This window comes from Paenibacillus piscarius, from assembly GCF_022234545.1.
In the GTDB taxonomy this organism is placed as follows: Bacteria; Bacillota; Bacilli; order Paenibacillales; family Paenibacillaceae; genus Paenibacillus_AQ; species Paenibacillus_AQ piscarius.
The window spans coordinates 57672-115342 of record NZ_JAIEUI010000004.1 but is presented as its reverse complement, the minus strand read 5'-3'; the positions used below and the strand labels follow the sequence as shown (position 1 = coordinate 115342).

General features: G+C 53.7%; 47 protein-coding genes (2 of these 47 cut by a window edge). 35 read left to right on the top strand and 12 right to left on the bottom strand.

Annotated elements, in window-relative coordinates; translation table 11 throughout:
- The 13 genes from ltrA to argH form a co-directional block, all read left to right on the top strand.
- Positions 1-491, top strand: the 3' portion of a protein-coding gene (gene ltrA / locus K1558_RS08820; protein WP_238651115.1) for a group II intron reverse transcriptase/maturase. The gene continues 802 nt to the left of window position 1, outside the view; 491 of the gene's 1293 nt are visible here — the last part of the coding sequence; its start codon lies off the left edge, out of view; its stop codon occupies positions 489-491.
- Positions 492-860: 369 nt separating this feature from the next.
- Positions 861-2318 (top strand): S-layer homology domain-containing protein, encoded by a 1458-nt coding sequence (locus tag K1558_RS08815; RefSeq protein WP_238651114.1) that lies wholly within the window; start codon positions 861-863, stop codon positions 2316-2318.
- A gap of 197 nt (positions 2319-2515) precedes the next feature.
- Positions 2516-3073 (top strand): ribosome hibernation-promoting factor, HPF/YfiA family, encoded by a 558-nt coding sequence (gene hpf, locus K1558_RS08810; RefSeq protein ID WP_238651113.1) that lies wholly within the window; start codon positions 2516-2518, stop codon positions 3071-3073.
- A 296-nt stretch (positions 3074-3369) separates the two neighbouring features.
- On the top strand, positions 3370-5874 hold the full coding sequence (gene secA, locus K1558_RS08805; protein WP_238651112.1) for a preprotein translocase subunit SecA: 2505 nt from the start codon (positions 3370-3372) through the stop codon (positions 5872-5874).
- 461 nt (positions 5875-6335) lie between these two features.
- A protein-coding gene (gene prfB / locus K1558_RS08800) for a peptide chain release factor 2 (protein WP_238651110.1) occupies positions 6336-7470 on the top strand; the annotation gives its coding sequence in 2 pieces (ribosomal slippage) (positions 6336-6428 and positions 6430-7470; 1134 coding nt in all).
- 73 nt (positions 7471-7543) lie between these two features.
- A complete protein-coding gene (locus K1558_RS08795) occupies positions 7544-8428 on the top strand; it encodes a YitT family protein (RefSeq protein WP_238651109.1) in 885 nt (294 codons plus the stop codon).
- A 166-nt stretch (positions 8429-8594) separates the two neighbouring features.
- Complete coding sequence (argC, locus tag K1558_RS08790; protein ID WP_274528476.1) at positions 8595-9650, top strand: N-acetyl-gamma-glutamyl-phosphate reductase; 1056 nt, start codon at positions 8595-8597, stop codon at positions 9648-9650.
- 21 nt (positions 9651-9671) lie between these two features.
- A complete protein-coding gene (argJ, locus tag K1558_RS08785; RefSeq protein WP_238651107.1) occupies positions 9672-10904 on the top strand; it encodes a bifunctional glutamate N-acetyltransferase/amino-acid acetyltransferase ArgJ in 1233 nt (410 codons plus the stop codon).
- A gap of 56 nt (positions 10905-10960) precedes the next feature.
- Complete coding sequence (gene argB, locus K1558_RS08780; protein ID WP_238651105.1) at positions 10961-11752, top strand: acetylglutamate kinase; 792 nt, start codon at positions 10961-10963, stop codon at positions 11750-11752.
- Positions 11753-11827: 75 nt separating this feature from the next.
- Positions 11828-13120: an acetylornithine transaminase gene (locus K1558_RS08775; RefSeq protein WP_238651104.1), complete on the top strand. Its 1293-nt coding sequence runs from the start codon at positions 11828-11830 to the stop codon at positions 13118-13120.
- Entirely contained in the window at positions 13117-14085 is a 969-nt protein-coding gene (argF, locus tag K1558_RS08770; protein ID WP_238651103.1) for an ornithine carbamoyltransferase, read from the top strand. Before K1558_RS08775 ends, argF begins: the two co-directional genes overlap by 4 nt.
- 346 nt (positions 14086-14431) lie before the next feature.
- Entirely contained in the window at positions 14432-15667 is a 1236-nt protein-coding gene (locus K1558_RS08765) for an argininosuccinate synthase (protein WP_238651102.1), read from the top strand.
- A gap of 121 nt (positions 15668-15788) precedes the next feature.
- Positions 15789-17204: an argininosuccinate lyase gene (argH, locus tag K1558_RS08760; RefSeq protein WP_238651101.1), complete on the top strand. Its 1416-nt coding sequence runs from the start codon at positions 15789-15791 to the stop codon at positions 17202-17204.
- A gap of 119 nt (positions 17205-17323) precedes the next feature.
- On the opposite strand, the gene K1558_RS08755 is transcribed toward argH, so the two are convergent.
- A complete protein-coding gene (locus K1558_RS08755) occupies positions 17324-18109 on the bottom strand; it encodes an alpha/beta hydrolase (protein WP_238651099.1) in 786 nt (261 codons plus the stop codon).
- Between the two features lie 267 nt (positions 18110-18376).
- On the opposite strand from K1558_RS08755, the gene K1558_RS08750 reads away from it, so the two are divergent.
- The 3 genes from K1558_RS08750 to K1558_RS08740 are packed head-to-tail and all read left to right on the top strand — an operon-like array spanning position 18377 to position 21443.
- Entirely contained in the window at positions 18377-18982 is a 606-nt protein-coding gene (locus tag K1558_RS08750) for a type IV pilus modification PilV family protein (protein WP_238651098.1), read from the top strand.
- Positions 18966-19550: a PulJ/GspJ family protein gene (locus K1558_RS08745; protein ID WP_238651097.1), complete on the top strand. Its 585-nt coding sequence runs from the start codon at positions 18966-18968 to the stop codon at positions 19548-19550. The genes K1558_RS08750 and K1558_RS08745 overlap by 17 nt, the downstream gene beginning before the upstream one ends.
- Before the next feature lie 15 nt (positions 19551-19565).
- Positions 19566-21443, top strand: a complete 1878-nt coding sequence (locus K1558_RS08740) for a hypothetical protein (protein WP_238651095.1) — start codon at positions 19566-19568, stop codon at positions 21441-21443.
- An 82-nt stretch (positions 21444-21525) separates the two neighbouring features.
- Here the strand turns inward: K1558_RS08740 and K1558_RS08735 are convergent, their stop codons facing one another.
- A complete protein-coding gene (locus K1558_RS08735; protein WP_238651093.1) occupies positions 21526-26343 on the bottom strand; it encodes a collagen-binding domain-containing protein in 4818 nt (1605 codons plus the stop codon).
- Positions 26344-26650: 307 nt separating this feature from the next.
- On the opposite strand from K1558_RS08735, the gene K1558_RS08730 reads away from it, so the two are divergent.
- From K1558_RS08730 to K1558_RS08695, 8 genes are all read left to right on the top strand, one after another.
- Positions 26651-28315 (top strand): GspE/PulE family protein, encoded by a 1665-nt coding sequence (locus K1558_RS08730; protein ID WP_238651092.1) that lies wholly within the window; start codon positions 26651-26653, stop codon positions 28313-28315.
- Between the two features lie 15 nt (positions 28316-28330).
- Positions 28331-29380: a type IV pilus twitching motility protein PilT gene (locus K1558_RS08725; RefSeq protein ID WP_238651091.1), complete on the top strand. Its 1050-nt coding sequence runs from the start codon at positions 28331-28333 to the stop codon at positions 29378-29380.
- Positions 29380-30585 carry a type II secretion system F family protein gene (locus tag K1558_RS08720; RefSeq protein ID WP_238651090.1) on the top strand — a complete coding sequence of 402 codons (1206 nt, stop codon included), beginning with the start codon at positions 29380-29382 and terminating at the stop codon, positions 30583-30585. Before K1558_RS08725 ends, K1558_RS08720 begins: the two co-directional genes overlap by 1 nt.
- Before the next feature lie 100 nt (positions 30586-30685).
- Positions 30686-31174 (top strand): type II secretion system protein, encoded by a 489-nt coding sequence (locus K1558_RS08715; protein WP_238651089.1) that lies wholly within the window; start codon positions 30686-30688, stop codon positions 31172-31174.
- Between the two features lie 71 nt (positions 31175-31245).
- Positions 31246-31995, top strand: a complete 750-nt coding sequence (locus K1558_RS08710) for a prepilin peptidase (RefSeq protein ID WP_238651088.1) — start codon at positions 31246-31248, stop codon at positions 31993-31995.
- Between the two features lie 15 nt (positions 31996-32010).
- A complete protein-coding gene (pilM, locus tag K1558_RS08705; protein ID WP_238651086.1) occupies positions 32011-33612 on the top strand; it encodes a pilus assembly protein PilM in 1602 nt (533 codons plus the stop codon).
- A complete protein-coding gene (pilO, locus tag K1558_RS08700) occupies positions 33596-34183 on the top strand; it encodes a type 4a pilus biogenesis protein PilO (protein WP_238651084.1) in 588 nt (195 codons plus the stop codon). The genes pilM and pilO overlap by 17 nt, the downstream gene beginning before the upstream one ends.
- Before the next feature lie 171 nt (positions 34184-34354).
- Entirely contained in the window at positions 34355-34960 is a 606-nt protein-coding gene (locus K1558_RS08695; RefSeq protein WP_238651083.1) for an IseA DL-endopeptidase inhibitor family protein, read from the top strand.
- Between the two features lie 93 nt (positions 34961-35053).
- On the opposite strand, the gene K1558_RS08690 is transcribed toward K1558_RS08695, so the two are convergent.
- On the bottom strand, positions 35054-36481 hold the full coding sequence (locus K1558_RS08690; RefSeq protein WP_238651082.1) for a VanW family protein: 1428 nt from the start codon (positions 36479-36481) through the stop codon (positions 35054-35056).
- 279 nt (positions 36482-36760) lie between these two features.
- On the opposite strand from K1558_RS08690, the gene ftsE reads away from it, so the two are divergent.
- The 5 genes from ftsE (at position 36761) to K1558_RS08665 (ending at position 42763) form a co-directional block, all read left to right on the top strand.
- Positions 36761-37447: a cell division ATP-binding protein FtsE gene (ftsE, locus tag K1558_RS08685; protein WP_238651081.1), complete on the top strand. Its 687-nt coding sequence runs from the start codon at positions 36761-36763 to the stop codon at positions 37445-37447.
- The gene (gene ftsX / locus K1558_RS08680) at positions 37437-38351 is read left to right on the top strand and encodes a permease-like cell division protein FtsX (RefSeq protein WP_238651078.1); all 915 of its coding nucleotides are present in this window, start codon (positions 37437-37439) and stop codon (positions 38349-38351) included. The genes ftsE and ftsX overlap by 11 nt, the downstream gene beginning before the upstream one ends.
- A gap of 42 nt (positions 38352-38393) precedes the next feature.
- Positions 38394-39728, top strand: a complete 1335-nt coding sequence (locus K1558_RS08675; RefSeq protein ID WP_238651077.1) for a murein hydrolase activator EnvC family protein — start codon at positions 38394-38396, stop codon at positions 39726-39728.
- A gap of 143 nt (positions 39729-39871) precedes the next feature.
- Positions 39872-41338 carry a S41 family peptidase gene (locus K1558_RS08670; protein WP_238651076.1) on the top strand — a complete coding sequence of 489 codons (1467 nt, stop codon included), beginning with the start codon at positions 39872-39874 and terminating at the stop codon, positions 41336-41338.
- Between the two features lie 96 nt (positions 41339-41434).
- Positions 41435-42763, top strand: a complete 1329-nt coding sequence (locus K1558_RS08665) for a PDZ domain-containing protein (RefSeq protein WP_238651075.1) — start codon at positions 41435-41437, stop codon at positions 42761-42763.
- Positions 42764-43099: 336 nt separating this feature from the next.
- Here K1558_RS08665 and K1558_RS08660 read toward each other — a convergent pair whose 3' ends face one another.
- Positions 43100-43759 (bottom strand): response regulator transcription factor, encoded by a 660-nt coding sequence (locus tag K1558_RS08660; protein ID WP_238651074.1) that lies wholly within the window; start codon positions 43757-43759, stop codon positions 43100-43102.
- A 420-nt stretch (positions 43760-44179) separates the two neighbouring features.
- The gene (locus K1558_RS08655) at positions 44180-45337 is read right to left on the bottom strand and encodes a sensor histidine kinase (protein WP_238651072.1); all 1158 of its coding nucleotides are present in this window, start codon (positions 45335-45337) and stop codon (positions 44180-44182) included.
- Positions 45338-45539: 202 nt separating this feature from the next.
- On the opposite strand from K1558_RS08655, the gene K1558_RS08650 reads away from it, so the two are divergent.
- From K1558_RS08650 to K1558_RS08630, 5 genes are all read left to right on the top strand, one after another.
- The gene (locus tag K1558_RS08650) at positions 45540-46475 is read left to right on the top strand and encodes an ABC transporter ATP-binding protein (RefSeq protein ID WP_238651489.1); all 936 of its coding nucleotides are present in this window, start codon (positions 45540-45542) and stop codon (positions 46473-46475) included.
- Positions 46476-46487: 12 nt separating this feature from the next.
- Positions 46488-47651, top strand: coding sequence for an ABC transporter permease (locus K1558_RS08645; RefSeq protein ID WP_238651071.1), 1164 nt, complete (start codon positions 46488-46490; stop codon positions 47649-47651).
- Positions 47648-48802 (top strand): ABC transporter permease, encoded by a 1155-nt coding sequence (locus K1558_RS08640; RefSeq protein WP_238651070.1) that lies wholly within the window; start codon positions 47648-47650, stop codon positions 48800-48802. The genes K1558_RS08645 and K1558_RS08640 overlap by 4 nt, the downstream gene beginning before the upstream one ends.
- Before the next feature lie 103 nt (positions 48803-48905).
- Positions 48906-49229, top strand: coding sequence for an L-rhamnose mutarotase (locus tag K1558_RS08635; protein ID WP_238651069.1), 324 nt, complete (start codon positions 48906-48908; stop codon positions 49227-49229).
- Between the two features lie 28 nt (positions 49230-49257).
- Complete coding sequence (locus tag K1558_RS08630) at positions 49258-50055, top strand: hypothetical protein (RefSeq protein ID WP_238651067.1); 798 nt, start codon at positions 49258-49260, stop codon at positions 50053-50055.
- Between the two features lie 520 nt (positions 50056-50575).
- Here K1558_RS08630 and K1558_RS08625 read toward each other — a convergent pair.
- From K1558_RS08625 to K1558_RS08610, 4 genes are all read right to left on the bottom strand, one after another.
- Positions 50576-51373 (bottom strand): ABC transporter permease, encoded by a 798-nt coding sequence (locus tag K1558_RS08625; RefSeq protein ID WP_238651066.1) that lies wholly within the window; start codon positions 51371-51373, stop codon positions 50576-50578.
- 19 nt (positions 51374-51392) lie between these two features.
- Positions 51393-52202 (bottom strand): ABC transporter permease, encoded by an 810-nt coding sequence (locus tag K1558_RS08620; protein WP_238651065.1) that lies wholly within the window; start codon positions 52200-52202, stop codon positions 51393-51395.
- Positions 52203-53228 (bottom strand): ABC transporter ATP-binding protein, encoded by a 1026-nt coding sequence (locus tag K1558_RS08615; RefSeq protein ID WP_338019682.1) that lies wholly within the window; start codon positions 53226-53228, stop codon positions 52203-52205.
- A 162-nt stretch (positions 53229-53390) separates the two neighbouring features.
- Positions 53391-53741 carry a hypothetical protein gene (locus tag K1558_RS08610; protein ID WP_238651063.1) on the bottom strand — a complete coding sequence of 117 codons (351 nt, stop codon included), beginning with the start codon at positions 53739-53741 and terminating at the stop codon, positions 53391-53393.
- Between the two features lie 175 nt (positions 53742-53916).
- Between K1558_RS08610 and K1558_RS33005 the strand changes: the two genes are divergently transcribed.
- On the top strand, positions 53917-54723 hold the full coding sequence (locus K1558_RS33005; RefSeq protein WP_238651062.1) for a LuxR C-terminal-related transcriptional regulator: 807 nt from the start codon (positions 53917-53919) through the stop codon (positions 54721-54723).
- Positions 54724-54802: 79 nt separating this feature from the next.
- Here the strand turns inward: K1558_RS33005 and gcvPB are convergent, their stop codons facing one another.
- The 3 genes in view from gcvPB to gcvT are tightly spaced (each overlapping or abutting the next) and all read right to left on the bottom strand, a layout consistent with a single transcriptional unit that may run on beyond the window.
- On the bottom strand, positions 54803-56263 hold the full coding sequence (gene gcvPB / locus K1558_RS08600) for an aminomethyl-transferring glycine dehydrogenase subunit GcvPB (protein ID WP_238651061.1): 1461 nt from the start codon (positions 56261-56263) through the stop codon (positions 54803-54805).
- On the bottom strand, positions 56260-57612 hold the full coding sequence (gene gcvPA / locus K1558_RS08595; protein ID WP_238651059.1) for an aminomethyl-transferring glycine dehydrogenase subunit GcvPA: 1353 nt from the start codon (positions 57610-57612) through the stop codon (positions 56260-56262). Before gcvPA ends, gcvPB begins: the two co-directional genes overlap by 4 nt.
- A protein-coding gene (gene gcvT, locus K1558_RS08590) for a glycine cleavage system aminomethyltransferase GcvT (RefSeq protein WP_238651057.1) crosses the window boundary here: on the bottom strand, positions 57609-57671 show its end. The gene runs 1062 nt beyond the window's last position; only the last 63 of its 1125 coding nucleotides appear in the window; its start codon lies off the right edge, out of view — the gene reads right to left on this strand; the stop codon is at positions 57609-57611. Before gcvT ends, gcvPA begins: the two co-directional genes overlap by 4 nt.

Here is a 57671-nt window from a genome sequence, read left to right as displayed (position 1 = left end):
AAAAGGATGCAGAACATGCGTATGAACTCATCCGCACCATTATGGAACGTCTAGAACTCACGCTACATCCGACCAAAACCCGCATTGTAGGTCTGTGGACAGGAGACGAAGGCTTCGACTTCTTAGGAATGCACCACCGAAAAACGAAAGCAGAAACTTCTCAAGGGAAGGTGTACTATACCACCCAGCAGTGGCTAACGAAGAAGGCAGAGGAACGGATCCGAGGCGTGGTCAAAGACCGGTTAGCACCGCCTGGAATGCGCTGGAAATCGTTTGAGGAACACGTGGAATGGCTCAATCCAAAGATTCAAGGATGGAGAAACTACTATTACACGAAATACAGCCAAAAGAGGTTAGCGAAGCTGGATTGGTATATTTTGCAGCGATTTACCCGGTGGTATGCAAAGAAGAGAAATCGGAGGAGATGGATGAGTTCATTCCCGGAGGTCAAGTATATGGCCAATAAATGTGGACTAAAAACGCTATTGTAATCTGCATGCCCATGAATGACAAACATCGGAAAGCCGTATGAGGGAAAACCTCACGTACGGTTTGATGAGGAGGGGCTGGTTTGAAGCCAGCCCTTTACTCTAGACTGAAACCGTCTTTTTTACATTTAGCTGATAAATCCCCCTTAGAATGGGCCTAAATCCACCCCCGATTAGACACTTTGTAAAATCAATTTCAAGAAACCTGTTATGTTTACCTAAATTTTGGGTAATGGGAACCGTTGGGCTTTTTTTGTTGCCTAGTTTGCACTCTTTTATTCGCTTAGGCGTATGCTTCCGAACGTGCTTTAAGGGAAGAAGTCATGCAGTGAAGCCTATGCCCATCACAATCACAGGAGGATGAACAAACGCATGAAAAAAATGTGGCGAAGCCTGATGACTGGAGTCCTTGGGGTGTCGATGCTGTTCGGTTCACTGGCAAGTGTATCCGCAGCGCCGACGCCTAAGGACATTCAGGGACACTGGGCACAGAAGCAACTACAGAGCTGGCTGGACAAAGGATACCTCGGCGGTTATCCTGACGGAACGGTGAAGCCGAACAAGGCTATTACCCGTGGTGAATATGTGGCACTGATCAACCGCCTGTTCGGGTTCACCGAGACGGCTTCCATTAGCTTCACGGATGTGAAGACATCCAACTGGGTCTACAGTGAAGTAGCCAAGGCGGTCAAAGCCGGCTACATCGGCGGGTATGAGAACAATACCTTCCGGGCCAATAACCCGCTTACCCGCCAAGAGGCTGCAGTCATTGCTGCCAAGGTGCTTAAGCTAGGGACAAGCTCCAATGCGATTAAATTCAAGGACAATGCCCAGATCGCGGCATGGGCCAAGGCTGCTGTAGCAGCGGCGTCCGATAAGAAGATCATCAACGGTTATCCTGACGGCACCTTCGGTCCGAAGAAATCGCTGACCCGTGCCGAAGCAGTGGGCATCATCAGCAATTCGGTAGCCCACAAGCCAGGAACTGGCGGCGGAGTAATCCCGACTCCAACACCGGTTGCAACCCCAACTCCAACAGCAACACCTGTACCGAGCACCAGCCCAACAGCTACTCCGGTTCCAGGCGGTAGCGGTGGCGGTACTGGCGGCGGCGGAGGAGGCGGTGGCGGTGGCGGCGGCAACGTGAGCCAGCCATCGGTGAGCAATGTGACTTATGGTCATGTCGGTTCAGTGACTGCAGATGTGTATGTTACGCCTTCTGTAACAGGAGCGGTGTACTATGTTGTAGCTCCTTACAGCACGAACGCAACAACACCAACTGCGGTGCAAGTGAAGGACGGATTGATTAGTGCAAACTCTGCTGGAGTTCATTCCGGCAAAATCGCAACAACTGCCAACACTACCGTTACATTCTCGGTATATGGTCTGAATGCAGGTACAGAGTACACTGTATACGTTGCCCTGACTGATACTTCCGGCAACTGGTCCGGCGTAACGCCGCTTCAGTTGAAGACAGCAGCCGGCACGGACACTTCCGTTACCCAGGTTGGAATCACCAGTGTAGCTAGTGTGTCAGCTGAAGTATATGCGAGCTATGGCAAGGCAGGCGTACTACCAGTTCCGCTGAAATACGTGGTGGTGAAGGCGGACGAAGCTGACCCTACAGCCCAACAAATTTCTGAAGGAAAGAACAGCGCTGGCGTTCACTTGACAACACCTATGGCAGGTACACTTACAGGTAACCCGGCTATGAAACAAAGCATTAACCTGACGGGACTCACTGCCAATACAGCGTATAAAGTCTTCTTTATCACTGATTCGAGTGGCAACCTCTCTCCAGTAGAGATTCTGCGGGTCCATACGAAATAAGCAGTTTTTAAAGCTGCATCACCCGGTCCGGCTGGGGCGACTTTACGCTCCGGCCGGGCTTTTTTCATAAATGGGCTTGTGAAGGGGCTTGTGCATGACACCTTTTGTTAGTTAGATGTAAAGGCTGACAGCTTTTGTTTTTTACTTAGCCCTGACAATTTGCTATAATGAAAAGGTAAACAAAGGAGGAGTGCCTTATGCAATTCAGCATTCGAGGTCAACAAATTGAAGTGACCGACGCTTTGAGAGACTATGTTGATAAGAAGCTCAGCAGACTTGAGAAGTACTTCGAAGCACCCCCTACCTCAGAAGGATATGTGACGCTTGGCGTCGTTCGCGGCCTTCATACGGTGGAAGTGACTATCCCTCTGTCCGGTGTGACGCTTCGTGCTGAAGACCGCAGTGACGATATGTATGCCTCCATTGATGCCGTAGTGGACAAGCTGGAACGTCAGATCCGCAAGCACAAGACCAAGCTGAACCGCAAGTTCCGTCAGGAAGGCAGTCTGAAGACCCTGTTTGTTGAAGGGGCAGGCAGCTCTGTTGCGGTTGAAGAGCAGGAGCAGGATTACGATGATCTTGAGGTTGTGCGGAACAAACGGTTCACCTTGAAGCCTATGGATGTGGAAGAAGCGATTCTGCAGATGAACATGATCGGACATACGTTCTTCGTGTTCTCCAACATTGACACCTCTGAAGTCAGCGTTGTTTACAAGCGCGATGACGGCAAATACGGACTGATTGAACAGGGATAACCCGGGTTACCCGAGGGCGCTCAGTTCAGCCTGAAGCAGACAATGAGATGAGCCCCTATTCGCCTCTAGCGAATAGGGCTCTTGTGCGTATATACACCAGATTCACTGAAATGCCATTCTTTGTCCTTTATTAAGCGGATTATACAGAATAAGGTTAGGGCGGCTTGTATTGCGGCTTCTCTTACAAACTGTTACAATTTATGAAGCAGCGGAATCGAAATTTGATCTGGCCCTTTCACTTAAGTCTTGAGGATGGGCTCGGTTCCACCATCTGTGTTGCATGAAAGGGGTTAACCATGCTAGGACTTGTTAAAAAAATATTTGGAGATACCAACGAACGTGATGTTAAACGTCTCATGAAGACGGTCGAAGTCATTAATGGTCTGGAGCCGGATTTCGTCAAGCTGACGGATGAAGAGCTGCGGGCGAAGACAGAAGAATTCCGCGCCCGGATTGAGAAGGGCGAGACGCTGGAGGAGCTTCTTCCCGAGGCATTTGCTACCGTACGCGAAGCTTCCAAACGGACGCTGGGCATGCGGCATTTTGACGTTCAGCTGGTTGGGGGCATGGCGCTGCATGAGGGCCGCATCTCCGAGATGAAGACCGGTGAAGGCAAGACGCTGGTTGGAACGCTGCCGGTATATCTGAATGCGCTCCTGGGCAAAGGCGTGCATGTCGTAACCGTCAATGACTACCTGGCTCAGCGCGACAGCGCACAAATGGGACAAATCTATAATTTCCTGGGCATGACCGTCGGGGTGAACCTCAACGGCATGGATCATAATGATAAACAACAGGCGTACGCCTGCGATATTACGTATGGAACAAACAATGAATTCGGGTTCGATTATCTGCGCGATAACATGGTGCTCTATAAGGAACAGATGGTACAGCGCCCGCTGTACTTCTGTATCATTGACGAGGTGGACTCCATCTTGATCGATGAGGCGCGGACGCCGCTGATCATCTCCGGGCAGGCCGAGAAGTCGACAGAGCTGTATTATGCAGCCGACCGGTTCGTCAAGAAGCTGACGCCTGAAGAAGACTACACCATCGATATTAAGGTGAAGTCCGTTGCGCTGACCGAGAAGGGCGTGGCTACGGCGGAGAAGGCTTTTGGCATCGAGAACCTGTATGATCACAGCCATGTTACGCTGAACCATCATATCGTGCAGGCGCTGAAGGCGAACGCTATTATGCGCCGGGACGTAGACTATGTAGTCAATGATGATGAGGTTATGATCGTCGACGAGTTCACGGGACGTCTTATGCAGGGCCGCCGTTACAGCGACGGGCTGCACCAGGCGATTGAAGCCAAGGAAGAGATTGAAGTGCAGAATGAGAGCATGACGCTCGCTACAATCACCTTCCAGAACTACTTCCGTATGTACCGCAAGCTGGGCGGCATGACCGGTACAGCGAAGACGGAGGAAGAAGAATTCAAGAAGATCTATGGCCTGGAGGTTCTCCAGGTGCCTACGAATAAGCCGAACCAGCGGGTTGATATGCCGGATGTCGTCTACAAAAGCGAGAACGGCAAGTTCAACGCGGTCGTGAATGAAATTGTGGAACGCCACAAAAAGAATCAGCCTGTACTTGTAGGTACAGTATCCATTGAGAACTCCGAACGCGTATCGGAAATGCTGAAGCGCAAGGGTGTGCGGCACCAGGTGCTGAATGCCAAGCATCATGCGGCCGAAGCTGAAATCATCTCTTACGCCGGTCAGCCGGGCACCGTTACAATTGCCACCAACATGGCCGGACGCGGTACGGATATTGTGCTGGGTGAAGGCGTTACTGATCTTGGCGGCTTGCACATCATTGGTACAGAACGTCATGAATCGCGCCGGATTGACAACCAGCTTCGCGGACGTGCCGGACGCCAGGGTGACCCGGGCTCCACGCAGTTCTACCTGTCACTGGGTGATGAGCTGATGAAGCGCTTCGGAGCAGACAACGTGCTCAACATGATGGACCGCCTCGGCTTCGAGGAGGACCAGCCGATTGAGAGCCGGATGATTACCCGGGCGGTGGAATCCGCGCAGAAGCGGGTAGAAGGCAACAACTTCGACATCCGCAAAGTCGTCCTGCAATATGATGACGTGATGAACCAGCAGCGCGAGATTATCTACAAGCAGCGCCGTGAGATTCTGGAGTCTGACAATATTAAGGACATCGTAGTTGAGATGATCAAGCCGGTTATCGACCGCGTAGTCAATGCTCACTGTAGCGATGATATCCCTGAGAACTGGGAGCTGCAGGAGGTTGCAGACTATGTGAACAGCAAGCTGCTGGATGAGAATGAACTGACCCGTGATGATCTGTGGGGCAAGGAAGTCGATGAAATGATCGAATTCATCTTCGGCCGCGTCCTTGAGAAATATGCTGCACGTGAAGAGCGTCTGGGCTCCGAACTGGTTCGCGAATTCGAGAAAGTCATTGTCCTGCGTTCCGTAGACAGCAAATGGATGGATCACATCGATGCGATGGATCAGCTTCGTCAAGGGATTCACCTCCGTGCTTACGGCGGTACCGATCCGCTGCGCGAATATCAGTTCGAGGGCTTCGAGATGTTCAACGCTATGACAGCGAACATCCAGGAAGAAGTCGCGACCTATATTATGAAGGCGCATATCGAGACCAACCAGGAACGGCAGTCGGTCGTGGAAGAGAACAAAATCTCCACGAACGCCGAGCCGGCTGAGAAGCGTCCAGTGCATGTGGAATCCACCGTCGGTCGGAACGATCCATGCCCATGCGGCAGCGGCAAGAAGTACAAGAACTGCCACGGCCAGGCGTAAGATGTGTCCGGTGAAATAATGAGCAGGCATTAAGCTGCGAATACCTTTCACCCTACTGCACTTCCGGTGTTGTTCACTGGCACTTGGGTTTATATTGACAATAAAAGGCGGCTGGGCCCGGGGGACTCCCCGTTTGCGGCCCGGCTGCTTTTTTGGGCTTCGGATGTCATGTTGAAAGCGAAGCGGGACTTGAAGTGGATCGGTTGTTCACCTAATTAGGGTGGAAGTAACGAAGGGGAAGTTTGGAACTGTAGGAGCGGTAGCGTCCGCCTTTGTGCCCGGATTGAATCCGCTGAGCGGTATAATCAAATGAATCTGGGCACAACAGCGGCCGGAAGTCCAAACATTCACCGCAGTTACGATGTACACCTAATATGGAATTCATCCGAACCACAGACTGTTCAGGCGAAGCTGAACAACATGCCCCCGCAGCCCAATCAGCACCGGCGCAATATTTTATTATGAAAGGTGATGTGATCCAAGTGATCGATCCTAATGTGAAGCAGGACCTGCGTGAAATCGGCAAGAAATTAACCAACCTTAGGGGGTCACTTTGACTTAGACCTGAAGCTGGAGATTATCGCGAACTTTGAAGAGAAGATGGCGGCGCCTGGATTCTGGGATGATCCCGAGCAGGCGCAGAGCGTGATCAGTGAGATGAACGCCGTGAAATCGGTGGTGGACCAATATCATAAGCTGCAGCAGGAATATGACGATGCCGAGATGATGGTCGAGCTGGCCGATGAGGAAGGCGACGATGCCCTGGCTGCCGAGATGGCGGAGACGATCCGCGGGATCAGCGGCAGAGTGGATGAGTTCGAGCTGCAACTGCTGCTCAATCAGCCATACGATAAGCTCAATGCGATTCTGGAGCTGCATCCGGGTGCAGGCGGCACCGAGTCCCAGGACTGGGGCCAGATGCTGCTGCGTATGTACACACGCTGGGCCGAGAAGCGCGGCTTCAAGGTCGAGGTGCTGGATTACCTGCCGGGGGATGAAGCGGGAATCAAGAGTGTAACGCTGCTCATTAAAGGGCACAATGTGTATGGATACCTCAAGGCCGAGAAGGGTGTGCACCGGCTGGTGCGTATTTCGCCTTTTGACTCCTCGGGCAGACGCCATACCTCCTTCGTATCCTGTGATGTCATGCCGGAGATTTCGGATGATGTTGAAGTGGAGATCCGTACCGAGGATCTGAAGATTGATACGTACCGGGCCAGCGGCGCGGGCGGTCAGCATATTAATACGACAGACTCGGCTGTGCGTATCACGCATATTCCTACCGGGGTGGTGGTGACGTGTCAGAATGAGCGTTCCCAGATCAAGAACCGGGAGCAGGCGATGAAGATGCTGCGGTCCAAGCTCTATGAGCGCAAAATTCAGGAGCAGCAGGCCGAGCTGGATGAGATTCGCGGCGAGCAATCAGACATCGCTTGGGGCAGCCAGATCCGCTCGTATGTGTTCCATCCGTACAGCATGGTGAAGGATCACCGCACTTCGGTGGAGACCGGCAACGTCGGCGCAGTCATGGACGGCGATCTGGACGGGTTCATCGACGGCTATCTGCGCAGTCAGATCAAGACGGAAGCTGAATAAACGTAACCCTATTCCTACGCGTCTTCGGAGGTGTAGGGATTTTTTTCTGAACATAAAGGAGCAGGGCACAACGATGCAAAAAATCAATTCACGCAACAAACCTCCGCTGATTCCCTTGAACGGGCCGCTGCGCCATACCGTGGATATCGCACTGATTCTGATCGGCTCGCTGATTACGGGGCTGGCGTTCAACCTGTTCTTCCTGCCTAATCAGATTGCTTCTGGCGGCGTATCGGGACTATCCGTGCTGGCCGAGGCCTGGTTCGGCGCGGAGCCGGCGTTCACGCAGTGGGCGCTGAACATTCCGCTGTTCATTCTCGGTGTCATCTTCCTCGGGAAGCAATATGGCATCCGCTCGTTGCTGGGGAGCTTCGTGCTGCCGCTATTCATCTACTTGACCAAAGACGGTCCAGTACCGACCACGAATCCGCTGCTTGCTTCTATTTATGGGGGGATTGGCGTGGGACTCGGGCTCGGGTTAGTCTTCCGGGGGCGCGGCTCGACAGGCGGACTGACCATCGCGGCGCAGATTATCCAGAAGCTCACCGGCTTCAGCTTCTCGCTGTCCGTGGTGCTGCTGGATGGGACGGTGATCACACTGGCTGCTTTTGTGCTGGGGATGGAGCAGGCGATGTATGCCCTGATCGGGCTGTTCGTCACCGGCCGGGTCATTAATGCGCTGGAGGTAGGCTTCAGCGTAACGAAGGTCGCGTATATCATCTCGGATCACACGGAGGCGATCTCCCAGGCGATTCTGAATGATCTGGACCGCGGGCTGACGAAGCTGAATGCGCAAGGCGGCTACACCGGAGATAACCGGACTGTGCTGATGGTCGTGGTAGGCCAGAACGAAATTGCCAGATTGAAGGCGATTGTCCGCTCGGTGGATCCGGGGGCTTTTGTCATTATTACGGAGGCGCATGAGGTGCTGGGCGAAGGATTCAAAAGAGAAGCGTAGATTTCCTTGATTAAGGGGCTCTGCGCTTCTTTTTTAGCTGGAAAAAGGCCTGAATAAAGTTGACGTTACATGTTGTATTTATATTAATACGGTCGTATAATAATACATATTTGCAGAACGGTCAGGACCGGGCGATAATGATAGAAATGAGATAGAGGAAGCGGGGATGACAGTGACAGGCAAGCTGAGAGCGGCAATTGTCGGATCAACAGGATATGGGGGCGTAGAGCTGATCAGGCTGCTGCAGGGCCACCCGGATATTGAGATTACTTCAGTGATCTCCTCATCGAGCGCAGGAGCGCCGATCGAGGAGGGCTTCCCGCATCTGACGGGAATTGTACAGCGTAACCTGGATGGCGTCGATGCCGCCGAGATTGCGGGCCGGGCCGATGTTGTTTTTACAGCAACTCCTTCCGGGGTGAGCGCGAAGCTGGTGCCGCAGCTGCTGGAGGCAGGGCTTAAGGTCGTGGATCTGTCGGGCGACTTCCGGCTGAAGAATGGTGCGGAGTATGAAGAGTGGTATAAGCATCCGGCTCCGCCGGTGGCGTATCTGGAGCAGGCAATCTACGGGTTATGCGAGGTGTATGGTGAACAGGCGGCAGGCGTGGACTTTATCTCGAATCCCGGGTGTTACCCGACAGCGTCGCTGCTGGGGCTGGTGCCGGCACTGGCCGCAGGCTGGATTAAGCCGGACAGCATCATTATCGATGCGAAATCCGGGGTGTCCGGGGCGGGGCGGGGTACGAGCCTGATGGTGCATTTTGCCGAGATTAATGAGAACTTCAAAGCCTACAAAATGAACAAGCATCAGCACATCCCGGAAATCGAGCAGGTGCTGAGCGATATCGCCCAGGAGAAGGTAACCGTTACATTCACTACGCATCTGGTGCCGATGACCCGGGGGATTATGAGCACGATGTATGCCAGTCTGACGGGTGAACACAGCGAGCGGGAACTGGTGGACTTATACCGTAACTATTATGCAGACCGGCCGTTTGTGCGGGTGCGCGAGCCCGGCATCGTTCCGGCGACGAAGGAAGTCAGCGGATCGAATTATTGCGATATCGGCTTCGCCACAGATGCACGTACCGGGCGGGTCACTATCGTGTCGGTCATCGACAATGTTGTTAAGGGCGCAGCAGGGCAGGCGATTCAGAACCTGAATTTGATGATGGGATGGGAGGAAACCCGCGGGCTGGGCTACACACCAGTGTATCCATAAGCTATTTGCGGTCAAACATACATGAGCGAGCATTCATTATATACCGTCGTTGACGGCGGAAGCATTACTGCACCCAAAGGATTCATTGCCGGAGGCCTGCACTGCGGTCTCAAAAAAACCGAGCGCAACGACCTCGCCGCGATCCGCTGTGAGGTGCCTGCGACGGCGGCGGCGGTATATACGACTAATGTGTTTCAGGCAGCTCCGCTGAAGGTGACGCGCGAGAGTCTGGCGGACGGAACGCTGCAGGCGGTTATTGTGAACAGTGGTAACGCGAATGCCTGCACAGGTGAGCAAGGAGAGGCGGATGCGTATGAGATGCGTGCGGCCGCTGCCCGCCATCTGGGTGTGAACGAGCTGGATGTGGCGGTGGCGTCAACCGGCGTGATCGGCGAGCTGCTGAAGATGGATTGTGTGCGCAGCGGGATTGAAGGGCTGCCGGAGAAGCTGGATGCGGGTGCTGCCGGTGCCGAGGAGTTCAGCCAGGCGATACTGACAACCGATCTGGTCAAAAAAGAAAGCTGCGTAAAAGTAACGGTAGGCGGGACAGAGGTCATCATTGCCGGAGCCGCGAAGGGCTCCGGGATGATTCACCCGAATATGGCGACGATGCTGGGCTTCATGACCACGGATGTGCTCATTGATGGAGAGGATCTGCTGGGCCTGCTGCGCACGGCGACGAATTCTACTTTTAATATGATTACTGTCGATGGCGATACTAGTACGAATGACATGCTGGTCGCCATGGCCAGCGGGCTGGCGGGCAATGAGAAGCTGACGCGGGAGCATGCGGATTGGGAGGCTTTTGCGGCGGCGTTCACGCATGTGTGCCGTAGTCTGGCGATGGCGATTGCCCGGGACGGAGAAGGCGCAACGAAGCTGATCGAGGTGCAGGTGAGCGGGGCGGTGCAGGATGAGGCGGCCGCAGCGATTGCCAAGACGGTGGTCGGCTCCAGCCTGGTGAAATCGGCGATCTTCGGTGCGGATGCCAACTGGGGACGGATCATCGCGGCAGTAGGCCGCGCAGGTGTTCCGGTCTCGCCGGAACGGGTGGATATTAAGCTGGGTGAGATCGAGGTGCTGCGCGGATCGCGTCCGGTGGCTTTTGATGAGGAACAGGCACTGCATTATCTGCAAAAAACGGATACCGTGCTGATCTCGGTCACCCTGTCGGATGGAAGCGGCAGTGCTACCGCCTGGGGCTGTGACCTTACGTATGATTATGTGCGGATCAATGCGGCTTACCGGACGTAACCTGCGCGAATGCGCGGGGATTGGCGGCCGGAAGCTTATATAGAGGGGGCAGGAAGATGGCGTTAGAGAGGCTGTTCGTGATGAAATGCGGCGGGAGTACGCTGGCGGCACTGCCCGATTCGTTCTTCGAGGATTTGCGGGAGCTGCAGCGAAGCGGGGTTCAGCCGGTTATTGTCCACGGCGGCGGCCCGGCGATCTCCGGCAATCTGGAGAAGCTCGGCATCGAGAGCAGCTTCGTGAACGGGCTGCGGGTGACGACGGAAGAGGTGCTGGATGTCGTTGAGATGACGCTGGCGGGAAGCATTAACAAGGCGATTGTCCGCCGGATTCAGTCCAGCGGGGGCCGGGCGCTCGGACTGTCGGGCGTAGACGGTAACCTGATTGTGGCGCGTCCGGTGGCGAATCATCTGGAGGTTGGTCTGGTAGGAGAAGTCGTGCAGGTCCAGGCGGAGATTGTGACGGGTATCCTCGGGATGGGCTATATCCCCGTTATTGCGCCGGTTGGCGTGGATGCCGAAGGCCAGCGGTATAATATTAATGCGGACACTGCGGCAGGAGCCGTTGCTTCTTATATAGAGTCGCCAAGGATGATTGTCGTTACAGATGTGCCGGGGATTATGCGGACGGTGGAAGGCGAGAAAGTGGTGCTTCCCTCCGTAACTGTGGCCCAGATTGAAGAGCTCATTGCGAGCGGGGAAATCTACGGCGGGATGATTCCCAAGGTGCGCGCAGCGATGGATTGCATCCAGGGTCAGGTGTCTGAGGTTATTATTGTCGACGGCAGCGAGCCTTGTGTACTTAGCCGGGTGCTGCAGGGCGAGGCGCTGGGGACGCGGATTGTAAGGTAACAGAGATTCATCTGATGAATACTATTAGACGCGCTGACGGGGAGCCGCAGCAGCATGGTGGGAGAGTGAATGAGAATGAGTGAGCTGACGCAAACAGAACAAAATTCTTTGACAGGGGCGACGCAGGGACGTTCCGGGAAAGCGGACAGACAGGAAGCGGCTGCCGCTCCTGCCAAGCTGAGTGCGGTATTCCCGTCTTACGCCAGATACGATATCAGCCTGGTCAAGGGCCAGGGAAGCTGGGTCTGGGATGATCAGGGCAACAAGTACCTGGACTTCATGTGCGGACTGGCTGTCACCAGTCTGGGCCATGCCCCGGAGAAGGTCGGTGCGAAGCTGAAGGCCCAGATTGATACGCTGTGGCATGTCTCGAACCTGTTCCACATTCCGGGCCAGGACCGGGTAGCGGCGCTGCTGACCGCGAATAGCTGTGCGGATCAGGTCTTCTTCTGCAACAGCGGAGCAGAAGCGAATGAAGCGGCCATCAAGCTGGCACGCCGGTATCACCAGAAGGTGAAAGGGACAGACCGCTATGAAGTGATCACCTTCGAGCAATCATTCCACGGCCGTACCTTGGCTACACTGACAGCTACAGGACAGTCGAAGGTTAAGGAAGGCTTCCTGCCGCTGCCGGCAGGCTTCAAGACCGTACCGCTGCATGACCTGGAGGCGCTGAAGGCAGCCATTACCGAGCATACAGCAGCAATTATGCTGGAGATGGTGCTGGCCGAGGGCGGCGTTCTTGAGGTACAGCAGGAGTTCCTGGATGCCGTCGTGGCGCTGTGCAAGGAGCATGGCCTGCTGCTGATCGTGGACGAAGTCCAGACGGGTATGGGCCGGACCGGCAAGCTGTTCGCTCATCAGCATTACGGCATTGAGCCGGATATCTTCACCCTGGCCAAAGGGGTAGCCAGCGGCTTCCCGGCCGGTGTCATGCTCGGCAAAGGCTATCTGCGCGAGGCCTTCAGCCCGGGCAGCCATGCCAGCACCTTCGGCGGCACCCCGCTGGCGGCGGCAGTAATGGAAGCGACCATTGAGACGATGCTGGAGGATAATCTGCCGCAGCGGGCTGCGGAGATGGGCGAGTACTTAACCGGACAGCTGAAGGAGAAGCTGGCAGATACCTCCTTCGTGAAGGAGATTCGCGGCAAAGGCCTGCTGATCGGCATTGAGTGCCAGGAGCCGGTGGCGGAGATTGTGCTCGCCGGACAGAAGCGCGGACTGCTGTTCGTCCAGGCCGGACCGAATGTGATCCGGCTGCTGCCGAATTTCTATGTCACTGCTGACGAGATCGATCAGGCGGTGGACATCCTGTCAGAACTCATTCATACTTATGCTAATCAAGCAAACGGGGAGGCCCATTCATGAGTCAGGGAACACCAGGCGTTACAGAGACGATTGCCGCACAGCTCAAAGGGCGTGATCTGCTGGAGCTGAATGACTATACTCCGGAGGAAATCACGTATTTGATTGATCTGGCGATTGAGCTGAAGCGCAAGCAGAAGAACGGCGAGGTCTACCAGCCGCTGCTGGGCAAGACGATTGGACTGATCTTTGAGAAGTCCTCTACCCGGACACGGGTATCTTTTGAAGTAGGGATGTATCAGCTCGGCGGCCATGCGCTGTTCCTGAGCAAGAACGACATTCAGCTTGGCCGCGGCGAGACGGTTGGGGATACCGCCCAGGTGATGTCGCGTTATCTGGACGGGATTATGATCCGTACCTTCGGCCATGATAAAGTGGAAGAACTAGCCCGGTATGCCTCAGTGCCTGTGATCAACGGCCTGAGCGATCTGGCGCATCCGTGCCAGGTGCTGGCAGACTACCAGACCGTGTATGAGCACAAGGGCAAGCTGAAAGGCCTGAAGCTGGCTTATATCGGAGACGGCAATAATATGGCGCATTCCCTGCTGATCGGCGGCGCCAAGCTGGGCGTACATGTCGCAGTGGCCGGACCGGAGGGCTACGAGCCGGACGAGGCGGTTGTGGCGGAGGCGCGCGCGATTGCCAAGGAGACCGGCTCAATCATCACAATCACCCGCAGCCCGCAGGAAGCGGTGCAGGATGCCGATGTGATCTATACAGATGTCTGGGCGAGCATGGGCTTCGAGGCCGAGCAATTGGCGCGTGAAGCAGCGTTCAAGGACTATCAGGTCAATGAGGAGCTGGTCAAAGGCGCAAAGAGCGACTACCTGTTCCTGCACTGCCTGCCGGCCCACCGGGAGGAAGAGGTCAGCACGGGCGTCATCGACGGCCCGAACTCGGTCATCTTCGACCAGGCGGAGAACCGCCTGCATGCGCAGAAGGCGCTGATGGCGGCTCTGATGGGCTAATTGGAAATCAGCCGCTAATGATCTAGAGTGACTTTTAGATTGAAACAGGGAAGCCTTGTTTCGGTCTTATCTTATACAATACATCCTTAAATAGGATGAACAGGAGTGTATCCTGTTAGATTTCCGGTGCGTAGCAACGGAGTGAATTTTGGAACTGTAGGAGCGTCAGCGTCCGCCTTTGTCTACGGATTTCAACCGCGAAGAGCGGTCTCAATCAGGAAATCTGTAGACAACAGCGGCCGAAAGTCCAAATATTCACGCAGCTTGCGTCGGGGCACCGGATGTCTAACGCTTGTCAGCTCCTGGCTCATCTTATCACCCTCCACACCGAAAGGAAGCCAACCCCATGCCAAAAGAAAAAATCGTACTCGCCTATTCCGGCGGGCTGGATACCTCAGTCATTCTGAAATGGCTGAAAGAAACCTATGATGCGGAGATTATCGCCTTCACCGCCGATATCGGCCAGAAGGAAGAGCTGGACGGCCTGGAAGAGAAGGCGCTCGCTACCGGCGCATCCAAGGTCTATATCGATGACCTGCGCGATGAATTCGCCAGTGACTTCATCTACCCGATGTTCCAGGCGGGTGCGCTCTATGAGGGTCAATATCTGCTCGGAACGAGCATTGCCCGTCCGCTGATCGCTAAGCGTATGGTGGATATCGCCATCGCTGAAGGCGCTACTGCCATTGCCCATGGTGCAACCGGCAAAGGGAACGACCAGGTGCGCTTCGAGCTGAACGCTGCCGCGTTGTCGCCAAGCATCAAGGTGATCGCACCTTGGCGTCTGGAAGAGTTCCGCAACCAGTTCCCGGGCCGTGCGGAGATGATCGCCTATGCGGAAGCTAACGGCATTCCGGTGCAGGCCTCAGCCGCCAAGCCGTATTCAATGGACCGAAATCTGCTGCACATCAGTTATGAGAGCGGCGTGCTCGAAGATCCTTGGTTCGATCCAAGCGCACCGGAGAACAAGGAAATGTTCCTGCTCTCCAATGCGCCTGAAGATGCTCCGGATGAAGCGGAATATCTGGAGCTGGACTTCGTGAAGGGCGACTGCGTAGCTCTGAACGGCGAGCCGTTATCCCCGCTGCAGGTGATGGAGAAGCTCAATGAGCTGGGCGGCAAGCACGGGATCGGCCGTGTGGATATGGTGGAGAACCGTTTTGTCGGCATGAAGAGCCGCGGCGTGTATGAGACCCCGGGCGGAACCATTCTGTTCACCGCTCACCGCAAAATGGAGTCCATCACCATGGACCGCGAGGTCATGAACCTGCGCGACAGCCTGATCACCCGTTACAGCACGCTGGTGTATAACGGCTTCTGGTTCGCACCAGAGCGGCTGGCGATGCAGGCGCTGGTGCAAGAGAGCCAGAAGAACGTAACCGGTACGGTACGTGTGAAGCTCTACAAGGGCAATATCATCGGTGCCGGAGTTAAGAGCCCGGTCAGCCTGTACAATCCGGATATCGCTACGATGGAGGCAGATCCTACCCAGGCGTATGACCAGGGCGATGCGACCGGCTTCATCCGGCTGAATGCCCTGCGCCTCAAGGTGTCAGCGGGCGTAGAGGAATCCAAGAAGTAGAAGCGTATAGCCGCTGGAGCGGTATTTTATAGACCATATACTATAGAAGCGGACACAGAAGGCCGTTCCTCCCATCCGGACAGGGGCGGCCCTTCTACCGTCCATAAGGAGGGAACATCAGGTGAGCAAGCTGTGGGGCGGACGTTTTACCAAAGGAACGAACAAGCTGGTGGAGGAATATACGGCTTCGATCGGCTTCGATCAGGCGCTGGCTGAAGAGGATGTGCAGGGCAGTCTCGCCCATGTGACGATGCTGGGGAAATGCGGCATTCTGCCGCAGGAGGATGTAGAGACGATCAAGGGCGGACTCGCCAAGGTGCTGGAGAAGGTGCGGGCGGGGGAGATTGAGTTCTCGGTCGCCGATGAAGACATCCACATGAATATTGAAAAGAACCTGATCGCAGAGATCGGCCCGGTCGGCGGCAAGCTGCACACTGGCCGCAGCCGCAACGACCAGGTGGCGACAGATATGCACCTCTACCTGCGGAACCGGGTGGTGGAGCTGGTAGCGCTGCTGCATGACCTGCAGGAAGCGCTGATCGGGCAGGCCAAAGACAATGTGGAGACCATTGTCCCCGGCTATACCCATCTGCAGCGGGCACAGCCAATTCTGTTCGCCCATCATCTGCTTGCCTACGTGTCGATGTTCCGCCGCGATGCGGAGCGTCTGACCGACAGCTACAAGCGGATCAATGTGCTGCCGCTGGGCGCTGGCGCGCTGGCGGGAACGACGTTCCCGATCAACCGCCACTTCGTGGCCGAGCAGCTTGGCTTCGACAGCGTGTACGAGAACAGCCTGGATGCCGTCAGCGACCGTGACTTCATCGTCGAGTTCCTGGCGAATGCTTCGCTGGTTATGACCCATCTGTCGCGGCTCAGCGAGGAGCTGGTGCTGTGGAGCAGCACCGAATTCAGCTTCGTGGAGCTGGACGATGCCTTCTGCACCGGCAGCAGCATCATGCCGCAGAAGAAGAACCCGGATGTGCCGGAGCTGGTGCGCGGCAAGACGGGCCGTGTCTACGGCAACCTGATCGGTCTGCTGACCGTGCTGAAGTCGCTCCCGCTGGCCTACAATAAGGATATGCAGGAAGACAAGGAAGGCATGTTCGATACGGTGGCTACGTTAACGGGTGCCTTGCAGCTGTTCGCGCCGATGATCTCCACGATGAAGGTGAACAAGACGCGGATGCGCGAAGCCGTGAATACGGACTTCTCCAACGCGACCGATATCGCCGACTTCCTGGTGGGCAAGGGTCTGCCGTTCCGCCAGGCGCATGAGGTAATCGGCAAAACCGTCCTGTATTGCATCAACGAAGGTAAGTTCCTGCTTGATCTGACCTTGGAAGAATTCAAGCAGTTCTCACCGCTGTTCGACGATCAAATCTATGCGGTGCTTCAGCCGGAGGCGGTCGTGAACGCCCGTAATGTCTACGGCGGCACCGCAACTGTTCAGGTGAAGGCCGCGATTGAGCGGGCCGAAGCAGACCTGCTGGCCGCTGGCGAATGGGTGAAGCAGCGCGGATCTGCTGCCCAGTAAGACCCGCCTTCCTTAACGGCGGAATTAGATGACAAGACAAAGACTGTCTCAACGGCATCGGCTGGATGCGGCGGGACAGTCTTTTTTATGAGTATACGCTTACAAATATTGCTGTAATCCTACTTCTCCAGCGGCAGCCACTTCAGCACATCGCGGATCTTAGCATCCCAATAACCCCACTCATGCTCCCCGGGTCCTTCTTCATAGGTCAGAGACAGCCCGGTCTCATCGCAGGCCTTACGGAAGGTCTGGTTGTCCTCATAGAGGAAATCCTCGGTTCCACAGCACTGATAGAGCAGCGGCTTCGGCCCCTCAGAGCGATCCACTTCCTGCAGCAGCCAGAGCAGATCTTCCGGCGTACCGGCAATGTCCTGGTCTCCGAAAATCTGCAAATACTCTTTAGACTTTTGCGACGCATCTTCCCAGTTCAGAGATTGATGCACCATATCCAGCGCCCCCGAGAGACTTGCGGCAGCGGCCCAGTTCTCCGGTTTGCGCAGTCCCAGCTTGATCGCTCCGTATCCGCCCATCGACAGTCCGGCGACGAAGTTATCCTCGCGCTTGTCCGACAACGGGAAGAAAGAGCGGGCCAGCGCAGGCAATTCCTCGCTGATGAAGGTCCAGTACCGTCCCCCTGTGGCCATATCGGTATAGAAGCTGCGGTGTACCTGAGGCATAACCACGGCGATGCCCATCTCCGCCACATAACGCTCAATCGAGGTCCGGCGGAGCCAGATCGAATCATCGTCGGACAAGCCGTGCAGCAAGTACAGCGTCGGGTGAAGCTTTCCTCTCGATACATTGCTCATTCCAATCTGCGTGGTGGTCTGCTGCGGCAGAATCACTGTCATCGAAGTACTGAGACCCAGCACCTCTGAATAGAACTTGCATTCAATCAAAGCCATTGGCGTATCCCCTTTCTGCCCACATGATAGCACAGCCCCAGCAGGAGATAAACTGTAGATTTCTCCAGATTTATTATTCCCGGGCATTGCTGCTCCCGGAGCAGAGGGAATATAATGGAAGTAGGTAGAAAGATTCAGAAGAGACGAATCTGCATACAGGACCAGGGACAGGGGCGCTTCCGGCAGCAGGCGGGACAAGCCCGATTTTACTGCCTAGGAACTAGAAATGATACATAGAAACTATTAGCCTACGGGGGAGCGAACATCATGTCCTGGACAGACCTACGGAACCGCAGCCGGGAGCGGAGCAAGGAAGCCGGCTTCACCCTGATTGAGGTGCTGGCCGCCATCGTCATCCTGTCAATCGTCTCGCTGGTGCTGACCTCCTACTTCACCCACGCGCTGTCCTACTCCAAATCCAACCAGAGCAAGACAGTCATGGTCAATCTGGCGCGCAATGCTTTGTTTTATATGGAGAAGCAGGATTTTGAGGAGCTGGAGATCTTCCTTAGAGGCAGACCTGCAACAGGATCACAGCCTGAGATTATAGGTCATCCGGCTATTCAAGCAGCCAGCTGTGTCCCGTTGACACAGACGACAGCCGATTGTAGTGCTTACAGCACTGCGGTGAGTGATGTAACTACATTAGCGAAGGTACTCAATCCCACCATTAATAACATCAATTATCATATAGACATAGAGTATCAGTCTTCTCTGCATACTGGAATGATCAATTCATCTGATTCCATTGAGAAGGCTACTGCCGAGTATCTTTTACCTGTCCGGATTAGAGTGAGAGACTCAAATCAGGGTACAACCAATGCTAAGGAGACTATAGTGGAGGGGTATATTACTGATGAGCAAATTCGTTAATCTTCTCCGCAGAGAACAGGGGTTTACTCTGATTGAACTTATCGCGGCATTATCTTTGTTCTCCCTGGTATCGGCACTGATTTATGGGGTTTTGATGTTTGGTGTACATAGTTATCAAAGGGTTACAATGGAGAATACTTTGAGAGATGAAAGTGACCTGTTAATGTCCGCTATAATTACTGAAATTTATACTTTTGCTCCTAATACAATTTATTCCGATGGTACAGATAAAACAATAGTATTGCGCAGAGATAATATCAATGGAGGAACCGACGAGGTTGAAATAGGAATAGCAGATGGACAACTGTTTATTAATGAATCTCCGACTTCGAGTTCGGCTACCCAAGGTTCTTCTGGTTCTGCAGAGATTCCTACAACGACCGATCCCTATCAAACACACACTTCGACTGAATCTAAGCTGGGGCCGGCTTCATCCATTGCTCTGGTGTGCAGTACGGATACTGTACAGTCATGTAAGAGTGGTCTGTTAAATATCAATCTTTCGCTAGTGTTAGAACGTGGGGATACAAGACGGCAGCTTGACCTTGAGAGCAAATTCGGATTCTAGGAGCGGTGGGCAGAAATGGGAATGGGGCAAAATAAAAAGACTAGGCAGCCTGGGGTATTCTCCTTTGTACATTCTGAACGCGGATCTGCACTCGTGCTGGTAATGTTCATCGTTCTTCTCCTTACTATTCTTGGAACGGCAGTTCTTAGTGCTACTATTGGAGGTGCCCAGAGAAGTGAGATAAGAGAGAATGATGTGCAGTCCCTGCACCTTGCCCAGAAGGGGCTTAATGAAGCTGCTGCATATATTCAGTCTGAGCTGAGAGGATTGCAGCTGGAGGATATTGACCCGTATAGCTTAGGAGTGATTCTTGCGAAACTGGACCAGAACAAATCGAGTCTGAAAGTAGCTACAGAATTACAATCTACTAGCCGTGGGGAAGTTGATGGCATCAAATACGATGAGTCTAAAGATAAAAAAATCACAAAACAATCAATCCAGTATACGATTAATATCACCTCCAAAGCGGTAGTTAACGGAGTGGAACGGACACTGAGACAACAGGTCATTATCGACAGCTACCCTGATTTCCTAAAGTATGTATTCGGTTCAGAACAGACACTTAGACTGAATGGAGCACCTGTCCTGAAGGGCAATGTGTATGCCGGAGAGAAGCTGCTTGTAACTAATACCCCTTGGTATACATATTTGAGACATAGGTATCCGGAAGTAACTCATGATTTCCCTGAGATAACTGGTAATGCTGATGGATCAGCCCCGGGTGAAGTCCATGTCCAAGGCATGGATAGTATCAAATATAAAGAGAATTTTCAGCCGAAGGAGAGTATATTATCCGAAGATCAGGAAGATGAAATGACCTCACTGCCAGAAGAAGAGAATTCAAGAAATGATGTATTGAACAAGATTCTGTATGTGAATTCCGCTAATGTCAAAATTAAAGAGAAGAATAAATTCGTCCAGATTAACGTCGAGGAATCGTTCTTCGATAAGCTGGCTCAGGGCCTGTCAGTTTCGAAAGATGACCTTTCCCAAAAGGCGTTAAGAAGCAGTATGCGAACAGAATATAATAAGGGTATAGCAGCTTTTAACTCCTGGATTATTGGCCGTTCCGAGGTCTCACATATTCAAGGGATGCCGGAAGCTCCCGAAAAAGTACTCCCAGATGCTGATGAGGCTGAACTTGCACAGTATGAAAAGGACCTGGAAGACTATGAATTGAAGCTTCAGGAACTGGAAAACTTAAATTCAACGGTTATCTTTAATGGGAATTTAGTTGTTGATGGTTTAGCGTATAAGAGATTGTTTTACCCGCCGGAGATATCTAATGAGAATGACCCTAAGAGCGGGGGCATGCCCCGCTGGTTCATCGTCGCTGGAAATTTAGAGATTAATAATTTTAAGCCGGATTTCTTACCTGTCCGGGCCAATATATTAGTTACCGGAAATGTTAAGATCAAAGGCAATGTTGAGTTTGATTCAACGATGCTGGTGTTAGGTGACACAACGGTAGAGGATGCCAATATAAGGGGATACAGAGGGACGACCCTGGAGGCCAAAGAACTGGTACTGATCTCCAAAGGTAAAGTGCTTATCAACCGCCTTCACGCCTTTGCTGTCAACGAACCAAGCCCCGAAGAAACGATGGAAGCTTTTTTCTATACTGATTCCAGTGGTGAATTGTACGGCGTAGGTTCTATGTTTCACCTGATCGGCGGTTTTTTTGCCAAAGGAAACCTGACTGTTAACGCGGTAAAAGGTAACGTTACTAAGCCCATTTCTGACGAGGGTGGCGGTCTGAACATCTCTCAAGCCGCTGTGCCAGAGCGTTTCGTGATTGATTATAAACCGGATATTTATGAGAATCAGCAATCTAGCTTACCCAGAGTGCAATCCGTCAATGTAAATGTAGGGCCAATGCAACTGATAAATTAATGGTATACACGGATAAAAGGAGCCTTTCGCGTCAGCATTCACTGCGCAAAGGCTCCTTTTATTATGGCAAAATTAGTTTACCTTAGTAACGATCATCCGTATCAAGCGGATAGACTTTGACGAGGATTGTTGTTTTGATCTGAGGATTATTTGCATACTGGACGGTTACCAATGTGCTTCCGCTTTTGTGTGCAGTGATATATCCCCGATTGTCGGAAGTAACAGGACTTTGGAAGGAGGCGATGCCCGGGAAGGTACTTGTCCAGTCCAATTCATTCCGTACATCATTCAGAGTGATCTCTCTAGGTGAGAACCAGAGAAGCTGATCCAGGTATCTGGATTCGCCAACATTCATTTCGACTATAGTACCTGTAAACAGGATATCCGTAAGATCCAGAGGTTCGATCCTAATCTCCCTAATCTTAGTGATACCTCCTGCAGTAACTGAAACAGTGACAGAATCTTTTGCCTTGATGCCAGTTAAATTATACTTGGTGTTGTTCGTATCGTCTGGAGTTTTAGTTAGGCTTGCATACTGACCGCCGTCTCCAACTATGCTCCATTGGATATCGAAAGCATCTGCATTATCAGGGGTGAAGTCCTGTGCATTCATCTCAATGAATCGGCCAACAAAAACACTGCTTGCACTATCGATTGTAAAGTCCCTTAATGGGTTGGTAATAATAACTCTCTTGGTGGCTGGGGAGCCTTCTTTATTAGTATTACTGTAGGCAGTAACTGTGATGATATAGGTTCCACTTTGCGGAGCATTGAAGGTTCCCATAGGTGAAGTTGAACCTGCCGTTGTCACATATTGATCAACTTTTTTGCCATTCTCGTGTATTACTGACCACTCATAGGTTATATCCGTCTCAACCGGATTGCTGGTATATACAGCTGTCAGGTCAATTGAAGAGTGGGCAGTTCCTGAAGCCTCTCCGGTAAGCTCAATGGTGCGTATCGGCTCAGGAGGGGTAGGGGCAGTCACGGTGATCTTGGCTGTATTGCTGACAGTTTTGCTCCCATCTTTAGCTTGGGCCATAATCTCTACTACACCCGGCGCAATTCCTTTGATGACACCTTCACTTGGCGATGTAATGAAGTTTTTGCCGCTGACGACGATCCATTCAAGCATCCGGTTCTTTACATCTACATCTTCAGGCAGAATTGTAGTTATGGACGGGAGCGACAACTCTTGGTCAACCAGTAGCTTCTCATCGCGTATCTCAATGGATGTAATTTCAATAATTACTTCCAGATTAATAGCAAGGAACTTCATAGTCACACTTAGCGGGGCCGGAGTAGCAGTTGGCATTACTGTCGGTGTGACATTAGCAGTAGCCACAGGTGTAGCCGTCGCTGTTGCGGCCGGAGTAGCCGCCGCTGTAGGGACTGCGGTTGGTGCAGTGGTAGCGGTGGGTAATTCAGGCAACGAGCCTTCAAAAGGTAGATAACCTATTGATATTCCACTAGATCCAATGGTCTGCAGAGATTCACCGATAATATTTCCATTGAAGCTCCCAGTAAGATTGATATTAGCTAATGGGGCCAGGATAGACTGATTAATTTCACCATAGCTTTCGACTGTTAAGGATTTGGCTTGATAGAAATTGAGAATCGTATGATTGCTGCTTACTCCACTTATAGATACACTGCCATTTGAAAACTTGATTGACTCTCCAGCAATATTAACTAGTACCGTTGAGCCGGCGGGTGCATCAATTTTGAGACTGCGCAGATTAATATTTTTCAGATTACTTGGCATTACATTGAAGATATTTAGATTCGGATCCTTTCCAGTAACTGTAAGGTCGCTTCCATCGGTAACCTTAACCTCCGTACCTTTTAAATCTCCCAGATATGCAGAGCGGTTTAGAAGCTGAGAGCCAATAGTAGTAAAATCCAACGGATAGCCCTTCGTAATATTTGCTCTTTCTTGTGGCGATAGGTTGGCATACATTTCAATATTATTCCCGTAGTAACCTTTGCCGGAGATTCTCCCACCCCATGAGCCCCAGTACAAGTCATTGCCTACAACCAAAACAGTATCAGTTAGTGTATCACCCAAAGTAAAGGACTGTGCTTTTACGTTTCTTCCGGCAGCAGTTCGCCCCTTGTTCTGAAAGCTATTGTTATCATAGCGTATGTCTTTCAGCATAAAGACGGTGTAATCCTTAGCAATCCCAAGCGCCGAAATAGGGGCTGTTGAGCCCGGGAACACTGGAGGAGCCACAGTCGGAACCGGAGTCGGCACTGGCGTTGGTGTAGGTGTTGGTGTTGCTGCAATAGTTGGAGCCACTGTAGGGGCTTCGGTAGTTGCAGCAGGTTCTTCAGGAGCATGAATATCGTCATAGCTGATACTGGAGTTATCCAATAGATACTTATCTGCTGCCTTAGGTACGAAGCTTAGAGAGAATTTGTATATAAGCGGATCTACGGAACTGTGAGGATTAACCGGCTTATAATATTGCTTCCCATTTACCGTGACTAACTGGAAGGTGATATTCTCAAAAGTCCCCTTTATAGTGTACCCTTCGCGTAGACTTCCGGTCTTGGTGAATCCTACAGGCAATGCTTGTCCTTCAAATTCTAGGTTTGGAGCGAACTTTTCATCATAGCGCATGCTGGAAATCAATAAGTTATTTTTTCCTTGATATTGAGGTTGGACGTCCTCCAAACGCAATGTTTTTGGAGTAATGGTGTAGTCTACCGTTACCAGCTTGTCTCTGCCTATTTTGGTAGCGGACTGGATTCTGTTTATGGACAAGGAAGACTCAACCTTTGAGACAGTTAAAGGGATGATAACGGGTGAGGCTGATGCTCCCTGGTCATCTTGTGCTGTGATCACGATTTCAATATTGCCGCTCTCGTTAAGCGGGTTCTTGAAGGTCTGCGTAATGGTCTCTTCGGATCCAACACGCCGATTGTTGATAGTATAATCCGGGCCGGTTAATTCTTTGCCGTTCACTATAAATTTCAGACTAGTGGTCAGACTGCGGTCCTTCAAATCCAGGTCGGCTACTGAATAGCTAACGGTCAGCTTATCCTGATAGGAGGGAATTACAGCTCCATTATCAGGTGAATATACAGTGATATTGGGAGCGTGGTTAGCACCCATAAATGCTCTGTACATCGTGTTAACAAAAAGCTTCTGTTCCCAAACCGGGAAGATTGCCTCGCTGCTGGAAAGGTTAGACCCAAAAAGATGGCCGGTTCCTGAATAGGTCACATTTCCTTTGGAGTAGGTGTAGTAATGATTCCAGCTGTCATCAGGAGTCCGCTGAACTGCATCGCCGGATTCACTAGTAATGTTGTACCATGGCACAACTGAACGGTCTTCCAGGTCCAAAGTGAAGTATTGGTTATGGGTTTTGGCAACTTTGGGGTCGCCAATGCTGGTCTGAATACCATTGCTATTCTGCTGACTCAGGTAAAAAGGGTACTGCATGAGCAGACCATCATTCACTGGCGTCACCTTTTTGGATGGATTAAGCGCATTATGACCAAGGTTAACAACGGGCTCTTTCTGACCGGTAATCTCTTTGAAATTGTCCACCCAAGTGTTGCTTCCGTAGAGGTTGATGACCGTATCATGTGTGAACATAGCACTTTGCTTGGATACGTTAATGAATTCCTTTACTGCTGTGATTGATAATGGCTTCATTATTGTCTTTGAGTAATATTCATCCCGGAAACCAAATAACAGCATATCATAGACGCCATTGAGTCCATATTCGTGATTGTTTGCAAAGCTGCCCTCAATATAACTATTGAATTCATCGATATTCATAACGGTAATATCCAGTTTGTAATCCTCATTACTCAAATAATCCTGATTCATGTTAATTGATTTTTTTAGACTACTCTCATGTATTGGAGAACCACTGGAACCCGGCGGTGTAATCTGCAAGACTCTTACAATGGTCTTCTCATTGCGGTAACGGATGCTCCCGCGCTTGAAATCTTTTAATTGCAGAGCGCTGGTAGGATCACTAAGCTCAAGCTTCCAGTACAACAGACCCGAGAAGGTCCGGGGAAGAATATACTCCAGACTGCCGTTCGTTTTATTCACTTTCACAGACGCTACGACCTGCTGTTCGCTCAAAGCAATTGATTTATCCAGATTAATATATAACTTGGCTGTAAGAGGGTGTTCCGTAAGATCCCCCGTATTGCTGACGCTGAAGTTGAATTTCAATTTGTCGCCGGGCGCATAAATCTTTCCTGCTGTGGAAGCCGGGACGTAATTGCTGATCTCACTGCTGTTCGTAATCTGCAGTTGCGGGCGCTGCTTCAGCTTGGAGCTGTCTTTTTTCAGACTATTGAAAAATTCAGTTAATCCTGCATCAGTCACAAATAGAACATTGCTCTTCTTCGTTGCAGAGATGCGCAAAGGATTAAAAGACTGATAGAGAATTCCTTTACGGGCGTCAAGCTTCTCCTGGTTCAAAAAGGTCTGTTCATGAAAAATGACATACAGGCCCTTATTAATAAAGAGCTTATTGATATCCTCCGCACGGAGCTGCGTAATATCATTCTGGAGCGCTGAGGTATTCATGGCTGCGGAGCGTACAGAGGTTTCTTTATCCTTAAGGTTGCCCAAGGTAACAGGACTATAGGTACCCTTACCTATGTAGATGCCGTCATATTGTCCATCCAGATCATCGCGTAGAGCAACAAACTTCTTCATGCTCATGGTAACAACTGTAAAGTCTGGAATTCCACTCTTGAGTGAGGCCAACTGGCTTGTACCATCTTCAGTGACTTCAAGCAACCGAACCGGGTAGTTGGTCTGGTCAGCTTCAATTTTGGAAACCATACTCCAAAGGATAACAACCAAAACTAAGGACAATGGAAGGCAAAGCATAAGTAACAGTCTTCTTCTGTTCACGACCTTCACCGCGATCTCTCCCCGAAAAATATTAATAACACAAAATTTGTCATATAAACTTCTATTTTGTCTTGTAAAGGTTGTTGTTTAGGCGGGTTTCCATTGTAAATTTATCCAATCTATGCTATATACATTCTAGGACATATTTAGTAGATAGGCAATCAAAAGATATGCATAAACACCTATAAAACTGAGTCTTAATAACTATAAAAATTTAAAATATTTGTAGGATTATAAGATTTGATTTTCCAACTGGACCCTTTGATGGATAGCGTGTGTACAGGCAGAAAATAAAGCGCTCTGGAGTGAGACGGATATGGCTATCATGAAAAAGAGACTGGGAGATTTGCTGGTTGAAAATGGGATTATCTCTCAAGAACAGCTTGATGAAGCGCTGGTAGAGCAACGCAAAACTAAACGCAAGCTCGGGGACCTTCTAATTACTCAAGGGTATATTACAGAGCAGCAGCTCATTGAAGTGCTGGAATTTCAACTGGGTATTCCTCATGTCAGCTTGTTTAAATATCAGATCGACCCTGCGATTACGCAGATTATTCCTGAGAGTATGGCCAAGCGGTATCAAGTGCTCCCATTCATGAAGGATGGCAGCAAGCTGATGGTGGCCATGGCAGATCCCTTGGACTATTTCGCTATTGAAGATCTGCGCATGAGTACCGGATTCCGGATCGAGCCGGCAATCTCCAGCCGGGACGAATTGACCAGAGCGATAGCGCGCCACTATGGTATGCGGGACTCCATGAGCCAGATGATGGTTGAGCTCCCTACCCAGGAGGAAATAGAGGAAACAGAGATCACGGATGAAGACTCGCCGATAGTACGGCTGGTCAACCAGATGATTCAGCAGGCAGTTTCCTTGCGGGCATCTGATATTCATGTTGACCCGGGAGAGAATAATCTCTCCATTCGTTACCGGATTGATGGGACTTTGCGTACTGAACGGATGATACCCAAGCAAATGCAGGGCTTCATTACCGCCAGACTTAAGATAATGGCCCGATTGAATATCGCTGAACGGCGCTTACCTCAGGATGGCCGGATCAAAATGCAATTCGACTACAAAATGGTAGATATACGTGTATCTTCTCTGCCAACTATGCATGGAGAAAAGATTGTATTGCGGCTGCTGGATCTAAGTACTGGAGTGAAGTCTGTTGACACACTGGGGTTCAGTGAGAGGAATGCAGATGCCTTCAGAGACATGATTAGCAAGCCTTACGGCATACTGCTGATAACCGGTCCGACCGGAAGCGGGAAGTCGACAACCTTATACTCTGCCTTGAGTCAATTGAACACTGAGGATACAAATATTATTACGATAGAAGATCCGGTGGAATATCAGCTTGAGGGTGTTAATCAGGTGCATGTGAATCCGGCAATTGGGCTAACCTTCGCAGCAGGCTTGCGTTCGATTCTGCGCCAGGACCCCAATATTGTAATGGTAGGGGAGATCCGTGACACTGAAACTGCAGAAATTGCTGTACGTGCTTCACTTACAGGACATCTCGTCTTGTCAACATTACATACCAATGATGCAATCAGCACAATTTACAGGTTGCGTGATATGGGTGTGGAGCCCTATTTAATAGCATCCTCGTTGCTTGGGGTTGTCGCTCAGCGGCTGGTGCGCAAAATTTGCCCGGATTGCAAAGAAGAGCACAAACCGACAGAGCAGGAGTCGATCATTCTCAGGCGCTATGGTCTGCCTGCTGAAGTTATTTATCGCGGGAGAGGTTGTGGTAACTGCAATAATACAGGATACCGTGGACGAATTGCCATTCATGAGGTGTTAACCATCAATGATCATATGCGGCAGCTTATCACCAATTCAGCATCCATCGAAGAACTGCGGGCAGCCGGTAAAGAACAGGGAATGGTCCAACTGATGGAGGACGGGTTCAGTAAAGTATCCAAAGGAATTACAACCTTGCAGGAAGTCATGCGTGAGACCGTATCGCATTAGACAGGGGGAGTAAGAATGCCATCATTCAAACGTGAAATTGTCCAACTTCTCCACATGGCTTATACTTCCCAAGCTTCAGATTTGCATATATCCGTAGGTTCTCCGCCTGTTATCCGGATAGACGGAATGCTCCATTCCATGGAGGGAGAGAATGTAACACCTGAAGAAGCTGCAAGAATGGCAGAAAGCCTACTTGGCAGCGGCAGGGTTGAAATTTTCCATAACCTCGGTGAAATGGACTTCTCTTACCCTCTGGATAATGGAGTTAGATACCGGGTTAATGTATACAAGCAAAGAGGGGAAGTCAGCATCGCGGCACGGGCAATTCCTGTACAGATTCCAACTCTGGAACAGCTATCATTGCCTTCCATTCTGTCCAGTCTTGCTATGAAGCCTCAGGGGCTGATCTTAGTCACCGGCCCAACCGGCAGCGGGAAGTCTTCCACACTTGCTGCCATGCTGAATGATATCAACAGGACACAACGTAAGCATATTGTGACGCTTGAAGACCCGATAGAATTTCTGCATACTCACGGCACCTGCCTGATCGATCAGCGTGAGGTTGGAAGTGATACCGGCAGCTTCGCCAGCGGATTACGGGCGGTACTGCGGCAGGACCCGGATGTTATTCTGGTCGGTGAGATGCGTGACCTGGAGACGATATCGGCCGCAGTTACAGCTGCGGAGACGGGACATCTTGTGATGGCTACTCTGCATACAACAGATGCTCCACAGACCATTGACCGGATTATTGATACTTTCCCGGGGCATCAGCAGGGCCAGATTCGTTCCCAGCTCGCTTCGGTGCTGCTGGCGGTGCTCTCGCAGCGCTTGTTCCCGCGGGCGTCCGGCCGGGGACGGCTAAGTGCAACAGAACTGCTAATCAATACGCCGGCTGTTGCGAATCTGATTCGTACCGAGAAGACCCATCAGCTCAAAAATGTGATGCAGACCAGCCGTTCCCTTGGTATGCATACGCTTGAGATGAACATTCGGGAATATTTGCAGCAAGGCCTGATTAATCCAGAATCCGCCAGGGCTTACCTCTCGGAGGTGGGAAGCTGATGCCGCAATTTGAATACCAGGTGAAAACCCATGCAGGCAAACAACTGAAGGGGAAGCTCACTGCGACGGACAAGGCCATTGCAATGGAGGAGCTCCGGAAGCGCGGGCTAACCGTATTCTCGCTTGTAGAACGCAAAACTACCATCCTGTCGATGGAGATATACATAGGAAATCCGGTTAAGACCATTCATTTCATTATTTATTGCCGCCAATTCGCCACACTGATGCGGGCAGGTGTGTCTATAGTAGATGCTACCCGCATCTTGGCTGAACAGACGGAGAGCAAGCCTTTACGCAGGGCACTGCTGGATGTGAACTCCAGCCTGTTAAGAGGAACTGCGTTCTCGCAGGCGATTCAGGATCATAAGAAGATCTTTCCCCCTCTATTTGTCAGTATGATTCGTGCTGGTGAGGAAACGGGGGATCTGGAAGGAACGCTTGAGCGGTTGGCTGTCTACTTCGAGAAGCAGCATACAACCACTGAGAAAATCAAATCAGCGCTTACCTATCCGATTACCGTTGGAATTATGGCAATCGCGGCTGTTGTATATCTTCTCTGGGCGATTGTGCCTCAGTTCGTCAGCATGTTTGAATCTATGAACGCTGAGTTGCCTGCTATAACCAAGATGGTGCTTGCACTCAGTACAAGCATTCAAGGGCAATGGTATATGTGGTTGCTGGCCATCATTCTGATTATCGCTGCTTATCAGGTGACCAAGCGGACAGAGCGCGGAGCTTATGCGCTTGATTATGCCAAGCTTAAGCTTCCCGTGTTCGGCAAGCTTAACCAAAAAGGCTCTATTGCCCAATTTACACGCACCTTCTCTTCCCTGTATGCGAGCTCAGTGCCTATACTTCAATCCTTGTCGATTGTGGAAGAGGTCGCAGGAAACAAGGTGATTGGCGGATACATCCGTATGGCCGGTGATTCCCTCCGCCAAGGTAAGCCGTTATCCGAGCCCTTGAAGAAGGCATGGGTCTTCCCGCCGCTCGTAACCCAAATGATCGCCATTGGTGAAGAGACAGGGGCGCTGGATCAGATGCTTGCCAAGGTCGCTGATTTCTACGAAATGGATGTAGAGAACACAGTGGACCGCCTGAAGTCGCTGCTTGAGCCGCTGCTTATTGCTTTCCTGGCAGGAGTTGTAGGAATTATAGTCGCTTCAATTATGCTCCCGATGTTCAGTATTTACGGCAACATTTAAGGTGAAAGATTCCTGAATGACTTGAGAGGGGGGACGCCGGTCAAGTTAGGAAAGGATCGGTTCTATTCAAGAATTACACCACTATCGAGGGGGAATTATAATGTTGGCACAAGCACTGAGAAAGAGATTAGGCAAAGCGGCTAAAGATGAACAAGGGTTTACGCTGATTGAGTTGCTGGCTGTTATTGTGATTATGGGGATTATAGCAGTTATAGCTATACCAATGATCAGTGGTCTTATCAAGAATACAGGTGACAAGGCTGACCTAGCTACTGCAAGACAAATCTATGAGGCTTCACGCATGTACATTACTACTGAGCTGGATGGGAAGATTGATAGTCAAGTCATTGATGTTATAGGTACTGCTCCAACCGACTCTGCTGCAGGGACGGGTCTCCAAGGACTGAAATTTTTGGAAACTCCACTGGTATTGCCTAGTACTAAGGCTAATATAGTAACAGGTTCAACGATTAACTATTCAGGTGGAAAGCTAGCGGATAATTCCTCAGGATATGCAGTTCTTATAACAGATGGAACCGTAACAAAAAAGTTTACTGCAGAAGAAGTATTAAAAACTAAATTGAAGTAATTGGACTTATATCAAGGAATCGGAATTCCCGATTCCTTTTTTAAAATTCACCAGACAGGAACCGTTAAACCATGACGATTATTGTAGCCAGTTATATCACGCTGATTGGCTTGATTCTGGGCTCTTTTTATAATGTGGTAGCTTTGCGTATGCCGGCTGGCGAATCGCTTCTAAGGCCGCCCTCACACTGCCCAAGCTGCAATTCACGGCTCAAGTCGAGGGACCTGGTCCCTGTGCTGAGTTATATGCTGAATAGAGGTAAATGCCGTTATTGCGGGAACAGGATCTCACCGATATATGTGCTTGGTGAAGCAGCAACAGGCTTGTTGTTTCTGTGGATATACCTGCAATTCGGGCTGACAGGCAAGGGGATTATAGGATACATATTGGTTAGCTTAGCTGTTATCGTAACGATGACAGATCTGAAGTATATGCTGATCCCTGATAAGGTATTGCTGTTTTTCCTGCCGCTGTTTTTTATATTAGTACTGATTTTTCCAGAGGGTTCGTTAGTTTCTCATCTGCTTGGAGCAGTCTCTGGCGGGGGGATTCTGCTGTTGCTGGCTCTATTCGGCGGAATGGGCTTAGGAGATGTAAAGCTAATGACTATTCTGGGCTTTGTGCTGGGTTTTCCTAATGTTATCTTAGCTTTTCTGATAGCCTGTTTGTTGGGAACTATTGTTGGCGGTGCGCTGCTAATTACCGGCAGAATCCGGCGGAAGCAGCACATTCCTTTCGGACCATGGCTGGCGATAGGTGCACTTCTTGCGTTCGCTTACGGTTCAGATCTTATTGGCAGTTATCTAGCGCTCATTGGTTAGGAGGAAAGCTATAGCATGTTTGGATTAAGGCACAGATCAGCCGGGATCTCCATTGAGCAGACTGGAATCCGTTATATCAGCTTCAAGAGCAACAAACAGGTTCATAAAAAAAGATTCATCCCCTTGCTCCCCGGGATGATTGTAGAGAACCAGATTGCGGATCGGGAAGCTCTGCACGACCGCTTGAAGCAATGGGTCAAAAATAAGGGAATGCGTGGTAATAGAGTGGATATCTCCATCCCTCCCTCCCAAATCATCGTTCGAAAGATGGCGATTCCAAGTACAGGAGAGAAACAGATTGAACAGCTAGTGAAGCTGGAGGTTGAAACCGGACTCCATCTGCCCTTTGAGAATCCTGTGTACGATTATGTGGTTACCGGACAGGAGGAGAATCAGAGCCAGCTAATCATTTTTGCTGCGCCCCGTAAGGTGGTTCAGGATTATGTGGATGTACTTGAAGATGCCGGTCTGAGAGTAAGAAGTGTAGAGGTGACAGCAACTGCGCTTGCCCGCAGTATTGTGGCAGGTTACGGGCATGAGTTCAGTGAGACGATGTTGATTCATCTGGAGCAGTCTCTGCTGGATATCTATATGTTCCGCAGTGGTCATCCTGTATTCATGAGAACGATCAACCTGGTTGATCTGTCGCATGAGAAGCCGTTGAATCTGCAGGGGGATGTGCCATTTCTTGCCGAAGCCGAAGTTGCAGCCGCGTCACAGGAGCACCTCTCAACAGAGCAGGTCGTAGAGATTACAGCAGAGATCTCCCGGATGCTAAGCTTCTATCAATACAGTCTGCATGACGGCTCCACACAAATCTCAGAGATGCTCATTACCGGGTCTCCTGAGATGCGCGCCCAGTTACAGCGTGAACTTCAGGCCGCACTCCCGGAGATGGCTGTGGCCGCTATTGCGGTTGATCAGTTCTCCCAAGGCACCAAGCCGGATAACAGTCTTAATGAATACAGAACCGCTGCAGGAACTGCCTTACGTGACCCGAAAGTCAGAAGTATAAATCTGCTGCCCCGTGAAGACCGGGAAACGATCGTATTTCCTTACTTGGCGATTACCTTGGCTGCAATCTGGATTGTGAGTGCAGCCGGGTCCGGCGTATTATTTGCCTCTGTTCAAGGGCAACATGCAGAACGAACCGAACAGATTCAAGCTTATCAGGACCAGAACGAAGCTCTTCAGACGGAGTTAGCCGGACTTCACAGCAGTAATACATCAGCGGGAGGTTTGGACCGGACAAGTATTGTTGAAGCAATGATGACAAGCCGTGCGGATGCCGCTGCCATATTGGATGAGCTTCAGGCAGGTCTGCCATACGGAGCAGTGATTAGAGACATTAAATATTCGTACCGTAGCGAGATCATCCTTTCATTAAACTTTACGGCGATGGATCATAGCACCAAATACTTAACAGCCTTACGGCATATGTCCTTCTCCAAGGGAGCTTCTATCCAGAAGCTGACTGATGGGACTGAGAGCTCTGTAAGGTCTGCTGCCAAATATACTGCAATCTACAGAGTGAATCTTGCACCTGTAGCAGAGCAGAGTGCTCAAGCTCAGACACCTGGAGAAGGGGAGGCGGACAGCAGTGGAACAAATCAATAAATACCGTTCTTCCATCGTGTTGGGCCTGTTGGGCCTGTTTCTAATTCTGTTTGTTTTTTATATGTTCGCTATACGCCCGGTAAATAACGACATTGCTATGCAAGATGATGAGATTTCATTACTGGGACAGGAACAAGAGATTCTTGTGAATAAAATTAATCAGCTTAAGAGTGCAGAAAAGGAAGCAGGCGCAGATAAGGATACTATGCTGGCGGCAATTCCTCAGGGAGATGACAGCGAAGGCCTGATTCTGCAATTGCAGAGGATCGGAAACAGCTCTCACGCCAAATTAAAGGATATTGGATTCCTGCTGGCAGAATCTAGCGAGATCAGTGCCTGGACACAGATTAAACCAGAAGCAACAGGCAGGCTGAAAGAATTGAAAATGGCCGTGGTTGTCGAAGGAAGTTATGCGGAGATTAATGAATGGCTAAAACAGCTTCATGACCTGCCGCGGATTATTGCCATAGACTCCTTTTCCTTTCAAAGGCCTTACGAATTTCCGTCTCCGGGAAAACCGGGCAGTATTTTAACTGCAAATGTGTCTTTTACTGCTTTTTTCGAATCATGATCTTCCCACACTCTGCCCCTGTTTCCCAGGCCGGCAGAGTTTTTTTGTGCTTTTTGCGGTTAGCCGTTTCCCTCATGGGGTCATTTGGGTATTACAGGTTACGGGCTAACGTAAGCATTAGAGTACTTATCGCAGCACATAACCACACAGGAACAAGAGGAGGCGTTCAGGATGAAGAAGAAATGGATGATTGGTTCACTGGCACTGGCAATGGGGCTTGTCTCTGCAGGGGGCGGAGCGCTTGCGGCTTCACCGGCGGCAGGCATTGAGGGATTTAGAACGGTGGCGGCGTCTGCACCGGGCAAGGAAGGACCAGCGACCATCAATAACCTTACAGACCGCAGCGTAATTCCGCTGGTGGTTCATGCCAAGAAGCTGTATACGTATGCGAGCCGGGGAGGCAATGAGTTCAAACCGGAGCTTTTCAATTATAAAGGCTTGGAATACCGCTACCTCTCCAGTGACCTGGGCACGAAGCAGCAGCTGATGAACTACATCAAGAAGGGGTTCACGCACAATGCGGCCGCCTTCTATGCACAGACCCAATTCCTGGAGCAGAACGGCAGACTGGCGCAGGTGAATTCTGACCTCGGCAATTCGCTGGACTTCACCAGAGCTACCGCCCGGATGGTCTCCAAGACAGCACAAGCGGCAGTGTTCGAGCTAACCGTTCCGAGCGAAGGGGCTCATAATGGAGCCAGCGAAGTGGTGACGGTGAAGCTGAAGAAGGTTAACGGATACTGGAGAATCGATATGTCGCCGGATACCCTGTTCTAGGGAGCGCTTCAGACGCTGTCCGGCAGACCACATAGAACGGCTGTGCCGCCTTAATGAAAAGGGGCACAGCCGTTTCCACGTGTTCTGCGGAGCTTACCGGCTCTTGACGCCGTCCTCGACCAGTTGTCTGCGCGGCGATTCCGGCGGGGCGGACTTGCTCATTCCTCCACGGTTGATCGCGATGACCCGTTTCTGGGCGTAGTACGTATCGCGGGAGAGCAGCTTGCGCTCGCCGGCTTTGCCGTCCACATAGCGTGTAATGTATGACTCTACTACATAACCAGTTTTACCCTGCTGAAGCACACGGCTTCCGCCCTTGGGCAGCGAAGGGTCGCTCACATACTTGTCGGTGGGGGGAAGGACCTTGACGGTCCTCGACTCGACGGAATACGTGACGTTCTCCGGGAAGGTGCCGAACAGCTTGATGGTCAGCGCCCGCCCGCTCACGCCGGCCTTGATAATCAGATATTTGCCTGTATTGTTGCGGAAGCGGAAATTAATATATCCTTCGGCAAAAGTCGCATCCAGCCCCTTGGGCAGATAGCTGACCGGCAGCGAGTGGTTGCGCCGCTCGACAATCTCCAGCCCTGAGCGGAGCGCGGCATTGTACAGCGTGCTGGATACCTGGCAGATGCCCCCGCCTGTGCCGGGCTGAAGCTTGCCGTTCACAATGACGGGGGCTTCACGGAAGCCGGTTTCCGTCTGCGCCTTCTGAATTGCCTTGCCGTAATCGAACACTGCGCCCGGCGGCAGTACCGTGCCGTCCACCGCTTTGGCGGCCGCCTCCACATTGAAGCTGCGCCCGGGTCCGCTGGCCCCGAGGGAGGTGCTGAACTGGACGATTTTGCGTTCGACGCCCTGATCCTTCAGCGCCTGCAGCGTAATGTTCGGCGGCTTGACGGCCAAAGGAATCTCCAGCTGAATACGGGAGGTTTGAAGGGCATGAGTGCCGTCCAGCCGGGTGGGAATGACCGCCTGTAAGGCGAGCTCCAGCCCCGTCCAGTCCACCTCGAAGGAGGAGGTTCCCGGCGTATACACGATGCGGTCATCTCCCGTAATCCGCCGGACCGCATCGACGGGGGCGCCGAAGGCAGCCTGCTCCCAGGCCGGGCTCAGCTTTTTTTGGAGCGGTGCGGGATCCAGATGTATACCTGCATTTAGATTGCGCGGCCAGCTCCACCGGGCCTGAACCCGTTCGATCAGGGAGCCTTCCGTCAGAGACTTCAGTGCCTGCCGGGCGGCCTCGGCTTCATACGTCACGCCTGCCTCTTTGAGCGTCAGTGTCAGACCGCTCTGCTCCCCGGCCTTCAGGGTAAGGGAGGTAGCCTCCAGTGTCTGAAGCCTGGCCTGAAGGCCGGCTTGTACCTCTGCAATGTCCAGTCCGCCCACCTCCCAGCCGGAGATGGCGGTATCCGCAGGCAGGGTACGCTGGGTCCCGTACAGGTTAAGCCCTCCGGCTGCCAGTGATCCGGCCAGAAGCAGTCCGAAGCCGGCGATGAGGGCAGCGTGTATTTTTCTCATGAGCAATCTCTCCTTCTTAAGGGGCGGATTTGCGCTCCGGGAGCAGGCGCGGGCCACAGGTAATGAAGCTTATAGAACGCTAAGGAATGCCGATATATAGATGTAGATAGCGGGGATAAGCCTGCTGTTCATATGTATATGTAAGGATTCGGTAAAACTTTCGGGTACTCAAGGGGTTATGGATTTGTTACAATAGTTACGTCTGCGGGAATCATGCAGTTATTGGAAGGTCCGCACTCCGGGACCCGGCGGAATATGTCAGAATCGGGAAGTGATAAGATGATCGAGATGCAGGATGTATGGAAGACCTATCCCAACGGAACCCATGCGTTACAGGGAATATCGGTCAAGATTGACCGGAATGAATTCGTCTATGTGGTCGGACCGTCCGGCGCCGGTAAATCAACGTTCATGAAATTAATTTATAGAGAAGAGACGCCGACCAAAGGGCAGATTTCTGTAGGCGGATTCAATATCGGCAAGCTGAAGCCCCGCAAGATTCCTTATGTGCGGCGTAACATCGGCGTGGTGTTCCAGGACTTCCGCCTGCTGCCGAAGATGACGGCGTATGAGAATGTCGCTTTTGCCATGGAGGTCATTGAGGCTCCGAAGAAGGTAATCAAGAAGCGCGTCAATGAGGTGCTGGATCTGGTCGGACTGCGCAGCAAGGCGGGGCGTGAGCCCTCACAGCTCTCAGGGGGAGAGCAGCAGCGTATCGCGATTGCCAGAGCCATTGTCAACAATCCTTCCGTCATTATTGCGGACGAGCCTACTGGTAATCTGGACCCCGAGACCTCCTGGGGCATCATGCAGCTGCTGGATGAGATCAATTTCCGGGGGACCACGATCGTGATGGCGACCCACAATAAGGATATTGTCAACAAGATGCGCAAGCGGGTGCTTGCGATTGAGCAAGGGAATATCGTCAGAGACCAATTGAGAGGGGAATACGGTTATGAGTTTTAAAACCTTCTTGCGGCATGTGCGGGAAGGCTTCAAAAACGTATTCCGCAACGGCTGGATGTCTGTAGCTTCTATTACATCCATCGTTGTCTCTCTTTTCGTACTCGGGGTATTTATTCTGCTGGTGCTTAACGTCAATAAGATCGCGGACAAGGCAGACAGCCAGGTGCAGATCAATGTGCATCTGACGCTCAATACGGACCAGAAGATGCGTGAGAAGCTGCAAAGTGAAATCGGCAGTATGCCGGAGGTCAGCAAGGTGGAGTTCATCTCCAAAGAACAGGGGCTGAAGGAGTTCCGTGAGGATATGGGGCCGGATGCCGCTGAGCTGCTGGAAGGGTTCGACGAAGACAATAATCCGCTGCCGGACAAGCTGCTTGTTGAGGTGATTGAGCCGACGACCGTTCCTTTTGTAGCGGAGAAGATTGAGGCTCTGAACAAGACCCATGAAGAGAAACCGATCTATAAGGTGAATTACGGCAAAGGCTCGGTGGAGACCCTGTTCAAGGTGACGAAGGCTGTGCGCAATATCGGGTTTATTTTTGTGGCCGGTCTGGCGCTGGTGTCGATGTTCCTGATCTCCAATACGATCCGGGTGACGATTCTGGCCCGCCGCAAGGAGATCGGCATCATGAAGCTGGTCGGAGCAACGAATTATTTCATCCGCTGGCCCTTCTTCATTGAAGGCGCACTTATCGGGCTGATCGGCTCACTGATTACCTCGGGTGTGCTCTATGCCGGATACAGCAGTCTGGTATCTTCGGTACAGTCAGATCCGATACTCGGACTGCAGCTGATTCCTTTCGGGGAGATTTGGATGCTGCTGTGCGGCTTGCTGGTAGGGCTTGGCGTGTTAATTGGCATATGGGGAAGTACGGTGTCGATCCGTAAGTTCTTGAAGGTATAGCTTGAGATCATCCACATTTAAGCAAAGGACGGGGAGTGCGAGTTGAAAAAGATTGTTGCCGGAGCGGCCGCTGTCTTGCTGGCTGTCACCATGATCGGGCCCTCTGACGGATACGCGAAGAAGACGACGGTTGCCGAGATTGACAAGCAGCTGAAGCAGCTGCAGCAGGAGGTCCAGGCGGCCAAGGCGGCGCAGGAGAAGGCGGCTTCCCGCAACCAGGAGGCGCAGCACTACAAGAATAAGACAACGCTGAATCTGGAATATGTGCTGGGACAGATTGAACAGGTAAAGGGCGAAATGAGCGAGACCTCCGGCAAAATCGCCAGCACCGAGCAGTCGCTGACCGTGACGGCTACGGCGCTGGATGAGGCGGAGGCGCGGGTCGCTTCCCGTGAGAAGCTGCTGGAATCGCGTGTGCGCCTGATGTACACCGATGGTGCAGTCTCGTATCTGGATGTATTGCTGTCTTCGAAGAGCTTCTCCGATTTCCTGGACCGGGCCGATTCCCTGAAGATGATCGTGGACCAGGATCAGGATCTGCTGGTGCAGCACAAGCTGGACAAGCAGACGGTGATCGCCAAGAAGCAGGAGCTGGAGGGGCAATATGCCCAGGCCAAGCAGCTGTATGCCGATCTGGAATCCCAGCGCAGCCTCTTGAAGGAGAAGGAAGCGGAGAAGCAGGAGCTGATCGCTTATTACGATCAGGAGATCCAGGAGGCGGAGGTCATCACCGCCGAGCAGGACGCCAAGCTGGTGGAGCTGGCCAGCAGCCGCTCCGCGCTGGAGACGCAGAAGGACAAGCTGAAGGCGGAAGAGGCGGCACGCAGAGCGGCCGCAGCCAAGGCTGAAGCGGAGCGCCGGGCGAAGATTGCCGCCGCCAAGGCAGCAGAGAAGGCCAAGGCCGCGAAGGCAGCCCGGTCGGCAGACAGCAGCCGCTCCGCTGTGGCCAGCGCCGATGAGTCCGAGGATTATGGCGGCGGCAACGGCCCATACCTGCGGCCGGTCGGCTACGCGCGTGTCTCTTCGCCTTACGGCAACCGGACGCATCCGGTGACCCATGAAGTCGGCAAGCTGCACACCGGCGTGGACTTTGCCGTTCCGACAGGGACGAATATCCATGCGGCCGAGTCAGGAACGGTCCTGGTGGCAGAATGGTACAGCGGCTACGGCTATTGTGTCATTATTGACCATGGCGGCGGGATGTGGACGCTGTACGGCCATATCCGTTCAGGCGGCATCCGGGTGAGTCCGGGCCAGCGGGTGGAGCGCGGACAGGTGATTGCCGAATCCGGCGCAACCGGGCGGGTAACCGGGCCGCATCTGCATTTCGAGGTGCGCATCAACGGCAAGCCGGTCAATCCGATGCCTTATTTGTAGAATTGGGTAGAAGATAATTATAAGTTCATAATGATATGATAAATATAATTTCAGTCTGCGGCATATACTGGAAGAGATGCCGTTTCTCAAGGAACGGGCCCATGCTGGTGTGAAGATGGACAAGAAGGGACGGTGGGAACATCATGTTGAAGAAAAGCACTGCGGCCTTTATGATCGTCGCGGCCCTGCTGTGCGGCAGTCTGCTGACCCTGGGCGTGACCGGTTATGTGCAGGTCTTCGGACAGGCTGCTGGTGAAGGGCTGGCTACAGCGCTGCAGAATACCGGCTTGCAGGAGAAGGAATCGAAGAAGCTCGGTACCGCCCTCAGTCTGATCGAGAGCAATTATTACGAGAAGGTGGACCGCGAGAAGCTGGTTGACGGTGCCGTTAACGGAATGATGGAAGCCCTGGGCGATCCTTATTCGAACTATATGGGCAAGGAGACCGCTGCGAGATTCGAGGAGAGCATTGAAGGCTCCTTCTCGGGCATCGGCGCCGAGGTATCCTCGGACAACGGCAAGGTAGTGGTAGTCTCCCCGATCAAGGGCTCACCGGCCGACAAAGCCGGGATTCAGGCCAAGGACGTTATACTGTCGGTGAACGGCGAGTCGCTGGAAGGGCTGGAGCTGAACGAAGCCGTGGCCAAAATCCGTGGCCCTAAGGGCAGCAAAGCGACCCTGAAGATCCAGCGTGCCGGAACAGCCGAGCCGCTGCAATTCGTCATTACCCGTGATGATGTCCGGCTGGAGACCGTCTACGGTACGATGGAGAAGGACAAAGTCGGTGTCATCGAGGTTACACAGTTCTCGCAGAACACCGCCGAACGTTTCAAAGAAGAGCTGGGCAAGCTGGAATCTCAGGGCATGAAGGGACTCGTTATCGATGTCCGGAATGACCCGGGCGGCGTGCTGCCGGTAGTTATTGAGATGGTGGAGCAGTTCGTACCGTCCGGCAAGACCATTGTGCAGGTGGAAGACAAGAACAAGCGGCGTGAGGTCAGCACCTCCAAGGGATCGAGCAAGAAGTATCCGGTCGTGGTGCTGATGAACAAGGGCAGCGCGAGCGCATCGGAGATTATGGCCGGCGCCTTGCAGCAGTCTGCAGGAGCCAAGCTGATCGGCGAGAATTCGTTCGGCAAGGGCACGGTCCAGACCAGCTTCGAGGAGCAGCTCGGAGACGGAAGCCTGCTGAAGATTACGATAGCCAAGTGGCTGACGCCTGACGGCACCTGGATTCACGGCAAGGGCATCAAGCCGGATATTGCGGTCGCCCAGCCGGATTACTTCTCGGTGGCACCGATCAACAAGAGCGTTACGCTGCAATATAATATGAACAATGCGGATGTCAAAAGCGCACAGACCATGCTGTCTGGTCTCGGTTATAAGCCGGGCCGTAAGGACGGATATTTCGATGCCGCCACCAAAGAGGCGGTCCAGAAATTCCAGAGCAAAGCGAAGCTGAAGGTGACCGGCTCGATCGACGCCAAGACAGCGGAGGCGCTGGAGCAGGCGCTGATCAAGGCTATTCAGGACCCGGCCAACGATAATCAGCGCAACCGCGGGATCGCAGAGATTCAGAAGGAAATCAAGGCATCGTCGTCGAACAAGTAGGAAGGCTGATTTCAGCCTTCTTCTTTTTTTGAACATGGAACCCGTTATAGATCTGAAGCGGAATCATCTGGACTCATAAGGAGTGTGACGAACGGTTTGAGTGTACTCCCGGAACTGCTGGCCAGTTGGGGCACGGCAGCCCTTCATCTGCTGATTCAGCCCTACTACTATATCGCTGTTATCTTTCTTGCTCTGTATTACCGCCGGCAGGTGGTCCTGGAGCGGAAGCTGATCCATGTGAAGCTGCATCGCTGGGGACAAGAAACCTGGCGGGCGGTGTGGACTGGCGCACTCGCGGGACTGGCAGTCTCCGCTGCTGCTGTGGCCCTGGGGATTACGGTGACGTATCCGGCTGTGGCCTGCATCTGGGCCGTCAGCCTGGTCCTGATGCTGTTTCGCGTGCGTTATCTATGCTTTGCGTATTCCATTGGCATACTGGGCCTGGTCCAGTTTGTGCTGTCATTCTTCCCGGGATCGCTCCAGGACGGAGCGGCCGGGACGGTTGCCGGTGCGGTGCGCGGGATGGACATCCCGGCACTGCTCATATTGGCCGCGCTGCTGCACGCGGCCGAAGCGCTCTTGGCGCGCTGGCAGGGGCCGCGGCTGGCGACGCCGCTGTTCCTTGCCGGCAAGCGCGGCAAGGTGGTCGGCGGCTACCAGCTGGAGGCCTTCTGGCCGCTGCCGCTGTTCGTGCTGATTCCCGCCGGAACGGGAATCGGTGAGCTGCCGTGGCATCCGCTGCTGGGCGGTGGCCTCGGCCTGGTCTCGCTGCCGGTCATCATCGGCTTCAGCGAGATGACCCAGGGCATGCTGCCCGGACGCAAGTCGGCCCGCACGTCCGGACGGCTGCTGGTCTACAGCGCCGTCCTGCTCGGGCTCAGCCTGCTTGCGGACCTGTGGAGCCCGCTGACGGTAGTCGCGGCGCTCGCGGCGGTTCTGCTGCACGAAGGGTTAAGCTGGTACAGCGCTCTGGAAGAGCGCAGCCTCAGCCCCGTCTTCGTGCATCCCCCGGCCGGCCGCAAGGTGCTGGCCGTGCTGCAGGGCAGCCCCGCGCAGGAGCTGGGCATCCTGCCGGGCGAGATTCTCTTGAAGGTCAACGGAGTCCTGTTGACCGGCAGGGCGCAGCTGCATGAGGCGCTGCGCATGAATCCCGCGTTCTGCAAGCTGGAGGTGCAGAACCGCGAGGGCGAGAGCAAATATCTGCAGCGCCCAATCTATGACGGGGACCATCACCAGCTCGGCATCATCCTGGTGCCGGACCCCGATGAGAGCATCACCGCCGCGGCCAAGCCGTCCAGCATCTTCAGCATCATCGGGATGCAGGCGGGCGTGCAGCAGCGGGGAGCGCGGCCGGACCGGCTCGGCCGCGCGAAGAAGTCCCAGCCTGCCGAGCCTAAGCAGGAGTCAGCCGGGGCTGACGCTTAGTTATGGCAGGATAACCTGCTCCAGCCCGGCGTCTGCCAAGGCACACTGAAAGGCCCGTTCCCCTTGAACATTCGGGGGAGCGGGCCTTTTGTTTTAGTATGTATGTGAAAAACCGAACACATTCGGCGCTGCGTGAGCGTGTGGACCAAATGTATGCGAAAAACCGATCACATTGAGCGCTGCGGAGGCACGTAGGCGGAATGTAATCGAAAAACCGAATACAATCGGCGCTGCGGTGGCGCGTGGGCCCCATGCTTCACAGCCAGTAACATGTGTAGAGAAATCCTGCAAGATGTGCTACAATGCTTCCTCACCTTACCTATTGCTCCACGCCCCCTAATTCCCCTGCTTGCTCTTCAGGTACAGAATCGCAATCTGCGTCCTGTCGCGTACGCCGAGCTTGCTGAGGATGTCTGTGATGTAGTTCTTGACGGTGCCTTCGCTCAGGAACAGACGGGCGGCGATCTCCCGGTTAGTCAGCCCCTCCGCGATGGAGCTGACGACCGCCTGCTCGGACGGCGTTAAGCCATAGGAGGCAAGTGGCTCTGCCGGCGGAGCCTCCTCACGCACAGGCGGCTTCAGGAAGCCCGCCAGCTTGCGGGCGATTTCGGGGTGAATGAGCATATTGCCCTCATGCACCGTCTTGATCCCCTGAATAATCCGGTCCGGCGGGATATTCTTCAGCAGATAACCGCTGGCCCCGGCCCGCAACGCCTCGATAATGTATTCATCATCGTCGAAGGTGGTCAGCATCAGGACGGCTATCTGCGGATAAGCTTCTTTGATCAGCCGTGTCCCTTCTACCCCGTCACATCCCGGCATCCGTATGTCCATCAGCACCACATCAGCCCCGCCGGGAAGTGCCTCCAGCAAGGACAGCGCCTCTCTGCCATCACCGGTCGTCCCGGCCACCTCAATGTCAGAATCCAGGCCGAGCAGCACCTTTAGACTTTCACGGATGAACGAATCATCGTCAACAATCAGCACTCTAATCAAAGTTCAGTCCCCTTCTCCTTGGATATTTGCTCTCATCCGTCTTTCGCTCCCGATCAAAGTATACATTCTCTCATTGGCGATTGTTCTGCAACACGGAAAATAGTTGGATTTACAACACTTGCTGATTAGCAAATGCCCTCTCTACGGACAACAGTTGGATTAACAACACTTAATTACTCCCAATTCGCCCGTCAGCACCCTAACCAGTAATAGCAGATGCTATTTTTCCAACTATCTCCGTGGAATCGTCAGAAATCAGCAAATTAGCATACGTTTATCCACTTGTTCGGAGCAGGAGGGAGCACTCGCCCCATCGATTCCGCGTACAGCCTTGCAGGCTTCATCCACCTGTCCGGAAGTTGGTCCGCATGTGGCCCCGGACTGCCCTCCACCTGCCTCCACATCCCCGCACCCCGCCACCTAAATTCCCTCCGCCTGCCCATACACCGGCAGCCGGGTAACCACCGTGAACTGCGGATCCAGCCGCAGCTCCAGTGAACCGCCCAGCAGGGCGCAGCGCTCGCTCATGCCCTTCAGGCCCATCCCGCCGCTGCCCGGCAGACGGCCAGGCGTGTCTGTTTCCGGCAGCCTCCCGTTATTGCCGGCCTCCATCCGCACCTCATGCTCCGTATAGGTGACCTCCACCCATACGGAGCTGGCCTGCCCGTGCTTCAATGCATTCGTGACCGCTTCGCGGGCATTGGCATACAGCACCACTTGCAGGCTCGGATAGAGCGGGTAAGGTATCCCTTGCACAGAATAGGAAGTAGCAATTCCGGTATCCCTGCCCACTTCCTCCAGCAGACGGTCGAGCGCATAAGCGCCCTCAAGCTGCGGGGTGTAGTTGATCCGCTTCAGCGCCGAGCGCATATCGTCCATACTGGCCGCGAGCTGGTCGCGGATCTGGTTCATCATCTGCAGCCCTTCGCCGGGAGCCGCAGGCAGGGTATGAATCGCCGCTTCGGTCATCATCTTGACCCGGATCAGCCGGTGGCCGATATCATCGTGAAGCTGGCGGGCGATCCGCACCCGCTCCTCCGCCTGGGCGGCGGCCTCGACCTGCGAGGTGAACTGGAGCAGACGCGCGCGGGCTTCTTCCAGCTCGAAGTGCTTTTTGCGCAGCTCATCATAGAGGAACAGGCTGTCAGCCTGGCCGCGCCCGGCCCGGAGCAGCAGCACATTCAGGCCCGCCGGCAGCAGAAAGCTGAGGTTGGCGAAGGCCCGTTCTTCCGGCGTGGCGCCGGTCAGGGCAGCGTTCAGCAGGCCCAGGTGAATACAGAAGAGAAACACCGCTCTGTTCCGGGGCAAGAGCCGCGTATACCACAGCACCGTAGACACAGCCGCAAAAATCATCAGCGGACCATACTCCCAGCAGAGCCAGGCCGTGAAGGCCATCTCTATCCCTCCGGTAAGAGCCGCAAGGGGGCCGGACAGCTTGGTTCCAAGCGTCGCGAGCAGCAAAAGCACCAGGAAATGCAGGGTGAACCGGTCGAAGTCGGCGTAATCATACACATAGATGGACAAGACTGCCGGGAGGATCATGAGACTAAAGCGCAGCAGATTCAGGGGTCTGGTCAAATCAGCTCATCCTTTTTGAATATAACATCGGTACTCCGGGTATCCCCGGCGCAAGCTATCTCCATCTTAGCATAAGAGTGCCGCTGTTCAGGAGGTGACTTTGGTCACCTGAAGAGAATGACCTTTAGGACCTGCGGCTGTACCCGGAGCCGGAGTACAATTAGAACACAAGGATGAGGAGAACAGGGGGATGACGATAACTATGGCATTAGCCGTATTAAGGGATGTCGTGAAGAGGTATGACAGCAAGCTGATTGTGGATCATGTGAATTTCAATATTGAGGAGGGCGAAATCTTCGGCCTGCTCGGTCCGAACGGTGCCGGGAAGAGCACGACCATCAGCATGATCTGCGGATTGCTTGCGGCCGACAGCGGCGAGATCCGGATTGATGGGCTGTCTGTCCAAGAGAAGCCGATTGAGGTTAAAAAGCGGATCGGGCTCGTTCCCCAGGAGCTGGCGTTATACGAGAATATGTCGGCAGCCGAGAATGTAAGCTTCTTCGGCAAGCTGTATGGCCTGCGAGGCAAGCTGCTAAAGGAGCGGACGCAGGAGGCGCTGGCCTTCACCGGCCTGAGCGACCGGGCGGGGGAGAAGCCGTCCACCTTCTCGGGCGGGATGAAAAGACGCCTCAATATCGCCTGCGCCATCATGCACCGTCCGCGTCTGATCATTATGGATGAGCCAACCGTCGGTATTGATCCGCAGTCGCGCAATCATATCCTGGAATCGGTTAAGGCGCTCAACCGGATGGGCTCGTCAGTGATCTATACCAGCCACTATATGGAGGAGGTGGCGGCGATCTGTGACCGGGTGGCTATTATGGACCAAGGGCATATTATTGCCTGCGGCACAGAGAATGAGCTGCGGGAGCGGGTCGCCCATGAGGAGAGAATCGTCGTGAAGGCGGCGAATATCACCCCTGCGCTGATCAATGAGCTGAAGCAGCATCCCCGGATCACCCGGATCGAGGCGGCAGAGGAGACGATTGAGCTGTATCTTCCGTCCTCGCAAAGTGCGCTGCAGGATATTTTGTTTATTTTCGCCAGGCATGAAGGGGTTATCGCTTCCCTTAATATTGAGGAGCCGGATCTGGAGACGCTGTTCCTCAGTCTGACTGGCCGTACCTTGCGGGATTAGAGGAGGAGAAACGTGAACATCTGGATTATTATGGTGTATGAGCTGCGCAGACTGCTGCGTTCCCGGTCGATGCTGATCAATATGTTTCTGCTGCCGCTGGTGCTGATCTTCCTGCTGGGTGTTTCGCTCTCGGGAGTGGTAGGGGTGAAGGAAGGAGCCGGGATTAAGCCGGTGCACGTGGCGGTTGTGAATACCGGAGGCGGGGGCGCAGGGGCGTCTGCAATGGTTACGGCTTTTCTGGAGAACCCGGAGGTTAAGGATATCATTATCCCTGTAGACGCGCAGAGCCGGGAGGCGGCGGAGAGCGGGCTGCGTACCGGTAAATATGCTTATGCTGTGATTGTTCCCCCCGGCTTCGACCGGGAGGTGCAGAGCGGACAGAAGGCAGAGCTGGAGTTCATTCTCGGCAAAAGCCGTTCCGACAACCGGATCGCCGGCACGGCCTTCGATAACTTCTTACGCACGCTTAATTATAAGCAGGCGGCAGCGGTAACGCTCGGGCCGGAGGCCCTCACGGCTTCACCGGCAGTCACTGAGCAGGCAGCCGTGGTGACCGGAGATCTCAACAATGGCGGGAGAACCTATACAGCAAGCCAGTTCTATGGGGCCTCCATGCTGCTGATGTTCCTGCTCTACAGCGGGCTAATCGTAACTACCTCGCTGTTCGGTGACCGCGAGAATCATACGCTTTTCCGGTTGAACTCCATGCCGGTCAAGGGCTGGCACGTGTTCACGGGCAAAATTCTGAGCGTATCCCTGGTGAGTATTCTGCAATGCCTGACCATTATTGTGCTGTCCAACCGGCTGTTCGGGATTCACTGGGGGAACCGTCCGGGATTGCTGCTGGTCTTCTGCCTGCTGATGATTATTGCGTCGGTTACATTCTCTGCGATCATCTGTCTCTTTAGCCGCAGGTCTGCTACGGCAGTGAATACTATCAATATTATAACGGTTGTAATGACCTTCGTCAGCGGCGGGATGCTGCCGCTCCCTGATACCTGGGTGAACAGCGCCGGGATGTTCACGGTGAACCACTGGGTACAGCAGGCGATGATCCGGATGATGCTGCACTCCGGTCTGGAGCAGCTGCTCCCGAATCTATGGGTCATGTGTGTGATATGTACGGTTCTGTTAGGAGCTATGATTGTGTCATACCGGAAGGTGGGGTACCAATGAATAAAATCATAACCATTGCCTGGAACATGGTCAGACGCAGTATCGGCACGGTCAGAGGGTTGATGATCTTCATTCTCCTTCCCGGTGTTGTGGTGGCGGCGATCATCTCATTTGCCGGAGGGTCCGGGGACAGTCCGAAGGTCGTCCTGTACGTGAACTCGGATACCGGCCCAGCCGGCAGCCATCTCCTGTCTGAGCTTGAGAAGACGGGGGATTACAAGCTGGAGGCGCGCGGGAGCGAGGCCGCATTGAAGGAGGCTACGATCCGGCAGGAGGGTACGGCGGGGCTGTGGATTCCACCCGGGTACTCAGCGGCACTGCTGGCGGGTGAACAGCCGCAGCTCCGCATGTATGAACTGCGGACCAGCGAAGCATCGATCTTGGTCAAGATGAATGCGGCGGCAATCGCTGTGAATATGGCCGGGCCTGCACAAGCGGCAGCTGCCGGCGGTACCGGAGATCCGCAGACGCAGTTCGCCGCTGTGTTGAAGCAGGCAGAGCAGCATAACGTCGGAAGCGTACGTACTGATTATAACCTGTATCCCCGGGAGACGCTGGGCACCATTACAGGGCTGACGCTGATGTTCCTGATGATGCTGATTACGAGCTCGGTCACTCTGATTATGGATGACCGCGTGGGACGGACTATGATGCGCATGTTCAGCGCCCCGGTCCGGTCGTATGAAATCGCACTCGGGAATTTCCTGGGCAGCTTCCTGGTCGGAATGATTCAGATCCTGGTCGTGCTGGTGCTGGGCAAATGGGTGCTCCGCTACGATTATGGACTGCCGCTCGTCCTCTACTTCCTGGTGCTGGCGGCATTCATGCTCGTCTCTATGGGCATTGCCAGTACCGTTGCCGGACTGATCCGCAATCCGCGCAATGCCGGGATGCTGAACTCCTTGATCCTTACCCCGACCTGTATGCTCGGCGGCTGCTTCTGGCCGATCTCCATCATGCCGGATTATATGCAGAAGCTGGCTAACTTTACGCCGCAGAAATGGGCCATCCAGGCGGTGGATATTGCCGCGACCGGCGGCGGCTGGAACGAGCTGTGGCTCCCGTTTGCAGTGCTGGGACTGATGGCTGCAGTGCTGCTGGTGATTGGCTCCGCCATTCTCCGTCCGAATGAAGCCGGGATCAGCGCCTGAGACCGAACCGTAGCTTGCTGTCCCTGGCGTCTTAATCGGACATATTCAAATCGAATAATTATGTGATATGATCGGATCAAAGAGTGAAGGGGAGGGCGTCAGAATGGGCAGCAACAAGCTGGCTTGGACCTGGAAGGTGAAAGAGGAATGTTTGGAGGAATATGTGCAGATGCATCTGGAGCCGTGGCCGGAGATCCTGGAGGAGCATAGCAAGGCGGGCATTCATAACTATTCGATTTTTCAGAACGGCAACCAGTTCTTCTATTGCTTTGAATGTGAGGATACAGAGGCGGCGTTCGCCTACATTGCCCGGAGTGAGGCCTGCAACCGCTGGAATGCGATTACCTCGAAGATGGTGGAGGGCTCCTTCGATTTCAACGATGCGGTTCCGATGGTGCCGCTGCGCGAGGTTTTCTATCTGAAGTAGTCCGGGTTGTAAAGTTATCCAGAGGGGAATGAGACCGATCAAATCGATTGCTACACCACTGGCGGCAGGTATGCTTCTGTCACTTGGGCTGCTGCTGGGCTGCAGCAGCCGGGAAGGCTCCGGCACGGCTGCGCCAACAGCGGAGGCGGTATCTTCGGGGGAGGCTACTCCTGCGGCTGTGCCAACGGCGATGGTACAGCCCGCACCTGAGGCCTCCTCCGCTGCTGCAAACATCACGAGGCAGTTCCCGCTGGAGGGGCTGGCCGGATCGGTCATTATCGATTCGGTGAATCCGGAAGAGACGATCCGGGCGAGAAGCGCCGCAGGATCAGGTGAGCTGCTGATGATCTCAAGCAGCACAGAGGAACGGGGCCATCTGGCGGTTTCCAGCAACGATGGCTTGGAAGGGGAGCAGACGTATCAGGCGGACTACTCCATCGTATACCGGTCGGGGGATCAGGATCAGGTATTGTTGAAGCTGCCGGCCTTCTTATTCGTGCAGCCGACAGACCGCGTGCTGGAATTCGCGGCAGTCCCCTTTGAGAAGGCAGAGGTGTATCTGCTTGCGCCTCAATACAAGTCGGGGCACGGACTGGTGGCGTATGCTTTTGCTATGGATAAGGAGAATGGGGAAGTGTTCCCCTTAACCTTCATACAGGGGGGGATTGAACACGATACCCTGGTCTACTCCGAAATTCAGCCGCCCCCAGCCAACCAGAACGAACAGTTAGCGGTACACTTGCCAGAGGGCGCCGGGGGCGACCCGGAACCAGGACCGCAGCTGTATGAGCTTGATCTTGAGAAGCGGCAATTTATTGCACAGTAGAGTCCATAATATGGGTTGTATAGAATAAACCTCCCTTTGAGCCGGAAGTCTGCTTCCGATAGTTCAGAGGGAGGTTTTACTAATTTGGGGAGATTGCTTAGTACGAGGAAGGCATTCACAAGCACAGGAAGGGGCTGGTGAGCGAGTTGAAAGGGATAAATCCCTCAGGTGCGGCCGTTAATGGGCGGATTGGAGGAATGAAAGGGATAAATCCCCCAGATGTTGCTGGAGGGGGCCGGTTGAGTGAAATGTTGCCAATGCGGCTAACTCTGGATACCGGCCTTCCCTCCTGCCTGCACCAGCTAGCCCCCTCTACCCTCAGCTACTTCAGTTACCCATTCCTGCCTACACCTGCCGCTATCTCAACCTATCTGCGCCCACTCCAACTTCGCGTAACCTCAGGCCACCGCCGGAAGACGCTGCAAGTGAGCGGCGGACTGCCACACAGCCACGCCCGCCGCCTTGCTGTACACCGCCGTGCTACCACGCCCGACGCATAGCCACACACCTGTAACACCACTCAGTTCCCCGTACTCTCATACTTGGACAGGCCGTACCGGAAGATTCCGTACGCTGCTGCCGCACTTCCTACGGCTGCGGCGGGGGCGAGCAGCCACCAGCCGGACCAGCCGCTTTTGCCGAAGATGTAGGTAGCCGGGTAGAAGCTGATGAAGGCGTAGGGCAGCACGGTAGAGATGAAGATACGGATCGCCTGCGGGAACAGTGTAATCGGGTATTTCGCCAGATCGGACAGGTTATGCACCATCAGCGGAAAAGCATTCCCGGCATTACGTATCCAGAAGGCGGCGGAATTGCCCGCGAGATTGATCGACACCCGGATGATGACTGCCGTGATGAACAGCAGCAGCAGCACCGCCGCCTTGCCCGCGCTCCACTGGATGGGGCTGTGCACCAGCGACTGCCAGACGATGACGCCGCCGATCAGCAGATTGCCAAGCCCGTTGATGCCGATCCCGGTGCAGAACACCTGCAGGATAACGGGAACCGGCCGCAGCAGATAACGGTCCAGCTCGCCCATGTTCACCAGCCTGCTCATCCGCCAGGAGCCTTCGAAGAATAACGAACCGACGCCCTCCGTCAGGAAGATCATCGCATACATGAAGGTGACCTCCCAGAAGCGCCAGCCGTGGATGTCCGGAATCCGGTCGTAGATGACCCAGAGGAAGACGAACCCCAGCACCTGCGTCAGGGCGGCGGAGCACATCAGGATATAGAAGTCTTTGTTATATTCCAGAATCGCTTTGAGCTGCTGCACATACAGCCTTTTGTAGAGATAGAGCATTTGTGTGATTTTCATTCTGCGTCCTCCTCCTGCCTTAGCCTCCATGGATCGTCACCTGGCGGACCGCCCAGCTCCACAGGGCCTTGCCTGCCAGCCAGAGCGCCGCTCCCCAGAACAGCTGAATGCCGATCAGCCGCAAGCTCTCTACCGTATCTACCTGCTGCAGGAAGATCATCGTCGGTGTATGAATGATGGCCTGGAAGGGCAGCAACAGAGCCAGCTTTTCCAGCCAATCCGGGAAGAAGGCGAGCGGAACCAAAGCACCAGACAGAAGATTGGTCAGCGCGATCCGGGTCCAGACAATGCCGAGTGAGCCGGTGGACCAGAAGCATAACAGCGCCGCCAGATAGACCACTCCGAACTTGACAACAACCGCACTGAGCAGGCTGATGGCAAACAACAGATAGACGGTCAGCGAATGGGGAAAAGCAATGCCGGTGACGAAGGTGGTGAACAGGACCAGCAGCACCGTACTCATAGCCCCTTCGAGCAGACTTGCGCCCAGGGTCTCGGCGAATCGCGCTGTCTGGAAGTCCACTGGCTTCAGCAAATCCATGGCGACGCTGCCGTCCAGGATTTTGCCGGAAATCGCCGTCTCGGAGTACCAGGACAACACGGAATTGGCCAGGAAGGTGACCAGCAGATAAGTCTTCATCTGATCCCAGGTGTAGCCGCCCAGCGCCTCACGCCCGCCGTAGATCCCCTGCCAGAGGAAGAAGATCGCGGCCAGATTGATCGTATTCGCCAGGATATTAATGATATATGAATTGCGGTAGGCCATGACATTCTGCAGGGAGCGGCTGGCGATGCTTCTGTATTTCCTGAGCTTAGCTGCAGTTGGCATCTATCCGTTCCTCCCGGTTCCCCGGCGCTCATTCAGGTTCAGATGGCCGTCATACACCGCCTTAATGACATGCTCAATCTGGGTATCCTCCATGCGGAAATCGAGCACCTCGCCGTAATTCATCACCTTGCTGACCACTTCACTGGCACTGTACTCATGTCTGTCAAAAGCCACCGAGAACTCCTTCCCGCTCTGCTGCTCCAGCTTCAGTCCCGGTGTCTGCTCCAGCAGCTGGTATAATTCCGGCATAGACTCGCGGACCTGGAAGAAGATGACACGGGTGGCGGCAAAACGGGCCTTGACCTCACTCAGCGTACCATCATAAATAATCGCCCCGTGGTCGATGATAATCAGCCGCTTGCATAAGTCCTCGATATCGCCCAGATCATGGGTGGTCAGCATTACGGTTGTCTGCTGCTCCTGGTTAATCTGCTTGATGAATTCCCGGATCTTCTGCTTCACGGAGATATCCAGGCCGATGGTCGGCTCATCGAGATACAGAATCGGCGGATTATGCAGCAGGGCAGCGGCCAGATCGGCACGCATCCGCTGGCCCAGGGAGAGCTTGCGGGCCGACAGATGAATGAACTCGTTCATGCCTAGCAGGTCTATGAACAGGTCCAGGTTCTTCCGGTAGAGGGCATCCGGGATCTGATAGATATCCTTCAGCAGCGAGAAGGACTCGGAGATCGGAATATCCCACCAGAGCTGGGTACGCTGCCCGAAGACAGCGCCGATCTGGGCGGCATTCGCCATTCTCTGTGTATAAGGGTTGAGGCCGTTTACCGATACGCTGCCCGCGGAGGGCCGCAGGATGCCGGTCAGCATCTTCAGCGTAGTGGACTTCCCGGCCCCGTTCGGGCCGACATAAGCCACCGTCTCACCGGCCTCGATCGACAGATCCAGCGGCTTCACCGCCACCTTCTCAATATGCCGGGGCAGGAACAGATGCTTCACCGCCCCCTTCAGGCCCGGTTCCTTCACTGCCTGCTGGAAGGACTTGGTCAGTCCTCTGACTTCAATCATGCTCAAGGTGAATCCTCCTGTATTTCAACATTGAAAGCGCTATATCACACATAGATTTAAATATAGCATTGTCCGGATGTCGAAAACTATCGATTCTGGTCGTCTCCGCAATAAATACATAGAACTATGACGAATCGAAAAAAAACGGCTCTCCCCGGACGGTTAGACTAACCGGGAATTGCCGCTTCGTTTGAGAATGGACTTCAGGGTGAAGCCTAAGAGCAGGGGGAGGAGGAGTTGGACCGCAAGTCTCCAGCCCACCGCGTACAGGTCCACAAGGTGGATTTGCTTCAATAGCACATATACCACATTATATAAAAGGAAAGAACAGCTAATGGTAATTAGGGGAACCAGAGTCAATGCCGCTCTGCCATGCAGTATCCGGCAGCCGGCCAGCAGCAGAAGCGAACAGCCGGTCATGATTAGCAGGGCTTGATTGCTGCCGAAGCGCAGGAAAGACACAAAGGCGGTGACCAGATTCAAGACAGCCGATAGATAACTGATGCGGAGCAATGTCGAACCTCCTGGTAATATGTAATCGGTGATAGCAGATTTCTACATTTTACAGCGCTGAAGTGCGAATTTACAGGTCCTTTGCCGAATGTTCATTATTCCGTAATTGTATGTTATAATGCTTTCTCTTAAAATCGGTTATATAGGAAATGGTAAATATGGAGGGGATCATCGAGTGAATACTTTTGATCAGCCGAGAGCATGGAGTGTGCCTGGAGATTTGGAATCAAGCCAGCTTGAAGCCTTCCGGCCGCTGGATGCGGCTCTGACGGATTGGAATGGCGGGAGCTGCACGGCGGATCCTGCGGCAGATTCCAGAGAGCATATCTATCATAGAGCCATGATTGCTTCAATACGCAGTGAGATGGGCAAATTAAGCCATTTGCTGTCGATTCCGTATGTAGTGTTTCTGACAGACAAGGCGGGCACCATCCTGGAGCTGGTCTACTCCTCGAAGGTGACCCGGGAAGAGATGGAGCAGGCGGAGCTGCGGCCGGGGGTTAGTCTCGGCAGAGAGCAGGCCGGCATGAATGCGGTTTCGCTGGCGATGGAGACGAAGGGCATCGCGGTCGTGCGGGGAAAGGAGCATTCGGATGAGGCCTTCCGCAACTGGAACTGTGTCTGCGCCCCGCTGCAGGATCATGATAACGTGTACGGTTATGTAGATGTTTCTTTTGATATCTCGGAGCCTATTGAATTCGCTGTACCGTTTGTGCAGCAGATTGCCGAGAATATGCTGGAGAAATGGATGGAGAGGAACCCGGAGATGCAGCAGTACCGGCTAGACAGTACCCTGATGGAGTATAAGCTGACGGCGCGGGAGCAGGAGGTCGCACGGCTGTGGCTGCTGGAGAAGAGCGCGCTGCACATTGGGAGTGATCTGGGGATCAGCGAAGGAACAGTACGTAATATGCTGAAGAGCATCTACAGTAAAATGAGAGTGAATGACCGCTTCCAGTTCGTCAAACGGTTGACGCCGTAGTAAGCGCATATACATACAGAATAGCCGGGCAGCGATACTGAGGTATCTCTGGCCCGGCTATTTGTCATATGCACGCGGTCTATCCGCAGGAGCAGTTCAGTACCGGCTTCCGCGCGGCCTGTGTCTCATCGAGACGGCTGATCTCTGTCGTATGCGGCGCATTGATCACGATCTCAGGTGTCTCTTCCGCTTCCTTGACGATCTGGATCATCGTCTCAATGAAGCCGTCAAGCGTCTCCTTGCTCTCGGTCTCGGTCGGCTCAATCATCATGCATTCCTCTACGGTCAGCGGGAAGTAGACGGTTGGCGGATGATAGCCGAAGTCCAGCAGCCGCTTAGCTACATCGAGAGTGCGCACCCCGTATTGCTTAAGGTTCTTGCCGGACATCACGAATTCATGCTTGCAGACCCCCGGGAAGGGGATCTCGAAGTATGGTGCCAGCCGGTGCATCATATAGTTGGCGTTCAGCACCGCGTTCTCCGATACCTCGCGCAGACCCTCCGGCCCGTAGGTGCGGATATAGGCATAAGCGCGGACCAGAATGCCGAAGTTACCGTAAAAGGCTTTGACGCGGCCGATCGATTCCGGCCCGCCGCAGTCCAGCGTGAAGCTGCCGTCCTCGCTGCGTGCCACCGTAGGCTGCGGCAGGAACGGGATCAGCTTCGCCTTCACGCCGACCGGTCCGGCTCCCGGTCCGCCGCCGCCGTGCGGCGTGCTCATCGTCTTGTGCAGGTTGAGATGCACGACATCGAAGCCCATATCGCCCGGGCGGGTGATGCCCATAATAGCGTTGGAGTTCGCGCCGTCATAATAGAGCAGGCCGCCTGCTTCGTGCACAATCGCTGCGATCTCGACGATCTGCGTCTCGAACAGTCCGAGCGTGCTCGGGTTCGTGAGCATCAGCGCCGCCGTGTCGCTGCCCACCGCTGCCTTCAATGCTTCCAGATCCACCATACCCTTCTCATTGGAGGGGATGGTGACGGTCTGCAGGCCGGCCGCTGCGGCGCTGGCCGGGTTGGTGCCGTGCGAGGAATCCGGCACGATCACCTTGGAGCGGACCTCGCCGCGGCTCTCGTGGTAGGCGCGGATCATCATCAGACCGGTCCATTCGCCGTGTGCTCCGGCAGCAGGCTGCAGGGAGACGGCGTCCATGCCGGTCAGTCCGGCGAGATCCTTTTGCAGCGTGTACATCAGCTCAAGCGCACCCTGGATGCTCTCCTCCGGCTGATACGGGTGAATCTTCGCAAGGCCCGGGAAGCGGGCGACATCCTCGTTGATCTTCGGATTGTATTTCATCGTGCAGGAGCCGAGCGGATAGAAGCCGTTATCGACCCCGAAGTTACGCCGGGACAGCGCGGTATAGTGGCGGATGACATCGACCTCGGAGACCTCCGGCAGCACCACCGGCTCTTCGCGCAGCAGGCCTCCGGGAATCAGCGCCTCCAGGCTTTCTTCCTCCGGCACATCGCATACAGGCAGGGAGTAGGCCGAGCGGCCGGGGCGGCTTAATTCAAAAATCAGACTCTGTTCCGGTTTCATAGACAGCCCTCCAGTGCTTCGGCAAATTCATCAATTTCGGCTTTGCTTCTCTTCTCGGTTACGGCAATCAGCATATGTCCGGCCAGCTCGGGATAATCCCGGCCCAGGTCGTAGCCGCCCAGATAGCCTGCCTTCAGCAGCTTGGAGTTCACCGCACTTACACTGCTGCCCTCCGGGAGCTTCAGGACGAATTCATTGAAGAACGGGGCGGTGAAGACACGCTCTGCACCCTTAACCTCAGCCAGCCGTCCGGCAGCGTAATGGCTCTTGCGGATGTTCAGCCCGCCGACCTCGCGCATGCCTTCCTTGCCCATCACAGACAAGTAGACAGAAGCGCACAGCGCCAGCAGCGCCTGGTTGGAGCAGATATTCGACGTCGCCTTCTCGCGGCGGATATGCTGCTCCCGCGCCTGCAGCGTCAGCACGAAGCCGCGCTTGCCGCTGCGGTCCACCGTCTGGCCGACGATCCGGCCCGGCATCCGCCGCATCAGCGGCTCAGCCACGGCGAAGAATCCGCAGGTCGGACCGCCCAGCGAGGCAGCGATGCCCAGCGGCTGCGCGTCGCCGACCACAATGTCTGCGCCCAGCTTGCCGGGCGCTTCCAGCACACCGAGCGCGATCGGATTCGCGCTGACCACAAGCAGCCCTTTGGCTGCATGAACCAGCGGTTCGATCTGACGCAGGTCCTCAATGCCGCCGAAGAAGTTCGGCGACTGCACCAGGACAGCGGCGGTCTCGCCGTCAATGGCTTCAGCCAGCTTGGCGAGATCAGTAACACCATCCTTGTAGCCAATCTCCACAATCTGCAGGCCCCAGGCATTGGCGGAGGTGCGCAGCACCTGGCGCGCTTCCGGATGAACGGTGCGGGAGACAATCAGCTTTTTGCGTTTGGTTGCGCCTGCGGCCAGTACAGCGGCTTCGGACAGGGCTGTTGCGCCGTCGTACATGCTGGCATTGGCCACCTTCATGCCGGTCAGCTCGCAGATATAGGACTGGAATTCAAAGATCGCCTGAAGCTCGCCCTGGCTGATCTCCGGCTGGTAAGGCGTATAGGCAGTATAGAATTCAGAACGGGAAATGACATGGTTAATGACGACCGGAACGTGATGGTCATATAATCCGGCCCCCAGGAAGCTGGCATGGGTGTCGAAATCGGCGTTTTTGTCGGCCAGGGCTTTCATATGGCGAAGGAGTGCGTACTCATCCAGTGCCTCAGATACCGGCAGCGTTCCCTGGTAGCGGACCGACTGCGGAATATCGGCGAACAGCTCTTCGACGGATTGAATTCCGACGGTTTCCAGCATTTCTGCGCGGTCCTGCTCCGTCATGGGCAGATAGCGGTGCTTCATTGCGGCTTCACTCCTTGGCTCTTTTTGTAGAATGGGGCTTTGACTACGGCAGCCTTGAG

What these genes read in the sequence shown, in the direction of transcription:
- K1558_RS08815 (WP_238651114.1), top strand. Translation starts at nt 861, where the DNA reads ATGAAAAAAATGTGGCGAAGCCTGATGACTGGAGTCCTTGGGGTGTCG.
- hpf (WP_238651113.1), top strand. Translation starts at nt 2,516, where the DNA reads ATGCAATTCAGCATTCGAGGTCAACAAATTGAAGTGACCGACGCTTTG.
- secA (WP_238651112.1), top strand. Translation starts at nt 3,370, where the DNA reads ATGCTAGGACTTGTTAAAAAAATATTTGGAGATACCAACGAACGTGAT.
- K1558_RS08795 (WP_238651109.1), top strand. Translation starts at nt 7,544, where the DNA reads ATGCAAAAAATCAATTCACGCAACAAACCTCCGCTGATTCCCTTGAAC.
- argC (WP_274528476.1), top strand. Translation starts at nt 8,595, where the DNA reads ATGACAGTGACAGGCAAGCTGAGAGCGGCAATTGTCGGATCAACAGGA.
- argJ (WP_238651107.1), top strand. Translation starts at nt 9,672, where the DNA reads ATGAGCGAGCATTCATTATATACCGTCGTTGACGGCGGAAGCATTACT.
- argB (WP_238651105.1), top strand. Translation starts at nt 10,961, where the DNA reads ATGGCGTTAGAGAGGCTGTTCGTGATGAAATGCGGCGGGAGTACGCTG.
- K1558_RS08775 (WP_238651104.1), top strand. Translation starts at nt 11,828, where the DNA reads ATGAGTGAGCTGACGCAAACAGAACAAAATTCTTTGACAGGGGCGACG.
- argF (WP_238651103.1), top strand. Translation starts at nt 13,117, where the DNA reads ATGAGTCAGGGAACACCAGGCGTTACAGAGACGATTGCCGCACAGCTC.
- K1558_RS08765 (WP_238651102.1), top strand. Translation starts at nt 14,432, where the DNA reads ATGCCAAAAGAAAAAATCGTACTCGCCTATTCCGGCGGGCTGGATACC.
- K1558_RS08755 (WP_238651099.1), bottom strand. Translation starts at nt 18,109, where the DNA reads ATGGCTTTGATTGAATGCAAGTTCTATTCAGAGGTGCTGGGTCTCAGT.
- K1558_RS08750 (WP_238651098.1), top strand. Translation starts at nt 18,377, where the DNA reads ATGTCCTGGACAGACCTACGGAACCGCAGCCGGGAGCGGAGCAAGGAA.
- K1558_RS08745 (WP_238651097.1), top strand. Translation starts at nt 18,966, where the DNA reads ATGAGCAAATTCGTTAATCTTCTCCGCAGAGAACAGGGGTTTACTCTG.
- K1558_RS08740 (WP_238651095.1), top strand. Translation starts at nt 19,566, where the DNA reads ATGGGAATGGGGCAAAATAAAAAGACTAGGCAGCCTGGGGTATTCTCC.
- K1558_RS08730 (WP_238651092.1), top strand. Translation starts at nt 26,651, where the DNA reads ATGGCTATCATGAAAAAGAGACTGGGAGATTTGCTGGTTGAAAATGGG.
- K1558_RS08725 (WP_238651091.1), top strand. Translation starts at nt 28,331, where the DNA reads ATGCCATCATTCAAACGTGAAATTGTCCAACTTCTCCACATGGCTTAT.
- K1558_RS08720 (WP_238651090.1), top strand. Translation starts at nt 29,380, where the DNA reads ATGCCGCAATTTGAATACCAGGTGAAAACCCATGCAGGCAAACAACTG.
- K1558_RS08715 (WP_238651089.1), top strand. Translation starts at nt 30,686, where the DNA reads ATGTTGGCACAAGCACTGAGAAAGAGATTAGGCAAAGCGGCTAAAGAT.
- K1558_RS08710 (WP_238651088.1), top strand. Translation starts at nt 31,246, where the DNA reads ATGACGATTATTGTAGCCAGTTATATCACGCTGATTGGCTTGATTCTG.
- pilM (WP_238651086.1), top strand. Translation starts at nt 32,011, where the DNA reads ATGTTTGGATTAAGGCACAGATCAGCCGGGATCTCCATTGAGCAGACT.
- K1558_RS08695 (WP_238651083.1), top strand. Translation starts at nt 34,355, where the DNA reads ATGAAGAAGAAATGGATGATTGGTTCACTGGCACTGGCAATGGGGCTT.
- K1558_RS08690 (WP_238651082.1), bottom strand. Translation starts at nt 36,481, where the DNA reads ATGAGAAAAATACACGCTGCCCTCATCGCCGGCTTCGGACTGCTTCTG.
- ftsE (WP_238651081.1), top strand. Translation starts at nt 36,761, where the DNA reads ATGATCGAGATGCAGGATGTATGGAAGACCTATCCCAACGGAACCCAT.
- ftsX (WP_238651078.1), top strand. Translation starts at nt 37,437, where the DNA reads ATGAGTTTTAAAACCTTCTTGCGGCATGTGCGGGAAGGCTTCAAAAAC.
- K1558_RS08670 (WP_238651076.1), top strand. Translation starts at nt 39,872, where the DNA reads ATGTTGAAGAAAAGCACTGCGGCCTTTATGATCGTCGCGGCCCTGCTG.
- K1558_RS08650 (WP_238651489.1), top strand. Translation starts at nt 45,540, where the DNA reads ATGGCATTAGCCGTATTAAGGGATGTCGTGAAGAGGTATGACAGCAAG.
- K1558_RS08640 (WP_238651070.1), top strand. Translation starts at nt 47,648, where the DNA reads ATGAATAAAATCATAACCATTGCCTGGAACATGGTCAGACGCAGTATC.
- K1558_RS08635 (WP_238651069.1), top strand. Translation starts at nt 48,906, where the DNA reads ATGGGCAGCAACAAGCTGGCTTGGACCTGGAAGGTGAAAGAGGAATGT.
- K1558_RS08630 (WP_238651067.1), top strand. Translation starts at nt 49,258, where the DNA reads ATGAGACCGATCAAATCGATTGCTACACCACTGGCGGCAGGTATGCTT.
- K1558_RS08625 (WP_238651066.1), bottom strand. Translation starts at nt 51,373, where the DNA reads ATGAAAATCACACAAATGCTCTATCTCTACAAAAGGCTGTATGTGCAG.
- K1558_RS08620 (WP_238651065.1), bottom strand. Translation starts at nt 52,202, where the DNA reads ATGCCAACTGCAGCTAAGCTCAGGAAATACAGAAGCATCGCCAGCCGC.
- K1558_RS08615 (WP_338019682.1), bottom strand. Translation starts at nt 53,228, where the DNA reads ATGATTGAAGTCAGAGGACTGACCAAGTCCTTCCAGCAGGCAGTGAAG.
- gcvPB (WP_238651061.1), bottom strand. Translation starts at nt 56,263, where the DNA reads ATGAAACCGGAACAGAGTCTGATTTTTGAATTAAGCCGCCCCGGCCGC.
- gcvPA (WP_238651059.1), bottom strand. Translation starts at nt 57,612, where the DNA reads ATGAAGCACCGCTATCTGCCCATGACGGAGCAGGACCGCGCAGAAATG.